55 protein-coding genes and 1 other RNA gene (1 of these 56 cut by a window edge) are annotated in these 56,834 nt (G+C 55.1%); 28 read left to right on the top strand and 28 right to left on the bottom strand.

The features are described 5' to 3' along the window. Window positions 1–76: 76 nt before the first annotated feature. Complete coding sequence (locus BH714_RS24180; protein ID WP_014169756.1) at window positions 77–244, bottom strand: hypothetical protein; 168 nt, start codon at window positions 242–244, stop codon at window positions 77–79. Window positions 245–488: 244 nt separating this feature from the next. Between BH714_RS24180 and BH714_RS05720 the strand changes: the two genes are divergently transcribed. From BH714_RS05720 to BH714_RS05705, 4 genes are read left to right on the top strand one after another with little or no spacing between them, the layout of a single operon-like run. Then, window positions 489–1,319 (top strand): ABC transporter substrate-binding protein, encoded by an 831-nt coding sequence (locus BH714_RS05720; protein WP_040017296.1) that lies wholly within the window; start codon window positions 489–491, stop codon window positions 1,317–1,319. A gap of 1 nt (window position 1,320) precedes the next feature. Then, entirely contained in the window at window positions 1,321–2,136 is an 816-nt protein-coding gene (locus tag BH714_RS05715; protein WP_014169754.1) for an amino acid ABC transporter ATP-binding protein, read from the top strand. Further along, complete coding sequence (locus tag BH714_RS05710; protein ID WP_040017295.1) at window positions 2,136–2,882, top strand: amino acid ABC transporter permease; 747 nt, start codon at window positions 2,136–2,138, stop codon at window positions 2,880–2,882. Before BH714_RS05715 ends, BH714_RS05710 begins: the two co-directional genes overlap by 1 nt. Beyond that, window positions 2,866–3,552, top strand: a complete 687-nt coding sequence (locus tag BH714_RS05705; protein ID WP_040017293.1) for an amino acid ABC transporter permease — start codon at window positions 2,866–2,868, stop codon at window positions 3,550–3,552. Before BH714_RS05710 ends, BH714_RS05705 begins: the two co-directional genes overlap by 17 nt. On the opposite strand, the gene fumD is transcribed toward BH714_RS05705, so the two are convergent. The 4 genes from fumD to BH714_RS05685 all read right to left on the bottom strand — a co-directional run bounded on the left by fumD (window position 3,533) and on the right by BH714_RS05685 (window position 6,375). Then, the gene (gene fumD, locus BH714_RS05700) at window positions 3,533–3,742 is read right to left on the bottom strand and encodes a fumarate hydratase FumD (protein WP_014831602.1); all 210 of its coding nucleotides are present in this window, start codon (window positions 3,740–3,742) and stop codon (window positions 3,533–3,535) included. The genes BH714_RS05705 and fumD overlap by 20 nt on opposite strands. A 108-nt stretch (window positions 3,743–3,850) precedes the next feature. After that, the gene (locus tag BH714_RS05695; protein WP_040017291.1) at window positions 3,851–4,663 is read right to left on the bottom strand and encodes a MetQ/NlpA family ABC transporter substrate-binding protein; all 813 of its coding nucleotides are present in this window, start codon (window positions 4,661–4,663) and stop codon (window positions 3,851–3,853) included. 28 nt (window positions 4,664–4,691) lie between these two features. After that, window positions 4,692–5,360 carry a methionine ABC transporter permease gene (locus tag BH714_RS05690; RefSeq protein WP_040017290.1) on the bottom strand — a complete coding sequence of 223 codons (669 nt, stop codon included), beginning with the start codon at window positions 5,358–5,360 and terminating at the stop codon, window positions 4,692–4,694. Then, on the bottom strand, window positions 5,353–6,375 hold the full coding sequence (locus BH714_RS05685; protein ID WP_020884357.1) for a methionine ABC transporter ATP-binding protein: 1,023 nt from the start codon (window positions 6,373–6,375) through the stop codon (window positions 5,353–5,355). The genes BH714_RS05690 and BH714_RS05685 overlap by 8 nt, the downstream gene beginning before the upstream one ends. 399 nt (window positions 6,376–6,774) lie before the next feature. Between BH714_RS05685 and BH714_RS05680 the strand changes: the two genes are divergently transcribed. The 5 genes from BH714_RS05680 (at window position 6,775) to lpp (ending at window position 11,639) form a co-directional block, all read left to right on the top strand. Beyond that, on the top strand, window positions 6,775–8,145 hold the full coding sequence (locus tag BH714_RS05680; RefSeq protein WP_014169746.1) for a pyridoxal-phosphate dependent enzyme: 1,371 nt from the start codon (window positions 6,775–6,777) through the stop codon (window positions 8,143–8,145). An 11-nt stretch (window positions 8,146–8,156) separates the two neighbouring features. Further along, window positions 8,157–9,302: a trans-sulfuration enzyme family protein gene (locus BH714_RS05675; RefSeq protein ID WP_040017288.1), complete on the top strand. Its 1,146-nt coding sequence runs from the start codon at window positions 8,157–8,159 to the stop codon at window positions 9,300–9,302. Window positions 9,303–9,375: 73 nt separating this feature from the next. Continuing rightward, a complete protein-coding gene (ynhH, locus tag BH714_RS24455) occupies window positions 9,376–9,672 on the top strand; it encodes a protein YnhH (RefSeq protein ID WP_418251696.1) in 297 nt (98 codons plus the stop codon). 7 nt (window positions 9,673–9,679) lie between these two features. After that, a complete protein-coding gene (gene pykF / locus BH714_RS05670) occupies window positions 9,680–11,092 on the top strand; it encodes a pyruvate kinase PykF (protein WP_014169744.1) in 1,413 nt (470 codons plus the stop codon). A gap of 310 nt (window positions 11,093–11,402) precedes the next feature. Continuing rightward, the gene (gene lpp, locus BH714_RS05665) at window positions 11,403–11,639 is read left to right on the top strand and encodes a murein lipoprotein Lpp (RefSeq protein WP_001082307.1); all 237 of its coding nucleotides are present in this window, start codon (window positions 11,403–11,405) and stop codon (window positions 11,637–11,639) included. Between the two features lie 60 nt (window positions 11,640–11,699). Here lpp and ldtE read toward each other — a convergent pair whose 3' ends face one another. From ldtE to BH714_RS05620, 9 genes are all read right to left on the bottom strand, one after another. Beyond that, the gene (gene ldtE, locus BH714_RS05660) at window positions 11,700–12,713 is read right to left on the bottom strand and encodes a L,D-transpeptidase LdtE (protein ID WP_020884361.1); all 1,014 of its coding nucleotides are present in this window, start codon (window positions 12,711–12,713) and stop codon (window positions 11,700–11,702) included. A gap of 97 nt (window positions 12,714–12,810) precedes the next feature. Continuing rightward, window positions 12,811–13,227 carry a cysteine desulfuration protein SufE gene (gene sufE / locus BH714_RS05655; protein ID WP_025204370.1) on the bottom strand — a complete coding sequence of 139 codons (417 nt, stop codon included), beginning with the start codon at window positions 13,225–13,227 and terminating at the stop codon, window positions 12,811–12,813. A gap of 14 nt (window positions 13,228–13,241) precedes the next feature. Then, the gene (gene sufS / locus BH714_RS05650; protein ID WP_020884363.1) at window positions 13,242–14,462 is read right to left on the bottom strand and encodes a cysteine desulfurase SufS; all 1,221 of its coding nucleotides are present in this window, start codon (window positions 14,460–14,462) and stop codon (window positions 13,242–13,244) included. Next, entirely contained in the window at window positions 14,459–15,730 is a 1,272-nt protein-coding gene (sufD, locus tag BH714_RS05645; RefSeq protein WP_040017285.1) for a Fe-S cluster assembly protein SufD, read from the bottom strand. The genes sufS and sufD overlap by 4 nt, the downstream gene beginning before the upstream one ends. Further along, window positions 15,705–16,451, bottom strand: a complete 747-nt coding sequence (gene sufC / locus BH714_RS05640; protein WP_020884365.1) for a Fe-S cluster assembly ATPase SufC — start codon at window positions 16,449–16,451, stop codon at window positions 15,705–15,707. The genes sufD and sufC overlap by 26 nt, the downstream gene beginning before the upstream one ends. Before the next feature lie 9 nt (window positions 16,452–16,460). After that, on the bottom strand, window positions 16,461–17,951 hold the full coding sequence (sufB, locus tag BH714_RS05635) for a Fe-S cluster assembly protein SufB (RefSeq protein WP_020884366.1): 1,491 nt from the start codon (window positions 17,949–17,951) through the stop codon (window positions 16,461–16,463). A gap of 8 nt (window positions 17,952–17,959) precedes the next feature. Next, window positions 17,960–18,328: a Fe-S cluster assembly scaffold SufA gene (sufA, locus tag BH714_RS05630; RefSeq protein ID WP_008500631.1), complete on the bottom strand. Its 369-nt coding sequence runs from the start codon at window positions 18,326–18,328 to the stop codon at window positions 17,960–17,962. Between the two features lie 314 nt (window positions 18,329–18,642). Beyond that, window positions 18,643–19,371: a MerR family transcriptional regulator gene (locus BH714_RS05625; protein ID WP_020884367.1), complete on the bottom strand. Its 729-nt coding sequence runs from the start codon at window positions 19,369–19,371 to the stop codon at window positions 18,643–18,645. A 188-nt stretch (window positions 19,372–19,559) separates the two neighbouring features. Continuing rightward, window positions 19,560–20,780 (bottom strand): diguanylate phosphodiesterase, encoded by a 1,221-nt coding sequence (locus BH714_RS05620; RefSeq protein WP_025204373.1) that lies wholly within the window; start codon window positions 20,778–20,780, stop codon window positions 19,560–19,562. A 341-nt stretch (window positions 20,781–21,121) separates the two neighbouring features. Here BH714_RS05620 and ycgZ point away from each other — a divergent pair, with 341 nt between their 5' ends. From ycgZ to fdhF, 4 genes are all read left to right on the top strand, one after another. Further along, the gene (gene ycgZ / locus BH714_RS05615) at window positions 21,122–21,361 is read left to right on the top strand and encodes a regulatory protein YcgZ (protein ID WP_020884368.1); all 240 of its coding nucleotides are present in this window, start codon (window positions 21,122–21,124) and stop codon (window positions 21,359–21,361) included. Between the two features lie 4 nt (window positions 21,362–21,365). Next, window positions 21,366–21,686 (top strand): hypothetical protein, encoded by a 321-nt coding sequence (locus tag BH714_RS05610; RefSeq protein ID WP_020884369.1) that lies wholly within the window; start codon window positions 21,366–21,368, stop codon window positions 21,684–21,686. Window positions 21,687–21,715: 29 nt separating this feature from the next. Next, the gene (locus BH714_RS05605; protein WP_014169732.1) at window positions 21,716–21,994 is read left to right on the top strand and encodes a biofilm development regulator YmgB/AriR family protein; all 279 of its coding nucleotides are present in this window, start codon (window positions 21,716–21,718) and stop codon (window positions 21,992–21,994) included. A gap of 192 nt (window positions 21,995–22,186) precedes the next feature. Then, the gene (gene fdhF / locus BH714_RS05600) at window positions 22,187–24,337 is read left to right on the top strand and encodes a formate dehydrogenase subunit alpha (protein ID WP_040017283.1); all 2,151 of its coding nucleotides are present in this window, start codon (window positions 22,187–22,189) and stop codon (window positions 24,335–24,337) included. Between the two features lie 37 nt (window positions 24,338–24,374). On the opposite strand, the gene fliB is transcribed toward fdhF, so the two are convergent. The 7 genes from fliB to BH714_RS05565 form a co-directional block, all read right to left on the bottom strand. Continuing rightward, a complete protein-coding gene (fliB, locus tag BH714_RS05595) occupies window positions 24,375–25,592 on the bottom strand; it encodes a flagellin lysine-N-methylase (protein WP_040017282.1) in 1,218 nt (405 codons plus the stop codon). Between the two features lie 110 nt (window positions 25,593–25,702). Further along, complete coding sequence (locus tag BH714_RS05590; RefSeq protein ID WP_040017281.1) at window positions 25,703–26,365, bottom strand: helix-turn-helix transcriptional regulator; 663 nt, start codon at window positions 26,363–26,365, stop codon at window positions 25,703–25,705. Between the two features lie 47 nt (window positions 26,366–26,412). Then, window positions 26,413–26,928, bottom strand: coding sequence for a fimbrial protein (locus tag BH714_RS05585; protein WP_014169728.1), 516 nt, complete (start codon window positions 26,926–26,928; stop codon window positions 26,413–26,415). 8 nt (window positions 26,929–26,936) lie between these two features. Continuing rightward, the gene (locus BH714_RS05580; RefSeq protein WP_020884374.1) at window positions 26,937–27,884 is read right to left on the bottom strand and encodes a fimbrial protein; all 948 of its coding nucleotides are present in this window, start codon (window positions 27,882–27,884) and stop codon (window positions 26,937–26,939) included. Between the two features lie 2 nt (window positions 27,885–27,886). Beyond that, window positions 27,887–30,412 carry a fimbria/pilus outer membrane usher protein gene (locus BH714_RS05575; RefSeq protein WP_040017280.1) on the bottom strand — a complete coding sequence of 842 codons (2,526 nt, stop codon included), beginning with the start codon at window positions 30,410–30,412 and terminating at the stop codon, window positions 27,887–27,889. Between the two features lie 44 nt (window positions 30,413–30,456). Further along, a complete protein-coding gene (locus tag BH714_RS05570; RefSeq protein ID WP_020884376.1) occupies window positions 30,457–31,134 on the bottom strand; it encodes a fimbrial biogenesis chaperone in 678 nt (225 codons plus the stop codon). Between the two features lie 54 nt (window positions 31,135–31,188). Next, window positions 31,189–31,719, bottom strand: coding sequence for a fimbrial protein (locus BH714_RS05565; protein WP_025204380.1), 531 nt, complete (start codon window positions 31,717–31,719; stop codon window positions 31,189–31,191). Window positions 31,720–32,170: 451 nt separating this feature from the next. On the opposite strand from BH714_RS05565, the gene BH714_RS05560 reads away from it, so the two are divergent. Together BH714_RS05560 and BH714_RS05555 are read left to right on the top strand one after the other, a co-directional pair. Beyond that, on the top strand, window positions 32,171–32,830 hold the full coding sequence (locus BH714_RS05560) for a winged helix-turn-helix transcriptional regulator (RefSeq protein WP_025204381.1): 660 nt from the start codon (window positions 32,171–32,173) through the stop codon (window positions 32,828–32,830). Between the two features lie 67 nt (window positions 32,831–32,897). Next, window positions 32,898–33,527, top strand: coding sequence for a winged helix-turn-helix transcriptional regulator (locus BH714_RS05555; protein WP_040017278.1), 630 nt, complete (start codon window positions 32,898–32,900; stop codon window positions 33,525–33,527). A 50-nt stretch (window positions 33,528–33,577) separates the two neighbouring features. Here BH714_RS05555 and BH714_RS05550 read toward each other — a convergent pair whose 3' ends face one another. From BH714_RS05550 to ydiJ, 3 genes are all read right to left on the bottom strand, one after another. Continuing rightward, window positions 33,578–33,772, bottom strand: a complete 195-nt coding sequence (locus tag BH714_RS05550) for a YdiH family protein (protein WP_003857766.1) — start codon at window positions 33,770–33,772, stop codon at window positions 33,578–33,580. Between the two features lie 85 nt (window positions 33,773–33,857). Continuing rightward, the gene (menI, locus tag BH714_RS05545) at window positions 33,858–34,268 is read right to left on the bottom strand and encodes a 1,4-dihydroxy-2-naphthoyl-CoA hydrolase (protein ID WP_040017277.1); all 411 of its coding nucleotides are present in this window, start codon (window positions 34,266–34,268) and stop codon (window positions 33,858–33,860) included. After that, window positions 34,265–37,321, bottom strand: a complete 3,057-nt coding sequence (gene ydiJ / locus BH714_RS05540) for a D-2-hydroxyglutarate dehydrogenase YdiJ (RefSeq protein ID WP_040017276.1) — start codon at window positions 37,319–37,321, stop codon at window positions 34,265–34,267. Before ydiJ ends, menI begins: the two co-directional genes overlap by 4 nt. A 197-nt stretch (window positions 37,322–37,518) precedes the next feature. Between ydiJ and ydiK the strand changes: the two genes are divergently transcribed. Together ydiK and rprA are read left to right on the top strand one after the other, a co-directional pair. Next, window positions 37,519–38,634 carry an AI-2E family transporter YdiK gene (gene ydiK, locus BH714_RS05535; RefSeq protein WP_020884383.1) on the top strand — a complete coding sequence of 372 codons (1,116 nt, stop codon included), beginning with the start codon at window positions 37,519–37,521 and terminating at the stop codon, window positions 38,632–38,634. Between the two features lie 208 nt (window positions 38,635–38,842). After that, window positions 38,843–38,950, top strand: an RNA gene (rprA, locus tag BH714_RS05530) — antisense sRNA RprA. A gap of 5 nt (window positions 38,951–38,955) precedes the next feature. On the opposite strand, the gene BH714_RS05525 is transcribed toward rprA, so the two are convergent. The 3 genes from BH714_RS05525 to ppsA all read right to left on the bottom strand — a co-directional run bounded on the left by BH714_RS05525 (window position 38,956) and on the right by ppsA (window position 45,345). Next, window positions 38,956–41,331 carry a glycoside hydrolase family 3 N-terminal domain-containing protein gene (locus tag BH714_RS05525; protein ID WP_040017274.1) on the bottom strand — a complete coding sequence of 792 codons (2,376 nt, stop codon included), beginning with the start codon at window positions 41,329–41,331 and terminating at the stop codon, window positions 38,956–38,958. 3 nt (window positions 41,332–41,334) lie between these two features. Then, the gene (locus BH714_RS05520; protein ID WP_020884385.1) at window positions 41,335–42,735 is read right to left on the bottom strand and encodes an MFS transporter; all 1,401 of its coding nucleotides are present in this window, start codon (window positions 42,733–42,735) and stop codon (window positions 41,335–41,337) included. Window positions 42,736–42,966: 231 nt separating this feature from the next. Next, a complete protein-coding gene (ppsA, locus tag BH714_RS05515) occupies window positions 42,967–45,345 on the bottom strand; it encodes a phosphoenolpyruvate synthase (RefSeq protein WP_020884386.1) in 2,379 nt (792 codons plus the stop codon). Between the two features lie 335 nt (window positions 45,346–45,680). On the opposite strand from ppsA, the gene ppsR reads away from it, so the two are divergent. From ppsR to BH714_RS05475, 8 genes are all read left to right on the top strand, one after another. Next, the gene (gene ppsR / locus BH714_RS05510) at window positions 45,681–46,514 is read left to right on the top strand and encodes a posphoenolpyruvate synthetase regulatory kinase/phosphorylase PpsR (RefSeq protein ID WP_020884387.1); all 834 of its coding nucleotides are present in this window, start codon (window positions 45,681–45,683) and stop codon (window positions 46,512–46,514) included. Window positions 46,515–46,666: 152 nt separating this feature from the next. After that, on the top strand, window positions 46,667–47,713 hold the full coding sequence (gene aroH / locus BH714_RS05505; protein WP_025204385.1) for a 3-deoxy-7-phosphoheptulonate synthase AroH: 1,047 nt from the start codon (window positions 46,667–46,669) through the stop codon (window positions 47,711–47,713). Window positions 47,714–47,877: 164 nt separating this feature from the next. Then, window positions 47,878–48,066: a hemin uptake protein HemP gene (gene hemP / locus BH714_RS05500; RefSeq protein WP_020884389.1), complete on the top strand. Its 189-nt coding sequence runs from the start codon at window positions 47,878–47,880 to the stop codon at window positions 48,064–48,066. 76 nt (window positions 48,067–48,142) lie between these two features. After that, window positions 48,143–50,128 (top strand): TonB-dependent hemoglobin/transferrin/lactoferrin family receptor, encoded by a 1,986-nt coding sequence (locus BH714_RS05495; RefSeq protein ID WP_040017272.1) that lies wholly within the window; start codon window positions 48,143–48,145, stop codon window positions 50,126–50,128. Window positions 50,129–50,175: 47 nt separating this feature from the next. Further along, on the top strand, window positions 50,176–51,204 hold the full coding sequence (locus BH714_RS05490) for a hemin-degrading factor (protein WP_040017271.1): 1,029 nt from the start codon (window positions 50,176–50,178) through the stop codon (window positions 51,202–51,204). Further along, on the top strand, window positions 51,201–52,022 hold the full coding sequence (locus BH714_RS05485; RefSeq protein WP_040017270.1) for a heme/hemin ABC transporter substrate-binding protein: 822 nt from the start codon (window positions 51,201–51,203) through the stop codon (window positions 52,020–52,022). Before BH714_RS05490 ends, BH714_RS05485 begins: the two co-directional genes overlap by 4 nt. Beyond that, complete coding sequence (locus tag BH714_RS05480) at window positions 52,022–53,014, top strand: FecCD family ABC transporter permease (RefSeq protein ID WP_040017268.1); 993 nt, start codon at window positions 52,022–52,024, stop codon at window positions 53,012–53,014. Before BH714_RS05485 ends, BH714_RS05480 begins: the two co-directional genes overlap by 1 nt. Beyond that, on the top strand, window positions 53,007–53,786 hold the full coding sequence (locus tag BH714_RS05475; RefSeq protein WP_040017267.1) for a heme ABC transporter ATP-binding protein: 780 nt from the start codon (window positions 53,007–53,009) through the stop codon (window positions 53,784–53,786). Before BH714_RS05480 ends, BH714_RS05475 begins: the two co-directional genes overlap by 8 nt. On the opposite strand, the gene BH714_RS05470 is transcribed toward BH714_RS05475, so the two are convergent. Further along, window positions 53,753–54,676 (bottom strand): LysR family transcriptional regulator, encoded by a 924-nt coding sequence (locus BH714_RS05470; protein ID WP_020884395.1) that lies wholly within the window; start codon window positions 54,674–54,676, stop codon window positions 53,753–53,755. The genes BH714_RS05475 and BH714_RS05470 overlap by 34 nt on opposite strands. Window positions 54,677–54,816: 140 nt before the next feature. On the opposite strand from BH714_RS05470, the gene BH714_RS05465 reads away from it, so the two are divergent. The 3 genes in view from BH714_RS05465 to BH714_RS05455 are tightly spaced (at most 9 nt apart) and all read left to right on the top strand, a layout consistent with a single transcriptional unit that may run on beyond the window. Further along, on the top strand, window positions 54,817–55,524 hold the full coding sequence (locus BH714_RS05465; RefSeq protein ID WP_040019020.1) for a CoA transferase subunit A: 708 nt from the start codon (window positions 54,817–54,819) through the stop codon (window positions 55,522–55,524). Between the two features lie 2 nt (window positions 55,525–55,526). Further along, a complete protein-coding gene (locus tag BH714_RS05460; RefSeq protein ID WP_014169704.1) occupies window positions 55,527–56,183 on the top strand; it encodes a CoA transferase subunit B in 657 nt (218 codons plus the stop codon). 9 nt (window positions 56,184–56,192) lie between these two features. Beyond that, window positions 56,193–56,834: the 5' portion of an acetyl-CoA C-acetyltransferase gene (locus BH714_RS05455; RefSeq protein WP_040017266.1), read on the top strand. It continues 540 nt past the right edge of the window; the window shows 642 of its 1,182 coding nt (coding positions 1–642); its start codon is at window positions 56,193–56,195; the stop codon falls past the right edge of the window.

Genomic DNA, 56,834 nt, shown 5'->3' with positions numbered 1-56,834 from the left:
GACATTAGCAGTTAACCGTTGTCAGAACAAAATTTCGCACAGTTCATTCCAGTACATTTCGCGCGTGCGGCGCAGTTCAGCGTGACGTTTTATCATGGAACCACTCCGGATCAATGTTGGCAACGTCCACGCCATACAGGCTGGCGACAGGCAGTACGGACTCAAGAACACGTTGCGCGCTGTTCTCCGCATTCGCTGGTCGGGTCGCAAAAAACCGCCGTAACGTGTTTATCCACTTTTTCATCGTCTTTCCCCCTTTCGCTTCACTTGCCCTAAGTTAAACACCCAACACCCGCACAGGGGAAATACCAAAATCCACTGTCGATGTGCAGGATTTGCAAATAGCCCTCCATTCTTTTACTCGCCATTAACACCTTGTTCACTAATGCTTTTTTGCTTATAGCAAAGAACGATTTCTTATTTGGCGAGAGCTTTCGCTTATGGGAGCGTAACGGGGTAAAACAAAAACAACGGGATGAACAATCACTATGGCAGCAAACACGAAAGGGTTTAAAAAAAGGACACTGGTGCTGGGCTTACTGGCGGCAGGCGGTCTGTTCTCAATGCAGGTGCAGGCCGATCAACTGGCGGATATTAAAGCCGCAGGCGTGGTCAAAGTTGCCACCTTTGATGCCAATCCGCCGTTTGGCTCCATCGATGCAAAGACCCATGAGATTATCGGCTACGACGTCGATTTCGCCAGAGCGCTTGCCAGTGCACTTGGCGTGAAGCTTGAACTGGTCGCCACCAACCCGGCTAACCGCATTCCCCTCCTGCAGTCCGGTAAGGCAGATTTGATTGTGGCAGATATCACCATTACCCCGGAACGGGCGCAGGTGGTTGATTTCTCCCTTCCCTATTTCGTGACCGGCCAACAGTTCCTGGTACCGGTAAAAGCTGCCGATACGCTTGATGCCTATAGCCGGGCGCGCATTGGCGCGGTAAAAGGCACAACGGGTGAACAGGCGCTGCACCAGCGTTTCCCGCACGCCCGCGTGCTCTCTTATGACGATATTCCGCTGGCGCTGACGGCCCTGCGCAACGGTAACGTGCAGGCTATCACTCAGGACAGTACGATTCTGGCCGGTCTGCTGGCGCAGGCGCCGGACAAGGCGAACTTCAAAATCCTGCCCGATCTGCTCAGCAAAGAAGAGATTGGCGTGGGGGTAAAAAAAGGCGAAACCGCACTGCTGAAAGCCGTCAACGACGAGCTTGTTAACCTTGAGAAGAACGGTCAGGCGGCAAAAATCTATGACGTCTGGTTCGGTCCGGATACCCCATCCCCACAGCCTCGTGCCTTTAAAATAGAAGCTCAGTAATATGCTCTCAGCGCTTTTTTCACACTCCGCGGCCGGTGCCGCGGATTTTTCACATCTGGAACACGCCAGCGTCGAGTTTCGCGATGTGCAGAAACATTACGGTAACCATCAGGTCTTAAAGGGCATTAACCTCACCATCACGCCAGGTGAAGTGGTGGCCATTCTCGGGCCTTCGGGTTCCGGTAAATCCACCCTGATCCGGCTTATCAATCAGCTTGAAACCCTGAGCGGTGGCGAGATCCTGATCGATAACAAGCCCACCGGACGGCTCTCCGGTACCGCGCTGCGTCAGTTGCGCAGCCGCGTCGGGTTTGTGTTTCAGCAGTTCAATCTTTACGCCCACCTCACCGCCAGTCAAAACATCACGCTGGCGCTGGAGCATGTTCACGGCTGGAAGGCCCAGCCAGCTCAGGCGCGGGCGCTGGCACTGCTGGAAAAAGTGGGGATGCTGGAAAAAGCACACCATTTCCCTGCCGAACTTTCCGGCGGTCAGCAACAGCGCGTGGCGATTGCCCGCGCGCTGGCCTCTTCACCGCAAATCATTCTGTTCGATGAGCCAACCTCCGCGCTTGACCCGGAGATGATTGGCGAAGTGCTGTTCGTGATGAAGGCGCTTGCGCACAGCGGGATCACCATGATTGTGGTGACGCATGAGATGCAATTTGCCCGGGAAATTGCCGACCGGATTGTGTTTATCGACGCCGGGCACGTTCTTGAAACCGCGCCACCGGAGCAATTTTTCAGGCAACCGTCGCACCCACGCGCTCAGCGATTCCTGCAAAAAGTCCTGAACCCGCTGCATCAGGAGCATCTCTAATGCCCGCACTTGACTGGCAGGGCGTGCTGACCGGACAGCCCCTGCAGTGGATCGTATCCGGATTTCTCACCACCCTGTGGGTGACGCTCGCGGGGATGCTGCTGGCAACCCTGCTCGCGCTGCTTTTTCTGCTTCTTCGCCTGACGGGTGGACGTGTCGGGAACGCGGTCGTCAGTAGCTGGGTGTCGCTGTTTCGCAATACGCCGCTGCTGGTGCAGCTGCTGTTCTGGTATTTTGCCGCCTGGAACGGGTTACCACAGGCGTTCCGGGATGCCGTGAATGCGGATCACCGCTGGTCCGTTTTGCCCGGTGACGTCTGGTGGTTTACCCCCGAGTTTTTATGCTCTGCATGGGGGTTAGGCGTATTCACCTCGGCTTTCTTGATTGAGGAAGTGGCATCGGGACTACGTTCAGTCCCTGCCGGGCAACGGGAAGCGGCGCTCGCACAAGGATTTTCCGCGTGGCGCTTGTTTCGTTACATCCTTCTGCCGCAAGGGCTGGCCAACGCCTGGCAACCCGTTGTCGGGCAGTATCTCAATCTGATGAAACTCTCATCGCTCGCCAGCGGCATTGGCTTTGCCGAACTGACCTATCAGGTGAGACAGATTGAAAGCTACAACGCCCATGCGCTGGAGGCGTTTACCGTCGGCACCGTCCTGTACCTGCTTACCGGTATGCTGATGGGGGCGGTGCTGGTGCGCCTCGGCCCAATCTCAGGGAGGGGAAACCATGCTTGCCGGACTTAATGTCATTACCGATAACCTGGATTACCTGCTCTGGGGACGTGCAGCAGTCGGTGAGCCTGGCGGGGTCTTGCTCTCGTTGCTGATGGCGCTGGGCGCGGCGGCTCTCGCCCTGCCCGGTGGAATTGCTCTCGCGTGCCTGGCCTGGCGTTTTACGGGGCTTGTGCGCAAGGCGCTCTTTGTATGGGCGGAGTTAATTCGCGGGATCCCGTTAATCTTTGTGATTTTCTGGATGTGGTATCTGCTGCCGCTCATCACCGGCGGCGATCTCCCGGGGGCGCTCACTGTCACGCTGGCCCTGGCCTGGTTTACCACGGCTTCGGTTATGCATTCAGTACTGGCCGGACTCAGCGCCTTACCGTCAGGGCAGTACGAGGCCGCCCTGTCTCAGGGTTTCAGTACCCGGCAAACGCTGTCGCGCGTGCTGCTGCCGCAGGCGCTGCGCAATATTCTGCCGTCACTGGTGGGGATTTTTATCAGCCTGCTGAAGGATACGTCGCTGGCGTTTATTGTGAATGTCCCTGAGCTCACCACGGTGGCCGGCCAGGTGAACAACCGGGTGCAAATTTACCCGGCGGCCATTTTTATCTTTACGGGTGTGGTCTATTACCTGCTCTGCTGCTCCCTTGAGCAGCTTGCGAAACGCTGGCGCTTCAACCGGCCAGCGCTTTGACCACGGTTTCCATCGCCTGGGTGGTTAACTCGCTACGTTTTACGCGCTGGTTCGCCAGCGCCGTACGCAGCACCCCCGCAATGACAATATGCTTCGGCTCCTGCCCCAAATCACGCATCTCCAGAACGACCTTCCCGACCACCCGACACATCTCCTGATACAGCGCTTCGTCTTTGGTCACATTACCCATCGTCATCACTCCATTGCCCTAAACTCTCAGCTTAAATGATTCATCGCCCGGATACAAAAAAGAAGCCCGGCGAGAGTCCCGCCGGGCTTCATTCGTAAAATCAATAAATTAGTTGTTTACCGGGATCACTGCGCCTTTGTATTTGGTGCGGATCCAGTCCTGAATCGCTTTGGAGTGCAGAACGTTCACCAGCGCGACGATATCTTTCTTCTTCTCGTCACCACGATGCACGGTAATGATGTTGGCATACGGGTTATTTTCACCACTCTCTACCGCAATCGGGTCATGTACAGGATCAAGGCCCGCATCAATCGCGTAGTTGGCGTTAATCACGACCGCGTCACCTTCGTCGTTGTTGTACATCTGTGGCAGCAGAGAGGCTTCCACGTTAGGTGTGAACTGCAGTTTTTTCGGGTTTTCCACGATATCGCTGATACGCGCGGTCACTTTGTCGATGCCCGGCTTCAGTTTGATCACCCCCTCTTTTTCGAAGATAGAGAGAATGCGGCCCTCTTCAGATACAGCATCACGCATGATGATTTTGCCGCCCTGCGGCAGATCTTTCAGGGATTTGTATTTTTTGGAGTAGATCCCGATTGGCTCGATGTGGATCGCGCCCGCGCTGACAAAATCATAATCCTTATCACCGGCGTGATCTTTCAGCACGCTGTTCAGGTAAGGAATATGCTGGAAATAGTTAGCGTCAATATCATGACCCGCCAGCGCGGTGTTGGGCAGAATGTAGTCCTGGAAAGGTTTGATCTCCAGATCGATACCCTGCTTCGCCAGGATAGGCTTCGCCTGCTCCAGAATTTCGGCGTGCGGCGTGTTGGATGCCCCCACGGTCAGGGTATCAGCCCAGGTGGCAAAGCTCAGGGCGCTCAGGGTTGCTACGGCGATCAGTGTCAGTGTTTTTTTCATGATGATGGTTCCTGTGTGTTATTAGAGATTATCGTTTATCTAACAGTGAGGTCAGGACGTCGCCGCAGAACTGGATAATGAAAACGATGATCAGAATGGTCACCGTCGCCACCAGCGTGACGTCGCCATGGTTGCGCTGGAATCCTTCCAGATATGCCAGATTTCCCAAACCGCCTGCGCCAATCACCCCCGCCATGGCGCTGTAACTCACCAGCGCAATCAGCGTTACCGTAATACCTGATACCAGTGCAGGTGATGACTCCGGCAGTAAAACCCGAAACACCAGGGTGCTCAGCCGTGCGCCCATTGAGCGCGTGGCTTCAATAACCCCCTTGTCCACTTCACGCAGGGCAATTTCGACCAGGCGTGCGTAGAACGGTGCCGCACCGACAATCAGAGCCGGCAGCGCCGCGTTGGCGCCAAGAATGGTGCCGACAAGGGTTTTCGTGAACGGGATCAACAGCACAATCAGAATGATGAACGGGATAGAACGAAACACGTTCACCACAATTGAAATCACGCTGTAGACCGTGCGGTTGTAGAACAACCCGCCGCGCGCGGTTAAAAACAGCGCCAGGCCAAGGATGATCCCAAGAACAAAGGTTGCCACGCCGGAAAGCGCAGTCATGTACAGCGTTTCCAGCGTCGCCGCCCAGAGTTGCTCCCACTTCAGATGAGGAAAAAGCGTCTCAGCCATGTTTAATTACCTCGCCTTCAATATCGCTGTGCTTCAGGTCGGCGAGGATATTGCTCAGTTGTTCATCCGATGCCACGACGTGTACCCAGAGTTGCCCAAATACGCCGTGGGCCGTTTGGGTCATTTTTCCGTGCAGAATGTTAAACGGCAGGCCGTAGCGCAGAGTCAGCTCGCCCACGATCGGCTTATGGGTGCTGTGGCCCGTAAAGGTCAACCTGATGACGCTACCTTCAAGGTCCGCTGCCAGCTCCGTATTAAACGTCTCTTCCTCGGCATACTGGCTCACCTGGCGGACGAACTGCTGAGTGATAGGCTGCTGCGGACGGGTAAAGACGCTCAGCACCTCCCCCTCTTCCACCACTTTGCCGTTCTCCATCACTGCCACGCGGTCGCAAATTTTGCGCACCACGTGCATCTCGTGCGTGATCAGCACAATGGTCAGCCTGAAGCGGCGGTTAATGTCCAGCAGCAGATCGAGGATCTGATCGGTGGTCTGGGGGTCGAGGGCTGACGTGGCTTCATCGCAAAGCAATACGTCGGGGTTATTGGCCAATGCACGCGCAATCCCCACACGCTGTTTTTGCCCGCCACTCAGCTGCGAGGGATAGGCGTTCTCGCGTCCCTTCAGCCCAACGAGATCGACCAGTTCAGCCACGCGGGCCTTAATGTTGGCTTTTGGCACACCGGCGATTTGCATTGAGAACGCGATATTCTCACTCACCGTGCGCGACCAAAGCAGATTGAAGTGCTGGAAGACCATGCTGATTTTCAGACGCGCCTGGCGCAGTGCTTCGCCCTTTGCGGCAGAAATGTCCTGTCCGTTGATGGTCACGCTGCCGCGAGTGGGTTTTTCCAGTCCATTCAGCAAACGAATAAGAGTACTTTTACCCGCGCCGCTGTAACCGATAATGCCGTATATCTGCCCCTGCTCTATCGTCAAATTGACGTTATCAACGGCAGTGAGTGCAACCTTCCCGTTGTCAAAAACCTTCGAAATATTGCTGAGTACAATCATTCTTATGTGTAATCCGTCCCGCGCATGGCGGTTTAGCAGTATGGATGTCCAAATGATAGTAAACAGGCGTTATCACCTTTTAAATGAACAAAAAGGAATTTGTTATAACTTGCAGGAATAAATAGCGGTTTTCGCGCCGGCAGGCATTTAGACCAATTTCAGAAATGATTATCTGGCATGTGCATATCAGCGGTTCATCACCTGATGAAAACGGTTAATTTTGCAGCATTTTTGACTGATATAGCCATCCTCACATCCAGAGCACTTTACGTCTTGCTATCCCTCCATCCAAAAACGGCATTTATATTCTTTTCTGTTCTAAAACGGAGTGAAGGATTCTTTAAGGGGTTAATTTCCCCGCCCTATCATCCTGTCATGACCTCCTGAAAGGAAAACACCATGACGATTTACCACTCCGTCACCGAACTGATTGGCCACACCCCGCTTATCCAGCTGCATAAGCTTGATACCGGTCTCTGCTCGTTGTTTCTGAAGCTGGAAAACCAGAACCCGGGCGGCTCGATTAAAGACCGCGTTGCACTGTCGATGATTAACGAAGCGGAGCGCAACGGTCAGCTGCAGCCAGGCGGTACCATCATTGAGGCGACGGCGGGAAATACCGGTCTTGGCCTGGCCTTGATCGCCGCGCAGAAGGGCTATTCACTGATCCTGGTGGTGCCAGACAAAATGAGCCGCGAGAAAATTTTCCACCTGCGGGCACTGGGCGCTCAGGTGGTACTGACCCGCTCCGATGTCAATAAGGGCCACCCTGCCTACTATCAGGATTACGCGCAACGTCTGGCGAATGAACTGCCGGGGGCGTATTACATCGATCAGTTTAATAACGAAGCCAACCCGCTGGCGCACCGCACTACCACCGCGCCTGAACTGTATGAACAGCTTGACGGTAAGATTGACGCCATCGTCGTCGGCGTGGGGTCTGGCGGGACGCTGGGTGGGCTACAGGCGTGGTTCGCTGAGCACTCACCGCAGACTGAATTTGTGCTGGCCGACCCGGCCGGTTCGGTCCTGGCCGATCAGGTAGAAACGGGACGCTATCAGGATGCGGGCTCGTGGCTGGTTGAGGGGATTGGTGAAGACTTTATTCCTCCGCTGGCACACATCGAAGGGGTGAATCGAGCCTGGCGCATCACCGATCGCGAGGCTTTCACCACCGCCCGCGAGCTGCTGAAAACGGAAGGCATCCTGGCAGGCTCCTCCAGCGGCACCCTGCTGGCGGCTGCGCTGAAATATTGCCAGGCACAGACCACCCCGAAACGGGTTGTGACCTTCGCCTGCGACAGTGGCAACAAATATCTCTCAAAGATGTTCAACGATGACTGGATGCGCCAGCAGGGTTTGATCTCCCGGCCGCAGGCTGGCGATCTCTCCGACTACATCGCCCTGCGCCACGATGAAGGCGCAACCGTCACCGCCGCGCCGGATGACACCCTCTCCACCGTACTGGCGCGGATGCGTTTGTATGACATCTCCCAGCTGCCGGTCCTGGAGAACGGCCAGGTCGTGGGCATCATCGACGAGTGGGATCTTCTGCGCCATATCGGTGGCGATGGCGACCGCTTCTCGCTTCCCGTGACCGCGGCAATGACCCGTCAGGTGGAGTTCCTCGATAAAAACGCCCCGGAAAGCGCCCTGAACGCCATTTTCGATCGCGGTCTGGTGGCGGTCATTAATGACAATGACCGCTTCCTGGGCCTGATTACGCGCAGCGATGTTCTTACCGCCTGGCGCAACCGTCTTCAGCAATAAAGGAATACATGATGAAAAATCTGGCAACCCTGAGCGTACACAGCGGTGAGTTTAACGATCGGCATGGCGCGGTCATGCCCCCGATTTACGCCACCTCCACGTTTGCGCAACCGTCACCCGGCGAGCACACCGGCTATGAATATTCGCGCAGCGGCAACCCGACCCGCCATGCGCTGGAAACCGCCATCGCCGAACTGGAAGGCGGGACCCGCGGCTATGCCTTCGCTTCCGGCCTCGCCGCCATCTCTACCGTGCTTGAACTGCTGGACAAAGACAGCCATATCGTCGCCATTGACGATGTCTACGGCGGGACCTGGCGCCTGATTGAAAATGTGCGCAAACGTAGCACCGGCCTGCAGGTGAGCTGGGTCAAGCCGGACGATTTGGCCGGTCTTGAAGCCGCCATCCGGCCGGATACGCGAATGGTATGGGTTGAAACGCCAACCAATCCGTTGCTTAAACTGGCGGATCTGGCGGCTATCGCCGACATCGCCCGTCGTCATCACGTCATCAGCGTGGCCGATAATACCTTCGCATCGCCCGTCATCCATCGTCCGCTGGAAACGGGTTTCGACATCGTCGTGCACTCTGCCACCAAATACCTGAATGGTCACTCGGACGTGGTCGCCGGACTGGCAGTTGTGGGGGATAACGCCGCGCTGGCGGACAAGCTTGCCTACCTGCAGAACGCGGTCGGCGGTGTACTGGATCCGTTTAGCAGTTTCCTGACGCTGCGCGGTATTCGTACGCTGTCGCTGCGGGTAGAAAAGCACAGCACCAACGCGCTGGCCATTGCGCAATGGCTGGAGCAACAGCCCCAGGTCGAAAAGGTATTTTATCCGGGGCTGGAATCACACCCGCAATATTCGCTTGCTCGCACGCAGATGGCGCTGCCGGGCGGCATGATTTCTCTGGTGGTGAAAGGCGATGCGCAACGGGCCACAGAGGTGATCCGCTCACTGAAATTATTCACCCTCGCCGAAAGCCTGGGTGGCGTGGAAAGTCTGGTCAGCCAGCCTTACAGCATGACTCACGCTTCGATTCCGCTTGAACAGCGGCTGGCCAACGGCATCGTACCGCAGCTGATTCGTCTGTCCGTGGGCATTGAAGATGCCAAAGACCTGATTGCCGACCTCAGCCAGGCGCTGAAAAACTAAGCAAAACGCGGCAGGTCACGCACCTGCCGCGATAAGATGTCATCTAACCTTAACGCCTTGATAACAATCTCATGTGGATCTGCACAGATTATTTTTGAAACGCTGTTTTCATTTTCCTTTTATCTTAAAATCAGCGTATAATGCGCGCCTAATCCCTAGTGAATGGTTTCAGCGCTTGGAATACAAAAAACAACGTACAACTACTCCTCTCCTTCGTTGGGCTGTCACTCAGGCACACTTTCTTCTGCACGCTCATTTGATGTCTCCTATCCTTAGTGCGTGTCATATACTCTTTTGCAACACAGGTTTGACTCCGCGGCGGTGCGCCCCCGGAGCGAGATTTCCATATCCTTCCCAACTTAAAGACTAAGACTGTCATGAAAAAGACGAAAATTGTTTGTACTATCGGCCCGAAAACCGAATCTGAAGAGATGCTGAGCAAAATGCTGGACGCCGGCATGAACGTTATGCGTCTGAACTTCTCCCACGGTGACTATGCTGAACACGGTCAGCGTATTCAGAACTTGCGCAACGTGATGAGCAAGACCGGTAAAAAAGCAGCCATCCTGCTGGATACCAAAGGTCCAGAAATCCGCACCATCAAACTGGAAGGCGGTAACGACGTCTCTCTGAAAGCGGGCCAGACCTTCACCTTCACCACTGACAAGACTGTTGTCGGTAACAACGAAATCGTTGCGGTCACCTATGAAGGTTTCACCAGCGACCTGTCCGTTGGCAACACCGTGCTGGTAGACGATGGCCTGATCGGCATGGAAGTGACCGCCATCGAAGGTAACAAGGTTATCTGTAAAGTGCTGAACAACGGCGACCTGGGTGAAAACAAAGGCGTTAACCTGCCAGGCGTTTCCATTGCGCTGCCAGCCCTGGCTGAAAAAGACAAACAAGACCTGATCTTCGGTTGCGAGCAAGGCGTCGACTTCGTTGCGGCATCCTTCATCCGTAAACGTTCCGACGTGGTTGAAATCCGTGAGCACCTGAAAGCGCACGGCGGCGAGAAGATCCAGATCATCTCCAAAATCGAAAACCAGGAAGGGCTGAACAACTTCGACGAAATCCTCGAAGCATCAGACGGCATCATGGTTGCACGTGGTGACCTGGGTGTTGAAATCCCGGTTGAAGAAGTTATCTTCGCGCAGAAGATGATGATCGAGAAGTGTGTTCGCGCGCGTAAAGTGGTTATCACCGCAACGCAGATGCTGGACTCCATGATCAAAAACCCACGCCCAACCCGCGCAGAAGCTGGTGACGTGGCTAACGCCATCCTCGACGGTACCGATGCAGTCATGCTGTCCGGCGAATCCGCGAAAGGTAAATACCCGCTGGAAGCCGTTGGCATCATGGCGACCATTTGCGAACGTACTGACCGCGTGATGACCAGCCGTCTGGACTTCAACAACGACAGCCGCAAACTGCGTATTACCGAAGCAGTCTGCCGCGGTGCGGTAGAAACCGCTGAGAAACTGGAAGCGCCTCTGATTGTGGTTGCCACCCAGGGCGGTAAATCTGCTCGCGCAGTCCGTAAATACTTCCCGGACGCGACGATCCTGGCGCTGACCACCAACGAAACCACTGCCCGTCAGCTGGTGCTGAGCAAAGGCGTGGTTGCGCATCTGGTGAAAGAAATCGCGTCTACCGACGATTTCTACATTCAGGGTAAAGCGCTGGCGCTGGAAAGCGGCCTGGCACAGAAAGGCGACGTTGTGGTCATGGTTTCTGGTGCGCTGGTACCAAGCGGAACCACCAACACAGCATCTGTTCACGTGCTGTAATAATTCCCGAACGAATTAATTTTCATAAAAAGCGTCCTCCGGGACGCTTTTTTTATTTCATGCATTAGCCAAAGTCATTCAAAAAGCAAATCGGGTTTCTCTATTTAATTGCGAATTATCTAAGATGAATCCGATGAAAAATGCCTTTTTTTACAGAGCTTTTTGCCAAAAAAGGGCCGATTCGATGCTTCTTTGAGCGAACGATCAAAAATAGGCGTATTCCCATCAAAAAAATATTCTCAACCTAAAAAACTTTGTGTAATACTTGTAACGCTACATGGAGATTAACTCAATCTAGAGGGTATTAATAATGAATCGTACTAAACTGGTACTGGGCGCGGTAATCCTGGGTTCTACTCTGCTGGCTGGTTGCTCCAGCAACGCTAAAATCGATCAGCTGTCTTCTGACGTTCAGACTCTGAACGCTAAAGTTGACCAGCTGAGCAACGACGTGAACGCAATGCGTTCCGACGTTCAGGCTGCTAAAGACGACGCAGCTCGCGCTAACCAGCGTCTGGACAACCAGGCTACTAAATACCGTAAGTAATAGTACCTGTTAATAAAATGGCGCACATTGTGCGCCATTTTTTTTGTCTGCGTCAAACCCCTACTGCGTCACCTTCTCACCGTCATCTTCCGCGACCGCAGCGGATGTCCGACTGTTCTGTACTGACAACACGTTCTGACGCGCTGACGCGCCGTTATCGGCCGACACGGCTACCGGGATCCCCGCGCGGCGTGACAAGGCTTTATCGATAAGCGCTTTATCACTTCCTGACTGCGAGACAAACGTCGCAAAGTCTGCGGAATGCGAAATGGGTGTCATCTGGGGGTTTTCACCCTCAACCTGCGCCAGCGGACGATGCACTTCAATATAGCGTTTACCGTCAGGCTCGACGGAGAACTTCACCGGCTCATTAATGATTTGCACCCGCGTGCCGACCCGCACCTGCTCAAACAGCGCTTTAATATCCGGCGCGTTCATGCGCATACAGCCGGAGCTGACCCGCAGGCCGACGCTGTCCGGCGCACTGGTGCCGTGGATCAGGTATTCCCCGTGCCCCACGCCTAAACGCAATGCAAAGCGTCCTAGCGGGTTATTTGGCCCGGCCGGGACCACGGGCGGCAATTTGATGCCCTGCTCCAGAGAGCGCGCTCTGATGCCCGGTGTTGGGGTCCAGGTAGGATTAGGGATCTTCTGGCTGACCCGGGTGGTGGTGACCGGCGTTTCAAGTCCCAGTTGCCCAATGCCGAGCGGGAAAACCTGAACGATGTTTTCGCCCGGCGGGAAGTAGTAAAGCCGCAGCTCCGCCAGGTTCACGACAATCCCCTCACGGGGCGTGTCGGGCAACAGCATCTGCGAAGGGATCGTGATCACTGTCCCCGGCGCAGGGTTTACCGGCGCAATAGTATTATTGGCTTCAAGGATAAGCTGCGCTGCAGTATTAAACCGGCGAGCGATGGTCTGAAGTTTATTATCCCCTTCCTGTATCGTGTAGGTTTGATTTTGCCCAATCAGACGGCTGCCTGCGGGCGGCAACGGGTAATCCATCGCGCGGGCCGAATTAAGAGCACCGAGCGAACCCAGGAGTAATAGAGTTATTAGAGACGCGCGCTTCATGCTGAGATTCCTTATTCACTGGCCGGATGCCAGAAAGCTGAAAAACCAGCGAGGCGGGAACCACCTCGCGAAACAGAATGAATGCTGTTCTGTAAGTCTAGCTAAGGATTGCAGCTTTGGCGCGGATGGCGCGAATCATCGCTTCCAGCCCCTGGGAACGGGACGGAGTGAGGTGTTGGGTCAGGGCCATTTTTTCAAACCACGGGCGGACATCAAAAGCGACAATATCCTGCGCTGACATCTGGTGATAGAGAATAAATACCACCGCAATAAGCCCTTTCACAATAGCGGCATCACTGTCGCCCTGTAATTCGATCACGCCGTCGCGCGTCTGCTCCATCACAATCCAGACCTGGCTCTGACAGCCCTGAATAATATTTTCCGGGTTGTGTGCCTCTTCGCTGAGCGGCGGTAAACGCTGGCCCAGTTCAATGATATAGAGGTACTTCTCTTCCCAGTTTGCGCAACGCCCGAAGTTACGCAGTAATTTTTCTTTATCCGGCAAATCTGCCATCTTTCGCCTCTCCGTTAGCCCAGCAACTGGTGAATGCGTTTAAGCCCCGCCACCAGCCTGTCGACCTCTTCCGTTGTGTTGTACATCACCAGCGATGCGCGGCACATCGCCGGCACCTGGTAAAACGCCATCAACGGCATAGCACAGTGGTGTCCGGTACGCACGGCCACGCCGTAATTATCGAGGAAACTGCCCACATCGTATGCATGGTGTTTACCGAGATTGAACGCAATTACCCCCTGGCGGTCCGCCGGGCCGTACAGGGTCAGCGCCGGTACGCTGGCAAGCTCCTGCAGCGCGTAGTGCATCAGCAGTTGTTCGTACTCCTGAATCGCGTCAAGGCCAACAGACGTGACATAGGCGATGGCCGCCCCCAGCCCGATAATCCCGCCGGTATTCGGCGTGCCAGCTTCAAAGCGCCACGGTGCGCGTGCGTAGGTGGTCCCCTCTGAGAGACTGACGGTCGCAATCATCGAGCCGCCCCCTTCCCACGGTGGCATCGCCTGCAGAATATCTTCTTTCACGTACAGCACGCCAATCCCGGTCGGCCCATAGAGCTTGTGCCCGGAGAAGACGTAGAAATCGCAGTCCAGCGCCTGGACGTCGACCGCGTGGTGCATGACCGCCTGCGCACCATCAATCAGCACCTTCGCGCCAGCCTGGTGGGCTTTCTCAATAATCGCTGCCACCGGGTTCTCGGTTCCCAGCACGTTAGAAACCTGGGTCACGGCCACCAGCCGCGTACGCGCATCCAGCAACGCGTCGAGTTGCTCAAGCTGCAGGGTGCCATCAACATTCAATGGGATCACCCTCAGTTGCGCACCGACACGCTCACAGAGCATCTGCCACGGCACGATATTGGCATGGTGCTCCATCTGGGTGATGATGATGTTATCCCCCGCGTGGACCTGCGCGTTGCCCCAGCTGTTGGCAACAAGGTTGATCCCCTCGGTGGTACCACGCACAAACACCAGTTCCTCTGGCGAGCGTGCATTGAGGAAAGTGGCGATTTGGGTACGCACATTTTCCATACGCTGGGTCGCCTCCGCACTCAGGGTGTGGATCCCCCGGTGCACGGCGGCATAACCGTGGCGGTAGAATTCCGCTTCCGCTTCGATCACCTGATTCGGTTTCTGCGCGCTGGCCGCACTGTCCAGATACGCCAGGGGCAGACCGTTCACTTCACGGGTCAGAACCGGAAAATCTGCCCGTACTTTCTCTACGGGAAAACTCATGCTTCGCCTCCAGGCAGACGCTGCCCGATACGGGCCAGCACCTGCTGTTTTAACAGGCCATCGTGCAGCGCTTCCGTCAGTTCAGCGGCAAACGCATAGATAATCATTTGCTGCGCCGCCTGCTGGTCGATACCGCGGGAGCGTAAATAGAACATCTGTTCGTCATCAATTCGCCCGACCGTCGCGCCATGGCTGCACTTCACGTCATCAGCATAGATTTCAAGCTGTGGTTTGGTGTCCACTTCCGCCAGGCGTCCCAACAGCAGGTTGTTGTTGGTCATCTGCCCGTCGGTTTTAATCGCGTGCTGCGCCACGTTAATCAGGCCGTTAAACACCGCCCGCCCTTTGTCGCTGACAATGGTTTTGTGCAGCTGGCGACTGTTACAGTAACCTTTGTTGTGCTCAAGCCAGGTGCGTGTATCGCACACTTGCGTTTTAACCGGCATCGCCAGGCTGTTGATGCGAAGCGTTGTATTCTCGCCGTTAAGCTGCGTGCTGGTGTTGTGGCGCAGTACTGCGCCGCCCAGCAAAAAGCTGTGGCTGTATGCCGCGGCATCTTGTCCAAGCAGCATGTCGTTATGCGCAAAGTGGTGGCTTTGCGGGTTTTCAAACGCCAGTTTGATATGGTGAAGTTGGGCATTGGCGGCAACATGCATTGTCAAACGCGCCCCGGTAAAGTGCCGGGCCTCGTTGAGGCTGACGTAATGCTCAATCACCGTGGCCTCCGCCCCTTCCGCCAGCTCAAGGTGGTGGCGATAGTGAGCAGTGTTGATCTCGTCGCCGTCTGCTCCCTGAGTGATGTGCATCAGCAGCAGTGGTTTTACCGGACGCTGGTTACGCTTAACGCGAATATGCGTCACGCTCCGCGCCAGGCTCTCGGTGAGATGCAGGAAGACCTCGGGCTGTACCGGGGTGCTCAGGCTCTGACGGTCATCGTTAATGGCAATCTCAAACCCGCTGTCCTGGGTGCTGTCACTCAGCTCAGGGCGGAACTGACCATCGACGAAGACCAGACGCACGGCATCCACGGTCAATGCCAGGGCATCGCGCTGCGCCGGGCTGATGTCTGCCAGGCGGGTGACAAACTCGCCGTTCAGCAGGCCATCAAGCGGCGTGTATTTCCAGTTCTCCTGCTTGCGTGACGGCAAACCGAGACGCAGCATCTGCTGCAGGTGCTGTTGCGCCTGTTCCGAGCGCGTATTGCCCTGCGCTTCAAACAGACGGTGCCACTGCTGGAGCGCATTACTGCTGTTCGGTAAGCCAGCCATAACCCTGCTCCTCCAGTTGTTTAACCAGCGTGAAATCACCGGATTTCACAATACGCCCCTGGTAAAGCACATGGACGTAATCCGGCTTGATGTAATCCAGAATACGCTGGTAGTGAGTGACGATGATGAACGCGCGTTTGCCGTCGCGCAGGGAGTTCACCCCGTCGGCGACAATCTTCAGGGCATCGATATCCAGACCGGAGTCGGTTTCATCCAGAATGCACAGTTCAGGCTCAAGGACCGCCATCTGCAGAATGTCGTTACGCTTTTTCTCACCGCCTGAAAAACCGACGTTGACCGAGCGGGTCAGCAGGTCTTCCGGCATTTTCAGTAGCTTAATCTTCTCTTCCATCAGGTCCTGAAAATCAAAGCGGTCCAGCGCTTCCAGTCCGCGATATTTACGTACCGCGTTCAGCGCCGTTTGCAGAAAGAACTGGTTACTCACCCCCGGGATCTCCACCGGGTACTGGAAGGCCATAAAGATACCTTCACCGGCCCGCTCTTCCACCGACATCTCCAGCAAATCTTTGCCGTTAAACTCGACCGACCCGTGGGTCACTTCGTAATCTTCGCGTCCTGCCAGCGTCGCGGAGAGCGTACTTTTCCCGGAGCCATTGGGCCCCATAATGGCGTGGACTTCACCCGGTTTGACGTCAAAATTGAGACCACGCAGGATCTCTTTGTCTTCCACGCTAACCTGTAAATCTTTAATACTTAACATGTGCTTTCCTTAACCGACGCTGTGTTCAAGACTAATAGCGAGGAGTTTCTGAGCTTCAACGGCAAATTCCAGCGGCAGTTCAGAGAACACATCCTTACAGAAGCCGTTCACAATCATTGAGATGGCATCTTCCTCACTGATCCCGCGCTGCAGGCAGTAGAAGAGCTGATCTTCCCCAATACGTGACGTCGTCGCCTCGTGCTCAAGCTGGGCGGTATTGTTACGGCATTCAACGTACGGGAAGGTGTGTGCCCCGCAGTCTGCGCCAATTAACATTGAGTCACACTGGGTAAAGTTTCGGGCATTGGTGGCCGTCGGCATGATTTTGACCAGCCCACGATAGCTGTTCTGACTGTGCCCGGCGGAGATGCCTTTGGAAATAATGGTCGACCGGGTGTTTTTACCGATGTGGATCATCTTGGTACCCGTATCTGCCTGCTGATGGCCGCTGGTCAGCGCCACGGAGTAGAACTCACCGATCGAGTTATCCCCACGCAGAATACAGCTCGGGTATTTCCAGGTGATCGCAGAGCCGGTTTCCGACTGGGTCCAGGACATTTTGCTGTTTTCGCCTTCGCACAGCGCACGCTTGGTCACGAAGTTCAGAATACCGCCGGTGTTGCCATCGCCCGGGAACCAGTTCTGCACCGTGGAGTATTTTACCTCGGCATCTTTATGGATGATGACTTCAACCACCGCGGCGTGAAGCTGGTAGCTGTCACGGACCGGTGCAGAGCACCCTTCAATGTAACTGACGTAGCTGCCTTCATCGGCCACCAGAATGGTGCGTTCGAACTGACCGGTTTTTTCCGCGTTGATGCGGAAATAGGTCGACAACTCCATCGGGCAGCGAACGCCTTTTGGCACGTAGATAAAGGTGCCATCAGACGCTACCGCCGCGTTAAGCGCGGCAAAAAAGTTATCGTTACTCGGCACCACGGTGCCGATGTACTTTTTCACCAGCTCAGGGTGCTCGTGAATCGCTTCGCCGAAGGAGCAGAAAATAATCCCCTGTTCTGCCAGTTTTTCACGGTAGGTTGTCGCCACTGAGACGGAGTCAAAAATGGCGTCCACCGCCACCTCTTTCCCTTCGCGAACGGGCACACCCAGCTGGTTAAATGCCTCTTCCACTTCTTTGCTCAGGAAGCTGTTGTCCGCACCGGTTTGCTGCACCGCGCCAGGCTGTGAGGCGCAGGTATCGTCGCAACTCCCGCAGGATGGCGCAGAGTAGTAGCTGTAATCCTGATAGTTCAGCTTGTCATAATGCGCTTTCAGCCAGTGAGGTTCTTCCATTTCCAGCCACGCCCGGAAGGCGCTCAGACGAAACTCCAGCATCCACTCAGGTTCATTACGCTTGGCCGAGATCGCCCGGACGACATCTTCATTGATGCCTTTCGCCAGTTCATCGGTCTGCAGCTGGGTAAAGAACCCCTCTTTATAATTGAGGTGGCCGCCACTCCAGGTGTTAACATCACTCGTTGCTTCAGTATTACGAGACATAGTACCGCCTATACCCCAAAGCTTTCGCCGCACCCACATTCGTTCTGGGCTTTCGGGTTATGAAATTTGAATAACTGGTTTAAACCTTCACGTACGTAGTCCACTTCCGTGCCGTCAATAAACGGCATGGCCTGCAGGGCGACATACAATTTTGCGCCGTCAGTTTCGAATACCAGATCATCCTTCTCGGGTTCTGTGACGGTATCGAGCACGTAACCGAATCCTGCGCAGCCGGTCTGTTTCACCCCCAGGCGCACGCCGAGGATCTCTGGCTTTTTCGCCACCAGTTCGTGAATATGTGCCGCCGCCGCTGGCGTGAGCGTTAAGCCACGCCAGGCGAAGTCGGCAGGATTGAAGGTTTCTGAATGCAGTTCCATAGGTCCACCTCATCTAATAAGCCCCAGGGCATAACACCATGTTAGTGATAACGATTATCACTTCAACCCTCTGTCAGCAGGGGCATTGGGCTAAATCGCCCTTTTTGCATACTTTTATTAAGCATAGACCCTGTCAGCGGATGCGGGCGGGATGGATTTAATTGTTCAATACTTTGAAAAATAATGGGTTATCGAATCAGAAAAGCGGAGTAAAGGGGAAAAGTAAAATATGCATCGGAAATACCTATTTTTAAGATAGATTTTATCCAGGGGAACGACGAGCAAAAAAAAAAGGCCTTCAAGGCCTGCGGAAATTAATGATGAAAGGAGACAACAAAACCCTGTTCACGCCAGTGGTCAAGCAGTTCCTGCTGACGCGGCGTCGGCGCTTTACCGGTCCAGACGAAAATTCTTTGCCCAGGAAAAAGCTCCGGACGAGGGGAATCAATCGGGTCGGCCAGCACGTCAATATGCCACCCCTTCTGTGCCAGACGCGCAGCCTCAAGCCACAGGTGTGTCCGGTCATCGCACTCCCAGCCTATAAGCAGAGCATCTTTACCGGCTTTCTTACGTGACTCCGCCAGGCTCGCGACAGCAAACTCTATCAGCACACCGTCAAGCAGGCTCGCCATATGACGCACCGTATTTTGATCCTGATTCATTCGCTGACGAACGGGAGAAATAATATTATCGATAAGCGCATCCATCGCGTGATCGCGGCGGAACTCGCCTATTTTGGCGCGCAGCTTTGCCGGGCTGGCATAACGCAAAACCGTCATCATCTCTTCCTGGATTGATGCCCAGTTACCCTGAGTCATCACTTCTTTGTTTTCCAGCAAGCCTTTGACTTTGCCGACCGAAACGCCGCTTTTCATCAGGCGTTTGATCTCTTCAATACGCAGGATATCTTCATCGTCAAACTGACGATGGCCCCCTTCGCTTCGCTGCGGCTTCAACAATCCATAACGGCGCTGCCAGGCACGCAGCGTAACGGGGTTGATACCGCATCGTTCGGCCACTTCGCCGATACTGTAATAGGCCATTAACTCCCTCACGCTTAGAACTTCCATACCCAACCAGACCAACCTTATCAGATTGTACAAACCATTTGTATAACTAAGGCCTCTTTTTGAGCGGGTGAAGGGTATACAAGTTCCTTCACCCGTTAATGTATTGTTGTACAAATTTTGCCGCGCGTACAGTCAAGCTTGCAGGTTTATGTACAGCTTTCTCAAAATTCAAACTTCTTCTCTGGCCACGCGATCGCCGGAATTCCCCCGTGACGCGGGCTGGCAAACAGGTGCCCCTGGAACTGGGAAATGCCTGCAGACTCCAGCCACATCCACTCTTCAGGCTTCTCAACGCCGACGGCACAGAACTGGATCTCCAGCGAGGAACAGCAGGTGATAATCGCCTGAATGATGGCCTGCCGCGGGCCGCTTTTGTGCACATTCGCGACCAGATCGCGGTTAATCTTAATTCTGTCAGGCTGGAATTGCGCCAGTAACTGCAGACCGGCAAAACCGGCACCAAAGTGATCGATGGTTACGCTGATACCGGCACTTTTTAGCTGCCTGACCGAATGGGTAAACTCTTCAAAACGGGAAATCGCTTCGCTCTCGGTGAATTCCACCACAATCTGCTCCGGCACAAAGCCATTCGCGTCAATGGCCGTCAGCAGGAAATCCACGGCGCCAGGCACGTTGACCAGCGTCATGGGCAGCAGGTTAATGGATAATGTCTGATCCTGTAATCCCAGAGCGCTCGCCATGGAGAGCGCAACCTGCTTGCTTTTCAAATCAGAGGCGTACACCTCTTCACGAGGAATTTGGGCAAAATAGGCCCCAGGCGATTCACCGGTGGGCGTGCGGATCAAGGCCTCCCAGGAGACGACCTGCTGCATAAACGGATCCACGATAGGCTGGAACGCAAAGCTGCAATCCGCGCCTTTAGCCACCACCTCCGGTTGCGCCGATAAAGGCGTCTCTTCCGGGATAAAATCCCAGGCATCTGCAGGCGGCAGTTCAAAATAGTTGGCTTTCTCCGTGGCCTCCACGAAGGTGCGGAAAAACTGCAGGGCGCGATCGCTATATGTCAGCTGATACCTACTGGTGCCTTTGTCGAGAACCTGCTGAAGCACCTCTTCCCTGTCGAACTGACGCAAGTCAAAAAGCTCCATGCCAACCTTGCCGAAGCGTCGGGAGGGGCCGTGATCGCGCATCAGCTCCACCACGTTATGGTGGCGCGTGTCCTGGCAAATCTGCTCGTAAATGGATGAAACGTTTTCCGCTGGGCCTTCGAGCAACTGAAAAAAATGCGTGCCGTTAAACAGCAAGATCCCCGTGACATTGGATTGCCGGTTTTTACTATTTGCAGCAGCTACCATGTTTTCCAGCGCTTTCACTGGAACGTCCTCGCAGATATGACTGCGGTATATGATGGTTGTAAGCATGCTTATCCTGAAGGGGGTTAGGGGTTGGCCACAAAAACACGTCGGTAAACATCTGTTATAGCATATTAATTACGTGACAAATAATTTACATCTCAACCATTTACGGCACCTAACGCATCCGTTTCCTGCGTTGTACAACTTATCCATCACCGTGCGTATTGTACAATATATTCTGTAACGGAAATGCTTCATTTTTATGACTCAACAGACTGATAAACATAGAATTTATAAAATATATCACAATTATTTTAAAAAATTGTACATTTTCTATGTACAGATTTGGAAATTGTGTATACCTTAAATGTAACGTTAGTGATTACATTTTTTTACAGGAGCGAAACATGCAGCAGAAGGATTATGTCGCAGATTCAGCAGCAGCGATCGCGCACTACTTCGAGAAGGCCGCGCTTCCTACCCAACAGGAGACGCTCGGTCAGGTCGTGGTTGAGATTCTTAGCGACGGGCGAAATCTGAATCGCAAATCGCTCTGTACCAAACTCTTAAGCCGCCTCGAAAAGGCCGATGGGCCTGAAGAGGAACAGCATTACCACATGCTGCTTGGTCTGCTTTTCGAACGGTAATGTTATGAACAGCAGTGATGCAGACCGACTGATTGACCAGCTTATCGGTGAAGCCGTTCTTTCTCTTTTGAAAGAGCGAGGCCCCGTCACAACCGAAGCTCTGGTTCAGCGTCTGCGGGATATGAAAGCGCATGAAAAGGATCCCCAGCGGCGGGAGACACTTGCGATGGTGATTGCCGATATCGGTTCAAACAACATCGCCCTGAAACGTCGCAGAACCGCGCAAGGACGAACGGATAGAGAGGGATCTCTCAACGTTAAAAGAGACAATGTAGTGCCGTTATTTGGAAATGGAAAACCGTCCGATCCCAGAAAAATACATTGACTGCAATTTTACAGCTACGGTGAGAACAAATGAGACAAAATATTCAGCTTCAACCCGAATACCATTCCGCTTTTTTAGAAAGCGCGCTGTCGGAATATTTCCGTCACGCAGGCGATCGTTTTGCTGAAGAGTCCGCTGTTTTTTCTACTGCAGTACGCTGTGTTCTGGCTTCTGAAGGACACCTGTCCAACAAAGCGATCATTTTGTGGCTGATCCAGACGCTGGAATCCACAAACGACGTTGTGCAGGCAGATGTCATTCGTAAGACCCTGGAAATCGTTGTGGGTCACACCATGGACGATCTCTAAAAACCCTCCCCTCTGTGAAGGCTAACGTGTCATCGTCAAAACTGACGATCGGGCTGACGATGACACGTTCCCTCCTCGTATAACACCCTGTAAAACCTACAAAGTAAATATGGCATGGTTCCTGCTTACTCCCGTTTACGGGACTGGGCTACCCAGTCAACTTTGCTTCATTTCTTAACAGGTCTGTTATTGATGAAAAAAATCGCCAGCGTCTGCCCCTACTGTGGTGCAGGCTGCAAATTAAACCTTGTCGTCGAAAATAACCGTATCCTCCGTGCCGAAGCGGCCGAAGGCGTAACAAACCAGGGCACCCTGTGCCTGAAAGGCTTTTATGGCTGGGACTTCCTGAACGATACGCGTCTGCTTACCCCCCGTCTGACTCAGCCCATGATCCGCTACCACAAGGGAGAGGCTTTTACCCCCGTCACCTGGGAAGAGGCGATCCGCTATACCGCCCATAAACTCAGGAGCATAAAAGAGCAGTATGGCCCGCGGTCCATCATGACCACCGGTTCCTCCCGGGGAACAGGGAATGAAACGAACTATGTGATGCAAAAATTTGCCCGTGCGGTACTGAATACCAACAACGTGGACTGCTGCGCGCGCGTCTGTCACGGCCCTTCTGTTGCCGGGTTACAGGAAACCCTCGGCAACGGTGCAATGAGCAATTCCATTAACGATATTGAAAACTCAAAATGCCTGCTGGTGTTTGGCTATAACTGCGCCGATTCACACCCCATCGTCGCCCGTCGGGTCTTAAAAGCCCGCGAAAATGGCGCGAAAATCATCGTCTGCGATCCCCGTCGCATTGAAACCGCACGCATTGCCGACCAGCACCTGCAGCTGAAAAACGGCAGTAACATGGCGCTGGTCAATGCGTTTGGCTATGTCCTTCTGGAAGAGGAGCTGTACGACAAAAACTACGTCGCGCGCTTTACCGAAGGGCTTGACGCTTATCGGGAAACGGTTAAAGACTACGCGCCCGAAAACGTCGAACATCTCACCGGCATTCCAGCCCGGGATGTGCGTCAGGCGATGCGGACGTTCGCGGCTGCGCCTTCCGCCACCGTCATGTGGGGCATGGGCGTAACGCAGTTTGGTCAGGCTGTAGACGTGGTCAAAGGTCTCTCCAGCCTGGCGCTGCTGACCGGAAATCTTGGTCGACCTGCCGTCGGCGTTGGGCCAGTACGTGGTCAAAACAACGTTCAGGGCGCGTGTGATATGGGCGTTCTGCCCAATATGTTCCCGGGGTATCAGGACGTTACGGACCCGGCGGTCCGGCAGAAATTCGCCACTGCCTGGGGAATCGATGTCGGGATTATGGACAAAGAGGTTGGAACGCGTATCACCGAAGTCCCTCACCTTGCGCTGGAAGGTAAGGTAAAAGCCTATTACATCATGGGCGAGGATCCGCTGCAGACTGAAGCCGATCTGGGGCTGGTGCGCCGCGGTTTTGAAGCACTCGATTTTGTGGTGGTTCAGGACATCTTTATGACGAAAACGGCGGAAGTGGCGGATGTTCTGTTACCTGCCACATCGTGGGGAGAACACGGGGGCGTCTTTACCTGTGCCGACCGCGGTTTCCAGCGTTTCGGTAAAGCCATTGAGGCCAGCGGCAACGTGAAACGTGACTGGGAGATCATCAGCCTGCTTGCTACCGAAATGGGCTATCCGATGCATTACGCATCCAACCAGCAGATCTGGGACGAGATGCGCGAGCTCTGTCCGCTGTTCTATGGCGTGACATATGAAAAAATGGGTGAAATGGGCCATGTGCAATGGCCGTGTCCAACGCTCGATCACCCGGGGACGCCGTATCTCTATAAAGATAACCAGTTCGATACGCCGAGCGGCAAAGGCCAGCTTTTTGCGTCTGCCTGGCGCGCGCCTGCCGAGATCCCGGACGAAACGTATCCGCTGGTGCTCTGCACCGTGCGCGAGGTCGGCCACTACTCCTGCCGTTCAATGACCGGCAATTGCGCCGCGCTGCAAAGCCTTGCCGACGAGCCAGGCCGTGTACAAATGAACCCCCTTGATGCGGACAACCTGGGCATTAAAGACGGACAGCTGGTGTGGGTGCATTCCCGTCGGGGCAAAGTCATTACCCGTGCCAGCATCAGCGAGCGCATCAACGCCGGTGCGGTTTATATGACCTACCAGTGGTGGATTGGCGCCTGTAACGAACTGACGCAGGATAACCTTGACCCGGTCTCCAAAACCCCAGAAACCAAGTATTGTGCGGTTAAGCTTGAGGCAATTGAAGATCAACGCTGGGCGGAAGACTTTGCGGCGTCGTCTTATCAGACCATGAAGACGCGGTTAATCACGGCGGTGAACGTCTGAGGAAAAAGAGGCTCGCCACGGCGAGCCTCTTTATACGTTAGCCAATGAGCAGCAGGCACGAGAGGTCGTCCCCACCGTTAATCTTATCGATAGCAAAATCCATACGGGCATCAATGGTCTGATTGTGCAGGGTCTTTTCTGAGAAGCTGGCGATAGTTTTCATGACCATCTGCTGGTCCAGTTGTTCATCCATTGATTTGACGCTCAGGAAAATTTTCAGGTAGAAAAAGTCCAGAACGATGCGATAAAACTGACGCATAATGGTGGCGGTATTCTTACCCGGGAAATAGCCGCTGTAGAGTTTGTACAACAGATAGTTGCGTAAAACGTACGGCTCTGACAGACAGGATTCCTGGCAAAGTTTCCCCCACTGCTGGTTAATCGCGTCGAATTTCTGCGCCAGACTGGCGGGATCGCTGTCATGGCTGAAATTCAAAAAGTCAGCAATTTGCCGATGCCCTTCGTTGATATACCCATCCCGTGCAGAATCTCGCGCCACGTTCGTGCCGAGGATCGACAACGCCAGATATTTCATCGCATTTGATCGCCCGACATTGCTTTCAGAGAGCAGCGATTTACCGCTCTGCAACGCTTCCAGCAAGGCTTCGTAAAAGCGTTCAACCTGCTCATACTGATTGTGCAAATCGAAGTTCACATGCTGTAAGGTCAGGATCAACTGAGCCAGCGCCATCAAATTTTCTTCAACATTCCTCGCTGGCGACTGGATTATTTTCCACGCAAGGAGATGAATGACCTGGCTGCTTTGAGGCATAGACTGACGCTGACCAATCAGATTGGTTTTATAAACGGCCAACAGTTCATCCTGCTCCTGCAATAACATCGCGTCGGGGTCGAAGAGAACCCGCCTGACCACTTCCGGACATGAAAGGGTCATGCTGTGGCGAGTTTCATCCAGATAGCGGGTTGAGCTTCGGGGATAAGTACTGCAGGTGTGCGATAAGGCACTTTCACCTAAATCACGGTGTACCATACAGAGCTTATTTTCATCGATAAACGGACACTCCCCTTTTTCATCCAGTTTAATACGGGAATAGTTTACTTTGCCTTTACGCTGCAGAATCAGATTGTCTTTGGCTATTGCAGCGATACCAGGATGCGTTGATGAAAGATATTTTTGATGTGTTTTTTTATCAATGGAAATTGTCCAGCCGCGGCAGCAGGAAATTAAACATTCCGGCCCCACACACTTGAACCTGGTCACAAAAATCGGTTTCAGGGTTTTATGAATTTGCATCGCTAATTAATCGTTATATAAAACGTAAAAATAACATGCTGCAGATGCAACTCTAAAGTTTCATAACCGAACACTTGTTTCCGTTATTCCTGTCATCAATAAAAGTGTCTTTACGCCTCCAGACAGGGGCGGTCCTGTAAACCCTGTCTCACAGAATCACGAAAAATATTGGGGGTGCCGTTTTTCTTCACCATCCTGTTGAGCAGCGCGATAAGCTCATAATCACTTCGCAGGTTAAATTTTTGCATGATCATGTACTTGTGCGCAAAAACGGTCTTATAGCCGATCTGTAACGCGTCTGCCGTCTGCATAACGGATAAGCCTTTATACAGGTTCATGACGATGCGTATTTGCTGCGGTGATAATATCTTATGCTCGCAATCGAAACAGGACGTTTTCTGCAGCACATGCCCCTTCAACTGCGTTTTACGCCACGCGCACCCTACCGTCTCGCCAATCATGTCAAGAGAGGCCCTGCGGGAGATGAAAATAATATCCTGATAACAGGATTGCGACGCCGTAGACCGTTGCTCATCGTCAACCCAGCCGATCACAATGCCTTTTTGCCGTGACTGTAATTCCGGAAAACAGGTCAGGGTTTCTCCCTGGCATAAAGAGAGGACAATAATATCCGCCGTGCTGACGTTATGCGGCGTCATTTCATAATCAAAGTGAATACAGTCATTAAAATTACGCCAAAAGAAATCCATAAAAAAATACTGCAGACCAGACTGAAATAACGAATCCGTCTCGCTAATTAAAATATTCAACATAGACCACACCGACGGGAAGCAAAAATGCGCGTGAAATCCCGCGCGACTTAATTGTATTGCAGCGTAATGACCACCACTGCGCTGAGGGTGCCGGGCGTCGCCCTGCCTCCGGTGGATATAACCGCAGCCTGCATGGCCATCTTCGCCGTCCGGTCTGAGGCAACATATTCCGTCATGCTGGAGCCGTTCCCTTTCAGTATGCCACTTCCGGCCTCGCGCATTGCTATCGCCACGTGGGTGGCCGTACCGCGGTTAATGTAATAGTCGGCGCCGGCAACAGGGTCGGGTGTACCCGTAAAGGTAGCGGTGACGCTACGCGTCCCCACCGGACATTGGGTAAATAACAGATCAAACGTAACCGGGTCTGAGGATGATCCTGGCGTCACCATATTACTCGCCTGGATATTGCCCAGATTAATATCGAGATTCGTATTGCCGTTATTAAACAGGCAGGGTGAGGCCACGATATTTCCGGTGACCCCGATATTTACGCTGTCTGCACATAGCGCTTTGCCGCACAGTAAACCCGACACAAGCAACGCCGCGGGAATTATTTTCATCATCTCACCGGTTATTGATAGGTTATCGTAAGCGTGGCTGACGCATTTGCCGAGCCTGATTCCACGGTGGTTAACGTCTGGTAATAGCGCGCGGTTAACGGGAGCGTCTCCTGTCCTCCCGCAGACTGTTTTAATAACAGGCGACCGTTCATTACCAAAGGAGAACCGTTATAAAGTAGCTGAACCCCTACCCCTTTTGCCGTACCGGCATTCCCCTGACCGGTTAATGCCATGACGCTGGTATTGGCGCTGTCCGGATTTTGCATACCGCTGAGTGACACACTGATATTGGTGCCGGCACTGCAGGTTAACCCCAGATTTTGCGTATTTTGGGCGCCGGATGGCGTGGTTCCAATAACGGAGCCAAACGATGAGGCCGGAATATCGCCTATCGGGAACGTCAACTGCGCCGTCGTTATCGTGCATGCCAGCGCATTAATTGTGCCGTCAGTTAACTGGACCGTCAGACCGTCACGATAAACACCGTCACTTCCCTGAAGCGCCACGGTTCCGATAACGCCCGGCGTTAAAGCGCCCGACGTTACCGGGCCGGTCACCACCAGCTCAACTTTTCCACCAAACCAATCCACATACGACGTCACCGCGTTATACGAAAACGTGTAAGCCGGGTTTTCAAAATAATTCCCCGAGGAAAAGCGAATACCAATACCGCTGACATTGGTGGCATAAACATGGTTACCGTAGCTGCTCAGGTTCCCATTGTTATATCGCATACTGAATCCCAGCATCAGCGGGTTAGAACATCCCGTTAAATAGGTTCCCGTTGATGAAGCAGCGCGAGAAAAAATAATGGTGCCCACGGGGGCATCACGCTGCACGTTAATCGTGCCCACAGATATCGTCGATATTTGCGGCGTGATGGTTGTACAGGTGCCGGCACGGGCGCTATTCCACCCGCTCAGTAAACAGAGCAGGATCAGAGATAAAGCAAATTTCATTTTTAACCTTCCTGGCGGCAAAGCGCGTTAACGTCGGTTATTCCGCCGTAGGTGGGTTGTGCAGGCAGGCTAAACTGCGCGCGGCACTGCTGACCGGGTTGATTTCCCCAGGTTGCCACGATTTCTCCCTGTCCGGGCAGTCCCGTTAAATAGACCTGACCACGGTCGCCCACAATAAAGCTGCTGTTGCTGTCGCCTTTGAGCGTGACGACCGCACCAAACGGAACGGCATATTGCCCGTCGGACAGGGTCATTAGCACCCGGCGCCCGATTTTAGACACATAATCGGCTTCCACTATCGCCCCGCGAGTCGGTGTTACGGTGCGCGTATTAATCTCAAGTTCCACGTCATCCGGCATAGTTTCCGGCTCAAGAGTGATGTCGTTTTTTCGGTATACCGACAGATTGTTAACCACCGTATACCCGCGGTAATCCGTACGAACCCCGGGTTGATTGCGAATATCGACACCGTGTGCACCCGGCGCTTTCACCAGGATATTGGTTTCACCGAGCGGCTGCGAAAGCGTGATGCCGTCACGGTGAGCAATGACGCCCCCCTGCAACCCGTAATTCAGGCGCTCGCTGTGTTTGTCGTAGCTGTAGCCCGCGACAATTTCGCCATAGGTGCCTTTATAGTCGCCGTTCAGGTTGCCGGTATTTCCCGTGCCCTGTGTGCCATAACCTTGCTGCACGTTCCAGTTCAGGGCACTGTTTTCCAGAGACACGCCGTTCAGCCCGACCACGTGCGTCGTGCCGTTGTGCTTACTGGCGTTCATGCCATAGTTAGCCCAGGTACGCGGCAAGAATTTGTCCAACGGTACGCTGACGTTAAAGGCCAGCAACCGATCGTGGTCCGCGTTTTGCGCGCTCCCGCGTCCATTCTTGCTGTAGGTCCAGGTCAAACCGTAACTGACGTTGTTCCAGTCATTGTTGTAGCCCACGCTCCAGGAGGCCATCGCCTGACCAGAATTCCAGTAATCTTCGCGTGCGGCGCTGAGCGTCAGTGAACCCAGCGCGCCGCCCAGCGCCTGGCTCATGGTTAGTTCAGCACGGTTACGCCGCCGATCCTGCAGGGCGCTGCTGTCGCCGTAGGAATCCAGCACGTCCTGCATCCCGTAATAGCCACGGGTTGAATATCGGTATCCCGCAATTGAAAAGTTTGTCCCGGTCTTCGCCATATTTTTGCTGTAACGCGCGCGCAAGGACTGACCGGATGTTTTGTCGGTGTTATTCGGCGTTGACCAGGCCTGGGTCACGTCGGCAGAGATCGCGCCGATATCCCCCATATTTTTACCGACGCCAAACGCCACTGAACGGTATTTATCAGACCCCTGCATCCCGCCGTAAACGGTGATGCCGTGCTGAATCCCATAAATACCGGTGATTTGACCAAAGGACGTTTTCTCCACGCGGCTGTTGTAGGCGCGATACTGCCCGGCCGTCACCGCATACTTCAGTCGTCCTTCCCGCTGCAGGACCGGCAGCGAGGCATAAGGCAGCGTGAAATGCTGCTCACTCCCGTCAGCCTCTTTAATGGTCACATCCAGATCGCCTGCGCCGCCGGTGGGATACATGTCCGAGATTTCAAACGCGCCTGGCGCCACGTAGCTCTGATAAATTTGATAACCATTCTGGCGGACCACCACCTGCGCATTGGTTCGCGCGATGCCGCGGACCACGGGCGCATAACCTTTAAGAGAGTCCGGCAGCATGTCATCATCCGAGGCCAGCTGACCGCCGCGAAATGGCATACTGTCGAAAACATCCGCCGGTGCGGTACTGTCCCCAATAATCAGCTGTGCTTTCAGCGGAATGACGGCGCGCTGCGCATAGGTATATACGTTGTCCCACCGATCCTCACCGGTGGAATCCCGAGACCAGGTGGTGTAATTACGTAAGCGCCACGGCCCGATATTGACCCCGGGGCGCAGGTTGGCGTACTGGCTATCATTCTGGCTGCCGCGAGTGTTCTTCGCCCACGCGTTTGCGCCGCTCAGACTGTAATTAAGCATGGCGGCATTAATCCCCTCATCCCACATCTCTGGCGGAACCGCGTCCCTGGCTGGCAGGTCGATGGCGGCCTGAGGAATGCTGATCACCAGCCGCTGTGCGCCAAACTGAAAATCGCTACTGGCCTGCGGGATCGCCTGAAGGTTTGCGCATTCACCGTTGTTCGCCGCCAGCTGCGGGAAAAGCGTGGTTCTTACGCCCCACTGTTTTAACTGGTCAAGACTCAGGCACGGCCGGAGGACGTCATTGCCCTTTTCGTCTTTTACTGCAGTAAAGGTGATATCGCGGGTCGCCATTAGTTGGTCATCAAGAACAATATCGACGTGATAGGTGCCGGGTGCCTGCGATCCGGATTCAAATGCCGATAAATCCGTTCTCCCTCTTCCTGGATTATCAAGTTCAACCAGTTCGGCATTAAATGTCTCACCGGCAAAAAGCGCCTGCGATGAACCTGCAAGTATTAATCCGATCACTGTCGCCAGGGGTGCAGGTCGAGCCCGAAAATAGTGTATTGCCATCGCTTTTAACTCATTTATGACAGGCAATGCCCGCGTTTCACCGGTTATAAGGTTGCCTGATGCGCCCCCCCAGGGCTGCCGAAGTCATTAATCACTTTAAACGTCAGTACACTGCCGCTGGCCCCTTGCGGTAACGTGAAACGGACTGAGCCACCGGGTAAGACATACGACACGTCATCGATTTTTTTACCTCCAAGGGTGATTTCATTAAAATTGATGACATACGCGGTCGGGTTATTAACCTGAAGTTCATTCCCGGTTCTGCGCCAGCGTAATTGACTGGCCTGTTCGTCAGGCGTGGACGCGTGCAGCTCAGCGGGCCGATAAATCAGTTTGATGCGCGTTTTAACCGCAATTTGTAATGCGTTCATCTGCGTTGAGGCAGACGGAATCGCTTTAATATTCAGCCAGAATAAACTTTCCCGATCCTGAGGCAGTGCCCCCGTCATCACGATGCGCTCAACGTTTTTTTGCCCGCCATCCAGACGATACAAAGGCGGCGTAATAATAAAAGGCACCTTGCCTGACGCCCCTTCCTGCACGTCGATCCATGACTGAATTAAATACGGCGTACCATCAGGGTTATTCACACTGAGTGACGTTTCCTTTTTAGCGCCATCAAAAATAATGCGCGTACCACCAATAATGACGCCGGCATGAGCCGTTGACAGCATCAGAGATAACAACGCTGTTGCCAGTAAAGGGGTTCTGAAAAAATACATTCTGTTCCTCATTAAATTGGGGGCCGGGGCGGCCCCGACGTTCAGGCAAAAGAGCTAGTTATAAACCACCGAGAAGTTGGCGACAGAATTCGCCGGGCCCGCCGTGACGCTGGCCGTGGTCGAAATATACTGGGCATAGAAATTGAGCGTATTGTCTGCAGAGCTGCTGAGCATGTAGGTGTAACCATTGCTGCCATGCAGAGGCAGGTCGGCTTTATCCGCGGTCATCAGGTTGATCGCCACGCCCGTTGCGGCACCCGCCACGGAGGTGTCAATGGCCAGAAGATTGCTATTAGACGCATCCGGAGTACCGTCAAAGCGCACTTTGGCATTCGTGACCGAGACCGGACAGTTTTTCAAAATAATATCGAATTTCGTTGCCGCGGTTCTCGCCCCCGTCGCGGTAAACTCTGTTTTATAATAATCCCCAAGTACAACCACCTGGTTCAGCGATGCCACATCAACATCACAGGCAGAATCCAGAATATTTCCGTTAAAATTAACGGTACCTGCAGCGGCAAACGCATTGGCCATTGTCAGTACGGAACCTGCTGCGATCGTTGCCAGAAGAAGTGTTTTTTTCATCATGCTATATCCTGTATCACTTTATTTATTATTAACATTCAGACAAAAAGACGCGTCGGTTTTTTCACCCACTTAATGTTTTGTCTTTTACAGACAGCAGCAAAAAAAATGAAATAATTTTATTTCATTAAACGTCTGAAGACGCATATGACTTGCTGTCGATGAAATAAAATTTATACAACTCCGTTGACGTCGACAATCATTTTCGGAGTCTTTCCGTAGACCCGTAATTAACAAAAATAAAACATTGTAAATAAGGAATGCCTTATGCATATAACGGGCAGTCTATTAATAGACCGGAGTGTTAAGATCATTAAATTCAAAATGTTAGTCAGGATAATATTGAAAGTCTACTTTTAGACCTGTGCTGCATATTCCCGTAGTCGCTGTTTTTTAAGATAATTCTCTACGCCGGTCACCCATGATCGCAATGAAAGCAGTGGAGCACCTTATGAACACGCGAATGACAGCGGTCCTCACCGATGTAAAATCTACCGTACTGGATTTAAAGCCGTATGCCCATATTGATAAGTTAATCAGTACTGTGCTGCCTTTTACGGAAAGGCATATTCTCGCGAAAGGCGAAATTATTCAGTATCACAATAATGATGTTCGCCTCTGTTTTTTGCTGTTACACGGCAGCGTTGCGCTGCATCGTCGTGGCGATGGTATTGTTTTAAACTCAGAGTCCTCACCTTTTATTCTGGGTGTCAGCAGCCAGTTCTCCTCTGAACATCTGTACGTCAGAGCGCTTGAAACCTCAGAAATAGCGCATGTCTCTCTGGATAATTTTAATAAGATCGTGGCGGAAAAAAACTTATGGGAACATTTTTCAAAGCTACTCATCTATACCGCCTCCCGGGTATACGAGCACTGCGCGCAAATATCGCAGATGTCAGCCTATGACATTATCCGGTTTCAGCTGGTCGAACTGATGCAGGAGCCAGATGCCGTACGGAAAAACATCACGGCGGCAGCGTATATCAAGAGTCGAACCTACCTTTCACGCAGTGGGATTATGCGTATTCTCGCGGAACTGCGTACCGGAAAGTACATCACGATGGAGCGTGGCGTGCTGCTGGAAATCCGTCATTTACCACGTAAATACTGATTAGCCTCGTGTTTACGATAAGGAGTAACGCTATAATCAGGGGGGTTATCGCTACGGGTTATAGGTTATGTCCTCTACTGAAAAAACGCATCGTGGTTCTCCTTACGCGCGAGAACTGATTTCATTCCTGCAACCCTACTGTACCACGCGCAATGTCGCTCCCGGCGAACAGCTGGATCTCCAGGTTAATGGCCAGAGCGTGTGCTATTTGATCTTCGAAGGCACCGTTGCTATCTACCGCAGAAGCGACAACATGATGCTCACCACCGCACGTAGCCCGGCGCTTTTTGGCCTCGCCAATCTGACAGACATCTACTTCAATGATTATCTGAAAACCGTGACCCCCTGCCTGACGGGTATGCTTACCACCGCTCAGGTGGAAGCCGTTATCAAAGAGAATGGGTTATGGGGGTTGCTGTCTAAGCACCTGATGTTTGTTTATAACCGGCTATACAATAATGTGATGCCTCAGGGCGCGCCCACGGCCTATGAGATGATTCGCCAGCAATTGATAAAGCTGATGGATGAAGATGAGAGTTATCGCAACGCCATCACCGCAGAGCGGTATATTCGCGAAAAAACCCAGCTGTCGCGCAGCGGGGTGATGCGTATTCTGGCGGATTTGAAAACAGGCGGGTTCATTGAGATAGAAGAAGGCAGGCTCGTTAAAATCAATAAACTGCCTGCCCGGTACTGAACGTCAGATACAAAAAAGACCGCTGACGCGGCCTTTTTTTACTGTCACGATCAATGGACGTGAACGCCCAACCGCCAGGCAAAGTAGATCTCTTCTTTAAGCTCATTTGAAGAGAGCGCCAGCAAATCTGTGAACTCCAGTTCAAGCTGTTTCAGCTTTTTCAGGTACTGCGCCGGAGACAGGTTGCTTTTATCACGACGTAAATATTCAATTGCCAGCTGTGTTGGGGTTATTTCAGTATCCATGATGTCCTCGCTTATGTACAAAACCTGACCAGTATATCACAAGAGGCTGGCTAGTTTTTGACCAAAGGCAAAACATCTGAAAACTTTACACGACCGCCGTCGTCAATCTCGACGAACAGCAGAGCCGATCCTGCTCGTCAAGAATGTCAATCTGCCACACCTGATGGCGGCTACCGGCATGTAGCGCCCGACAAACGCCGCGCACCCGTCCACTTCGCACCGAGCGAATATGGTTCGCGTTCACCTCCAGCCCGACGACCTTTTGCTCCCCTTCGGTGCAAAGATAGCCCGCCACGGACCCCAGGGTTTCGGCCAACACGACGGATGCGCCGCCGTGCAATAAACCAAACGGCTGATGCGTGCGATGATCGACAGGCATCGTGGCCTCCAGTTCATCCTCGCCAATATGCGTGAACTGAATGTCCAGCAGCCCTACCATATTCCCCTCGCCCATGGCATTCAGCGCCTGCAGCGTCACGGCTCGTTTCCAGATCATCCAATTATCTCCAGTAAAGCCTGTAATGGGTGACGCACTCCGTTCCCTTCAACCCGTTTCACCTGGCTTCGGCAGGAGTAGCCCGTGGCCAGACAACGGTTCCTCGGCAAACGCTGCATCGCCTGATGCCACGACAACTCATAGATACCGAGCGAGTTCTCGTGGTTTTTCACTTCGTGCCCGTAGGTACCTGCCATGCCGCAGCAGCCCACGTTGACGCTCTCAAGCTTCGCCCCGAAGCGGGCAAAGATAGAAGCCCACTGCGCCGGGGCGCCCGGCAGTGCCGTCACTTCCGTGCAGTGGCCGAACAGATACCACGATTCACCGCTCACATCCTTCACGGTCGCCTGTTGCAGCGCCGCCGGCAGCCACTCGTGCACCAGCATGACGTGGAAATCACCGCGTTGCTCCCCCAGCGTCTGTTTATACTCATCGCGGTAGCAGAGCACCAGCGCCGGATCGACACCGACCATCGGCATCCCTAGCTGCGCCACCCGGTTGAGGAAGTCAGCGGTTTTCCGCGCCGTTTTCGCAAAACGGGTAAGGAAACCTTTAATGTGCTGCGCTTTGCCGTTTGGTGAGAACGGCAGTACCACCGGCTGATAGCCCAGTTTTTCTACCAGACGGATAAAATCGGCTACCACCTGGGCATCGTAGTAGCTGGTAAACGGATCCTGCACCACCAGCACCACCTTGGCTTTCTGCTCAGGGGTCAGCGCCTCAAGCTGCTCCAGCGTCATGTTCGCCGAGCGGTGCCCCACGAGCTGACGCTGTAGCGAAGGGACTGACAGCAGCGGCAGGTCCACCATCCCGATATGTTTTTCGGAAAGCTTTCGCACCAGCGGCTGATTGATGAAGAAGTTAAAGGTCTTCGGCGCACGCGCCATCAGCGGGGCATAGCTCTCCACCGTCGCCACCAGATGGTCACGCATTGGACGCAGATAGCGGGTATGGTAAAGCTGCAGGAAGCGTGAGCGAAACTCCGGCACATCAATCTTGATCGGACACTGGGTTGAGCAGGCTTTACAGGCCAGGCAGCCGGACATGGCCTCCTTCACCTCGTGGGAGAAATCATACTCGCCTTTGTTCGCATGCCAGCTGTTGCGGGTACGTTCAATCAGCGAGCGCAGACTGGCGCGTTTTTCCGGTAATTCCTGTTCCAGCTTCAGCGGATCAACCCCGCGGTCGGCCAGCAGACGCAGCCATTCGCGGACCAGCGTTGCGCGGCCTTTGGGCGAGTGAATGCGGTTACTGGTAATTTTCATCGACGGGCACATTGGGCTTTTCACGTCGAAGTTGAAACACAGACCGTTACCGTTACACTCCATTGCACCACGCCAGGAGGCGCGCACCGCAATCGGGATTTGTCTGTCATAGGTGCCGCGCTTGACGGCATCCACCTGCAGCATTGGGGCATCGACGCCCTCTGGCGGGCAAATTTTACCCGGGTTGAGACGGTTATCCGGATCGAATGCCGCTTTGACCTTACGCAGCTCAGCGTAGAGCGCTTCACCGAAGAACGCCGGGCTGTACTCCGCGCGGAACCCTTTCCCGTGTTCTCCCCAGAGCAGACCGCCATATTTCGCGGTCAACGCCACCACATCGTCGGAGATCTGTTTCATCAGGATCTCCTGCTGCGGATCGCACATGTCCAGCGCCGGACGCACGTGCAGCACCCCGGCATCCACGTGGCCGAACATGCCGTAGCTCAGACCGTGGCTGTCCAGCAGGGCGCGGAACTCAACGATGTAATCCGCCAGATGCTCAGGCGGGACGCAGGTGTCTTCAGCAAAGGGAATCGGTTTGGCCGCCCCCTTCGCGTTGCCCAGCAGCCCCACTGCTTTTTTACGCATCGCGTAAATACGCTCAATGCCGGAGAGTTCGCTGCAAAGCTGCCAGCCAATCACCCCACCTTCACCTGCTGCAATCAGTTCGTCCAGCCGCTGACAGAGCGTGGTGACCTGGCTTTCAATCAGCGCTTCGTCATCGCCGGCAAATTCAACGATGTTGAGACCCAACATCTCTTTATCAGGTACATCGGTGATAAGCTCACTCACCGAGTGCCAGACGATGTCTTCCCGAGCCAGATTAAGCACTTTAGAGTCGACGGTTTCCACCGACAGCGCCCGCGCGTCAACCATAAAGGGTGCATTTCGCAGGGCAGAATCGAAGGAGTTGTATTTGACGTTCACCAGCCGACGCACTTTCGGCAGCGGCGTAATGTCCAGCCGCGCCTCGGTAATAAATGCCAGCGTCCCTTCGGAGCCGGTCAGCACGCGGGTTAAATCAAACTGCGTCAGGTCATCGTTAAAGACATGACGCAGATCGTAGCCGGTTAAGAAGCGGTTCAGTTTAGGGAATTTGTCGAGGATCAGCTGGCGGTTATCGCGACAGCGCTCAAGCACGGTGCGGTAAATCCGCCCGTTGGCCGTGTTGTCTTTACCCAGCGTTTCCGCCAGTTCGACCGGCATCGGCTGGGTATCCAGGATATCGCCGCCCAGCAGCACCGCGCGCACGCCAAGAACGTGATCGGAGGTTTTACCGTAGACCAGCGACCCCTGCCCGGAGGCATCGGTGTTAATCATCCCACCGATTGTCGCACGGTTGCTGGTAGAGAGCTCGGGGGCAAAGAAGTAACCATAAGGCTTGAGGTACTGGTTAAGCTGATCTTTGATGACGCCCGCTTCGACACGCACCCATCCTTCTTCGGGATTGATCTCAATGATGCGGTTCATATAGCGCGACATATCAATGATGATGCCCTGGTTCAGCGCCTGACCATTGGTGCCGGTGCCGCCGCCGCGTGGCGTGAACACCAACGAGGTAAATCGCTCCTGCGTTGCGAGCCGCGCAATAAGCGCCACATCGGCCGTTGAACGGGGAAACACGACTGCATCGGGAAGAAGCTGGTAGATACTGTTGTCGGTCGCCATTGTCAGCCTGTCGGCATAATGTGTGGCGGTATCACCTGTAAAACCCTGTTGCTCCAGTGCCTGCAAAAAATTAAGCACCAGCTGAACGACGCCAGGTGCCTGAGAAATCTGTGGGATCATTACTGTCGACCCTAATTAGAGGTGTGAAATCGTTTGCGTGTATCGTAAAAGTTTTATCACATTTTTTTCTTATACGCTCTGCAGAATTACAGGCAGAATTCGCCTGTCAAAAATCGCTGAAATCATTAATGATTAGAGAATCGCGGTTTTCCGTTCCCGCCAGCCACGCTGGTGTTCAATTAAGGAAAGTTTCATTTATGGTCAATCTTCGCCAGCCCAGGGATGTTGCGCAAATTTTGCTGTCGGTGCTGTTCCTGGCCCTCATGATTATTGCGTGTTTGTGGATCGTTCAACCCTTCATTCTCGGCTTCGCCTGGGCTGCAACCGTTGTGGTTGCCACCTGGCCTTTACTGTTACGGTTGCAGAAACTGCTCTTCGGACGTCGTGGGCTGGCGGTCCTGGTGATGACGTTGCTGTTGTTCCTGCTGTTCATTATTCCCGTTGCGCTGCTGGTCAACAGCCTTGTCGACTCCAGCGGCCCGGTGATTCGCGCCGTGACCAGTGGCGATCTGACGCCGCCGGATCTCGCCTGGCTTAACAGCATTCCGGTTGTTGGCGCAAAACTTTACAGCGGCTGGCATGGCCTGCTGGAGATGGGTGGCAGCGCCCTGATGGCGAAAGTGCGCCCGTATATTGGCACCACCACCACCTGGTTTGTGGGTCAGGCGGCGCACATTGGCCGCTTTATGATGCACTGTACGCTGATGCTGGTCTTTAGTGCCCTGCTGTACTGGCGCGGTGAGCAGGTGGCTTTGGGCGTTCGTCATTTTGCCACTCGCCTGGCGGGCAAACGGGGTGATGCCGCGGTTCTGCTGGCGGCGCAGGCCGTGCGCGCGGTTGCGCTTGGCGTCGTGGTAACGGCGCTGGTTCAGGCGGTGCTGGGCGGTATTGGTCTTGCGATTTCTGGCGTGCCGTACGCCACCGTCTTCACCGTGGTCATGCTGATGACCTGCCTTGCGCAACTGGGTCCGTTGCTGGTGCTGGTACCCAGCATTATCTGGCTGTACTGGACCGGCGATACCACGTGGGGCACCGTTCTGCTGGTCTGGAGCTGCGTGGTCGGCACCATGGATAACGTTATTCGTCCCATCCTTATTCGCATGGGCGCAGACCTGCCGCTGATCCTTATTCTCTCAGGCGTAATTGGTGGATTGATTGCCTTTGGGATGATTGGTCTGTTTATTGGTCCGGTGCTTCTGGCCGTGACCTGGCGTCTGTTCTCCGCCTGGGTGCACGAAATCCCGCCTCCGGGAACGGACCCGGACGTGATTTTGAGCGAACTGGAAGAGCTGGAAGATAAGAACAAGCAGTAATGGACAGGCCGGGTAACGCAGTCGCGTACCCGGCCTACATATTCTCCTTTAATACTTAAACGTTGCTAAAGTATTTATTCGTTGCGCACTGGTCAGACCCGCTATTACGGCTCTAAGTCCCCTATTAACCTCAAGAAATCTTTACGTCTCTTTAACTATTGAGACGAATCTGATCGACGCTAAAAGCTGACATGCCTACTATTAGGACACGGTTATAAATCAACACCTTGATTTATAAGCATGGAAATCCCCTGAGTGAAACAACGAATTGCTGTGTGTAGTCTTTGCCCATCTCCCACGATGGGCTTTTTTTTATCCTGATTACGCGCGGCTGACGTCACAGGTGCTAAGCATCCGCCATTCCGTTGACAATACACGGGTTTCTCCAGTCACATTGACCGTCACCACCTCGCGAATATCCGCCGACGATGCACCAATCTGCAGCTCAAATTCACCCGGCTCAACGATCCGTTTGCCGTCACGACGGGTAAAGTTGAACATCTCTACGGGCAACGTAAAGGTGAGCGTGGCGGTTTCACCCGGTGAGAGCGTGACGCGCTGGAACGCCTTCAACTCCTGCAATGGCCGCACTTGCGTGGCGACGTTATCCCGGACATAGACCTGTACCACCTCGCTGCCGCTGCGCTCACCGGTATTAGTGATATCCAGGCTTACGACCACCTCGCCGTCGATCGGAACGCGGGGTTCAGCCACGCGCGCCGTTCCCCAGCTAAACTGCGTCCAGCCGAGACCGAAGCCAAAGGGATAGCGGGAGCCAAAATGGAAAGCAAACGGTGTGCCGCCACTTTTGAGCTTGTGGTTGTAGTAATAGGGCATTGCTCCCGCGCTTTTCGGCACGCTGACCACCAGACGCCCCTGCGGTTCAGCGCGGCCCGTTAATACATCCGCAATCGCCCAGCCGCCCTCCTGCCCTGGTGCCCAGGCCATCATCAGCGCGGCGACGTTATCTTCCAGCCCCTGAAGGTTGTAAGGCCTCCCGCCGGTCATGACCACGATAACCGGCTTGCCGGTGGCCACCAGCGCAGCCAGCAATTGTTGCTGTACGCCCGGCAGATCCAGAGAGTCGGTATCAGAGCCCTCACCGACGGTTCCGCTCTGGAACAGCCCGGCGAGATCGCCAACGCAGGCCACCACCACGTCACTCTCCTGTGCGGCTTTCACGGCTTCAGGGATCAGGTCGGTACGCTGCGAAACCGGAGATTGCTGCATGGGTTTACCGCCGCTGTCACCCGGAAACACCGGCGCACCCGCCATCCGTTTTTCGATAATGTGACAGCCTTTGGCATAACGTACCCGCGAGGCCCCCAGATACTGCTCGAGCGCCGCGCGCGGTGTCGTGACCTGCGAGGTCTCTTCCACCATGTCGCTAATAATTAGGTGCACCGGAAAACTGTAACCGCTGAGGAGCGCCAGCGGATCGTCTGCCGTTGGCCCGACGACCGCCACGCGAGGGTTGCCGCCGAGGGGCAAAATGCCGTTATTCTCAAGCAGCGTCAGCGAACGGGTCGCCACTTCCCTTGCAACCTGACGCGTTGCCTCATTTTGCAAATCGATGCCCTGTTCATCGGCATACGGTTTTTCAAACAAGCCAAGACGGAATTTTTCGGTCAGGACGCGTGCCACTATTTCATCGACTTTCGCCATGGAAATCAGTCCGCGCTCAACGGCTTGTGCCAGATGACGCGCGCAGTCATCTTTTGGTAGTTCGACATCCAGCCCGGCATTGAAGGCCAGCGCTGCAGATTCGGCGGCATCGTGCGAGATGCCATGATGCTGGTGCAGCAGGCTCACGCCGCCGTAGTCCGCAACGATGATCCCATCGAACCCCCACTGTTCACGCAGCACGGTTGTCATCAGGAAGTGGTCGCTGTGTCCGGGCTGGTTATCGATATCGTGATAGGCAGGCATCACCGAACCGGCATTGGCCAGCTTCACCGCCATCTCAAACGGCAGCAGGAAGATGTCGTTCAGTTCGCTAAAGCCAAGATGCACCGGCGCGTGGTTGCGTGCCCCTTCGCTGAAGGAGTGGCCCACATAATGTTTGAGCGTTGCCAGAAGATCGCGCTTATCGCCCTGCAAACCCTTCACGTATGCCGTGGCCATCACCCCCACCAGCCACGGGTCTTCTCCGAAGGTCTCTTCGGTGCGTCCCCAGCGAACGTCGCGAGAGACATCCAGCACCGGGGCCAGCCCCTGCTGGCAGCCAACGGAACGTGCTTCTTTGCCAATCTGTTCTGCCGCACGCTGCACCAGCTGCGGATCCCAGGTCGAACCGTAGTTCAGCGACGACGGGAACAGCGTGGCATCTTTGCACAACAGCCCCACCAGGCACTCTTCATGGAACAGCGCCGGAATTCCGAGGCGCGTCTCTTCCATCATCATGCGCTGCAGGCGGTTAGCGGCACGCACGCCTGTTTTCGCATCAACAATATGGGTGCCCAGTGGACGCGTGATCTGTCCCACCCCCAGTTTCAGCCGTTCGCTAAGCGCAGCCTGTTCGCTCACGCCCGCGAATTCATCGCTCAGATCGCTGCGTTCGCGGTGGTTACCGTTTTCATCGAGGATCAACCAGTAGGCATGCATCTGGGCGAACTTCTCTTCCGGGGTCATGCGTGCCAGTAGGTCGGCGACGCGTTCATGCACGGGACGTCCCGCGTCCTTATAAATCGCAGTCATGTGTTACTCCTGTATTGCGGAATGGGTGGCCGGGGTGAGTTGTCCTGTCTCGTCTCGCACCTCGCGTTTGCTGGCCAGCTCGCGGGCGATGGAATTGACGAGCTTGCTGTTGAGTTTGTAAATGGTCAGCAGCGCGACCATACAGAGGAACAGCACGCAGGGGATGAGGGTGAAGAGCGCATTAATGGTAGAGAGCACGTGCGGTGCCTGGGTTGCCTGACCGGGCGCATAATCCACCATCCCGAGAACCCAACCGACCACCGCCCCGCCCAGCGCCAGACCAAATTTGATGGCAAACAGCGCGGTAGAAAAGACCAGACCATCCAGACGACGGCCGCTGCGATGCTCCTCATAATCGACCACATCAGAGAACATGGTCCACTGCAGCGGCGTGGTCAGGTTCTGAATAAAGCTAAAGATAATGTTGAGGCCAAAAATCAGCCAGATCTGCGAAGGCGGCAGGAAGAAAATCAGCGCGCCGAAAATCACGAAGGAAATAATGGTCCACTGATAGGCGCGGACGCGGTCAAATTTCCCCAACAGACGTTCAGATAATAATGCCCCCGTTAAGGACGCCACCATCCCGGAAACAATAAAGGCAAATACCAACTCCGGGCGCAGAAGCACATATTTCACGTAATACATGGTGGCAGAACCACGCGTCACCACTGCGGTTAATAGCAAAATATTAAACAAGAAAACAATTCGCCACTGGCTATTTCCGGCCAGCAGTTTTAAATCACCGATCATCGAACCCGAGGTGTCATTACGCGGGGAATAACGCTCGCGGGTCATCAGGAAACAGCAGAAGAAGAGAATAATACCCAGCAGGCCCATCATGCTCATGGCATAGAAATAGCCTTTCTGAACGTTGCCCTGGCCTAACAGCGAGACCAGCGGTAAGGCGATCACCGTCACAATCAACCCGCCGATGAACGACAGGCCGAAGCGCCAGGACTGCAGCGAGTGACGCTCACGCGGATCCAGCGTCAGCGCCCCGGGCATAGCGCAATACGGGACGTTAATCGCGGAATAAATAAGGCTTAAGATGGCGTAAGTAACGCAGGCATAGACGATTTTCGCCGTCGGCCCGACGTCCGGTACATAGAAGGTGATAAGGCAGCTTACGCCAAATGGGATGGCAAACCACAATAGCCAGGGACGAAAGCGACCGTGCCGCGTCTGGGTGCGGTCGACCAGCGCGCCGATGCAAGGGTCGACAAAAGCATCCACCACGCGCACCACTAAAAACATGGTACCCATGATGGCCGCAGGCAAACCGAAAACATCCGTATAGAAATAGGCGAGAAATAAGGTTGCCGTTTGCCAGACCAGCGCACTGGCCATATCACCTAAGCCATAACCTATTTTATCTTTGGTACGCAATACAGAGGAGATTGTCATTGTTATTTGCCTTTTTATCAGGTTAAAACGTATTTCAACCAGTTGCGCATCAGCGAGGGAAATGCGCGGTAAGGCTCAAGTATTAGCAACGCTTTGCGCGCTAACAATTGTCTAAATTAACAGACAAATTATGATATTTGGTTTTTTACTTTATTTGTGATGGGGCGCAAATAAGGCATGAAATAAAAAAGGCGAGGAATATATCCTCGCCTTTTTCTGGTGCTGATGGCGTTACTTGTTGAGTTCGGCCAGGCTCAGCCAGGTTTGCACCACGGTGTCCGGGTTCAGGGACAGGCTGTCAATCCCCTCTTCCATCAGCCATGCGGCAAAGTCTTCATGGTCAGACGGACCCTGACCGCAAATCCCGACATATTTACCCTGTTTCTTCGCGGCGCGGATGGACATCGACAGCAGCGCTTTCACCGCCTCGTTACGCTCATCAAACAGTTCAGAGACCACGCCGGAGTCACGGTCAAGTCCGAGCGTCAGCTGCGTCATGTCGTTCGAGCCGATAGAGAAGCCGTCGAAGTACTCCAGGAACTGCTCAGCCAGCAGGGCGTTGGACGGAATTTCACACATCATGATAATCTTCAGCCCGTTTTCGCCGCGCTTCAGACCCTGACGTGCCAGCTCCTCCACCACCGCTTTCGCCTGATCCACGGTACGCACGAACGGGATCATGATCTCAACGTTGGTCAGTCCCATGTCGTTGCGCACGCGCTTCACGGCGTCACATTCCAGCGCGAAGCAGGCACGGAAGCTGTCGGAAACATAACGTCCGGCGCCACGGAAGCCGAGCATTGGGTTCTCTTCTTCTGGCTCGTAACGCTCACCCCCCACCAGATTCGCGTATTCGTTTGACTTAAAGTCGGACAGACGGACGATCACGCGCTTCGGATAAAACGCCGCGCCCAGCGTGGCGATCCCCTCGGTCAGACGACCGACGTAGAACTCTTTTGGCGAGTCGTAACCTTTCATCATCTCGCGGATTTCGTTCTGCAGCTTCGCGTCCTGGTCGTCAAATTCCAGCAGCGCGCGCGGGTGAACGCCAATCATACGGTTGATGATAAATTCCAGACGCGCCAGGCCAACGCCTTCGTTCGGCAGGCAGGCAAAGTCAAACGCACGATCCGGGTTACCAACGTTCATCATGATCTTCAGCGGCAGATCCGGCATGGTATCGACGCTTGAACTCTTCACGCTGAAGTCGAGAATATCGGCATACACGTAACCGGTATCGCCTTCCGCACAGGAGACGGTCACTTTCTGATCGTCCTTCATGCGTTCGGTCGCATCACCGCAACCGACAACGGCAGGGATCCCCAGCTCACGGGCGATGATTGCCGCGTGGCAGGTACGGCCACCGCGATTGGTGACGATGGCCGCCGCTTTCTTCATGATCGGTTCCCAGTCCGGGTCGGTCATGTCGGTCACCAGCACATCGCCTGGCTGAATGCGGTTCATCTCGCTGATGTCATGGATCACTTTGACAGGACCGGCACCGATGCGATGACCAATCGCGCGGCCTTCCGCCACGATTTTGCCCTGTGCGTGCAGGGTATAACGCTCCATCACCTGACCGCGGGAGCGGACAGTTTCCGGACGCGCCTGCACGATAAACAGCTTGCCGGTGTTGCCATCTTTGGCCCATTCGATATCCATCGGACGGCCATAGTGTTTTTCGATCTGTACCGCCTGTTTCGCCAGCTCCTGCACTTCTGCATCGGTCAGGGAGAAACGGTCACGCATTTCCTGCGGTACGTCTTCAATCTTAACCTGCTTACCATGCTCCTGCGTCGGCGCATAGATCATGCGGATTTTTTTCGAGCCCATCGTGCGGCGAACGACCGCCGGACGGTTTGCGGCCAGCGTCGGCTTATGAACGTAGAATTCGTCAGGGTTCACCGCACCCTGTACTACCATCTCACCCAGACCCCACGCCGAGGTGATGAACACCACCTGGTCGAAGCCGGATTCGGTGTCGATGGAGAACATCACGCCGGAAGAGCCCACGTCGGAGCGCACCATGCGCTGTACGCCAGCAGAAAGCGCCACGCCGCGATGGTCATAGCCCTGGTGCACGCGGTAAGAGATGGCGCGGTCATTGAACAGGGACGCGAAGACGTGCTTCACCGCCACCAGCACGGCGTCATAACCCTGAACGTTAAGGAAGGTTTCCTGCTGTCCGGCGAATGACGCATCGGGCATATCTTCCGCGGTGGCAGAAGAACGCACGGCAAACGACGCCTGGGCATCATCCGCTGATAGCTGGTTGTAGGCTTCGTGAATGGCTTTTTCCAGTTCCGGCTGGAAAGGTGTGTCGATAATCCACTGGCGGATTTGGGCACCGGCTTTCGCAAGCTCGGTCACATCATCAATATCCGTTTTATCCAGCAGGTCATAAATGCGCTGGTTTACACCGCTCTGGTCTAAAAACAGGTTAAAGGCATCGGCGGTTGTGGCAAACCCGTTCGGTACGGAGACACCCATACCCGACAGATTTGTAATCATTTCACCCAGGGAGGCATTTTTGCCCCCAACTCTGTCTACATCATTCATGCCGAGTTGGTTATACCAAAGCACCAGCGGTGACGAGCCATTGTTGGACATCGAAACAATCCTTTTGTGATATTTGATCGGAGTAAGAAACACCTGACTACGTATTTATACTGGCATAATTATTTCCGCTAAAAAAACGGTGAATCGTGTAAGCAATTTAAATTTTCAACTTTTCGGATACTTTCCCACCATCCGCTAACCCGATGATTCCTATATATTCAGCCAAAAACCCTAAAAATAAAGTCGCTAATTGAAAAATGAAATCCACTTTTCAGGAAAATCAAAAACACTGTTTCATTTATAATTAGGATAAGTTCTTTGCTGTGTAATTTACTTTTTTAATTTATGCTTTCAGACAATTACGTACGATGTTCAGGGTGGGTAAAATGGATAATGCTGTCGATCGCCACGTTTTTTATATTTCTGATGGTACGGCGATTACCGCCGAAGTGCTGGGACATGCGGTGATGTCGCAGTTCCCCGTTTCGATTAACAGCATCACGCTGCCGTTTGTGGAAAATGAGAGCCGTGCAAAGGCGGTGAAGGACCAGATTGACGCCATCTTCCAGCAGACGGGGGTCCGCCCGCTGGTCTTCTACTCCATCGTGATCCCTGAAATTCGCGCGATTATTTTGCAAAGTGAAGGGTTCTGTCAGGATATCGTCCAGGCGCTGGTGGCCCCGCTGCAGAGCGAATTGAAACTCGACCCGACGCCTATCGCCCACCGAACGCACGGGCTGAACCCCGGCAACCTCACCAAATACGATGCGCGTATCGCCGCCATTGATTACACCCTGGCGCACGACGACGGTATTTCGCTGCGTAACCTCGACCAGGCGCAGGTGATACTGCTGGGCGTCTCGCGTTGCGGGAAAACCCCGACCAGCCTTTACCTGGCGATGCAGTTCGGTATCCGCGCCGCCAACTACCCCTTTATTGCTGATGACATGGACAATCTGGTGCTGCCAGCCGCCCTTAAGCCGCTCCAGCACAAGCTGTTTGGCCTGACCATCAACCCGGAACGGCTGGCGGCAATACGTGAAGAACGCCGTGAGAACAGCCGCTACGCCTCAATGCGCCAGTGTCGAATGGAGGTTTCCGAGGTGGAAGCGCTGTACCGCAAAAACCAGATCCCGTGGCTAAACAGCACTAACTATTCGGTAGAAGAGATCGCCACCAAAATCCTCGATATCATGGGACTCAACCGCCGCATGTACTAACATGCTAGTACAATAACTCAGAATCGGGTATCATCACCACATCCTCGGCGCGCAGACGCGCCGAACTTGAATTCAGCAGGGATTGGTTTAAGGTGATGCCCATCACTTCCCGGTAGTCTGCCGATGAAGCAAAAATTTTTCTGAGACATTTCATGAATAAAACCGATGAACTCCGCACTGCGCGCATTGACAGCCTGGTCACACCGGCTGAACTGGCACAGCGGCATCCTGTTTCCGCGGGTGTAGCGGAACATGTCACGGCATCCCGCCGTCGCATTGAAAAAATCCTTAATGGCGAAGACAAACGTCTTCTGGTGGTGATTGGCCCTTGCTCCATCCACGATCTGGATGCCGCAATGGATTACGCAAAACGGCTACAGGGACTGCGGGACAAGTACCAGCATCGCCTTGAAATTGTCATGCGCACCTACTTTGAAAAACCGCGCACCGTCGTGGGCTGGAAAGGACTGATTTCCGACCCGGATCTGAACGGCAGCTACCGTGTTAATTATGGCATTGAGCTGGCGCGTAAACTGCTTTTGCAGGTCAATGAGCTGGGCGTACCGACGGCCACCGAGTTTCTCGATATGGTGACCGGACAGTTTATCGCCGATCTCATCAGCTGGGGCGCTATCGGTGCGCGTACCACGGAAAGCCAGATCCACCGTGAGATGGCCTCTGCCCTCTCCTGCCCGGTTGGTTTTAAAAATGGTACCGATGGCAACACGCGAATTGCCGTTGACGCGATCCGTGCATCGCGTGCCAGCCATATGTTCCTGTCGCCGGATAAGCGCGGTCAGATGACCATTTATCAGACCAGTGGCAACCCATACGGGCATATCATCATGCGTGGCGGGAAAAAGCCTAATTACCACGCGCAAGATATTGCTGCGGCGTGCGAAACGCTGGCCGAGTTCGACCTGCCGGAACACCTGGTGGTGGATTTCAGCCACGGCAATTGCCAGAAACAGCATCGCCGCCAGCTGGACGTGTGTGATGAGATCTGCCAGCAGATCGTCAGCGGTTCAACCGCCATCGCGGGCATTATGGCCGAAAGTTTTATTCGGGAAGGCACGCAAAAAATCGTAGCCGGACAGCCAATGGTTTACGGCCAGTCGATCACCGACCCGTGCCTGAGCTGGGAAGACAGCGAACTGCTGCTGGAGAAACTGGCGGCAGCGGTCGATTCACGTTTTTAGTCCTCACCTTACCCTCTCCTGCGGGAGAGGGTCTACGTTCGCGCACGGCCACATCCGCTTCTGTTTTGATCCCATCACAGTTTTTTCACAAAAACGCTTGCCGTGAATTTTCACTTTGTTGATAATGATTATCATTGTTACATTGATTGTTATTTATAAACATTATGTCACGTACGGATAACAACGCGGCAACGCCCGAAAACACACACACAGCACCTGCCCCAGCGCGCACCGATCGTCGGATCGACAGTAAAAGCCTGCTGGGGGACGAGGGACGCGTGATCATCGAGCATGACGGCCAGCTTTATCTGTTGCGCCAGACCCATGCCGGGAAGCTGATCCTCACCAAATAAATACCACAATACCTTCGCCAGCCACCCAGGTGATCCCCAGGCAGCCAGCGCTTTCGATTCTTTATGGAGAGTTGCTATGCCACACCTGCATTCCGCATTTTTGCGCCCGTCCTGTCTTGCACTATCCATTGTCAGCGCCCTGCCGGGCGTCGCGTTTGCGGCCACAGATGACATGACCGTTATCGCCACCGGCAACGCACGCAGCGCCTTCGAAGCCCCGATGATGGTCAGCGTGATTGACACCGCGGCCCCGGAAAACCAGACCGCCAGCTCCGCCGCCGACCTGCTGCGCTACGTCCCAGGCCTGATGCTTGACGGCACCGGGCGCACCAACGGTCAGGACGTCAACCTGCGCGGTTACGACCGTCGCGGCGTACTGGTGCTGGTGGATGGCGTGCGCCAGGGGACCGACACTGGCCACCTGAACAGCACGTTCCTCGACCCGGCTCTGATTAAACGTATCGAAGTGGTTCGCGGCCCGTCAGCCTTACTGTACGGCAGCGGCGCGCTGGGGGGCGTGATCGCGTATGAAACCGCCGATGCAAATGACCTGCTGGAACCGGGAAAAAACAGCGGCTACCGCGTGTTTGGTACGGGCGCGACGGGCGATCACAGTCTGGGCATGGGGGCCAGCGCTTACGGGCGTACCGAAACCCTGGACGGACTGGTTGCCTGGTCGAGCCGCGATCGCGGCGATCTGCGCCAGAGCGACGGTGGAACAGCACCGAATGACGAATCCATCAACAACATGCTGGCAAAAGGCCGCTGGGCCATCGACCCGGCCCAGACCCTGAGCGGATCCCTGCGCTATTACAATAACGCGGCGCAGGAGCCCAAAAACCCGCAAACCCCTGCCGCGGACGCCAGCAGCAATCCCATGACCGATCGCTCCACCATTCAGCGAGACGCTCAGCTGGGCTATCACCTGGCTCCCCAGGGCAACGACTGGCTGAATGCCGATGCGAAACTCTACTGGTCTGAAGCGCGCATTAACGCCCAGAACATTGACGGCACCGGCGAGTTTCGCAAGCAGACCACCAAAGGTGGCAAAGTGGAAAACCGCACCCGTCTGTTCAGCGACACGTTTGCCTCACATCTTCTGACCTATGGCGGCGAATACTACCGTCAGGAGCAACATCCGGGGGGCACCACCACCGGCTTCCCGGAGGCTAAAATCGATTTCAGCTCCGGCTGGCTGCAGGACGAGATCACCCTGCGCGACCTGCCGGTCACGCTTCTCGGCGGTACCCGTTACGATAATTACCGCGGGAGCAGCGAAGGATACGACGATGTGAACGCGGACAGATGGTCCTCCCGTGCCGGACTGACCGTCAGCCCGACCGACTGGCTGATGCTGTTCGGCTCTTACGCACAGGCCTTCCGTGCGCCGACCATGGGTGAAATGTATAACGACGCCAAACACTTCTCCATCGGCCGCTTTTACACTAACTACTGGGTACCGAACCCGAACCTGCGTCCGGAAACCAATGAAACGCAGGAGTTTGGCTTCGGACTGCGCTTTGACGACGTCATGCTTGCTAACGATGCGCTGGAGTTCAAGGCCAGCTACTTCGACACCAAAGCCAAAGACTACATCTCCACCAGCGTCGATTTTGCGGCTGCGACCACCATGTCCATGAACGTTCCCCACGCCAAAATCTGGGGCTGGGACGTGATGGCGAAATACACGGCCGACCTGTTCAACCTCGACGTCGCCTATAACCGCACCCGGGGAAAAGATACCGATACGGGCGAGTATATCTCCAGCATCAACCCGGATACCGTCACCAGCAAGCTGGATATCCCGGTGGCGCAAAGCGGTTTCTCCGTCGGCTGGATCGGCACCTTCGTCGATCGCTCAACCCATATCAGCAGTAGCTACAGCGAACAGCCGGGCTATGCGGTTAACGATTTCTACGTAAGTTATAAAGGCCAGGAGCAGCTCAAAGGGGTAACCACGACGCTGGTGCTGGGTAACGCGTTCGACAAGGCGTACTGGTCTCCTCAGGGCATTCCTCAGGACGGACGCAACGGTAAGATTTTTGTGAGTTACCAGTGGTAATCCCCATGCCCCGGCCTGCCGGGGCCCTTATTCGAAAGGAAGAGACAATGAATCACTACACACGCTGGCTTGCGCTGAAAGAAGAAAATCCGGGTCAATACGCACGTGACATCGCAGGCTTAATGAACATCAGCGAAGCAGAGCTGACCTTCGCCCGCGTGGGCCACGACGCCTGGCGCCTGCACGGCGACATCCGCGAAATCATCGGCGCGCTGGAAGCCGTGGGCGAGACCAAATGCATCTGTCGTAACGACTATGCAGTTCACGAGCAGGTGGGCGCGTTTACGCATCAACACCTTGGCGGCCACGCCGGGCTGGTACTGAATCCGCGGGCGCTGGATCTGCGCCTGTTTCTCAACCAGTGGGCGAGCGCGTTCCACATCAGTGAAACCACCGCCCGCGGTGAGCGTCAGAGCATTCAGTTCTTCGACCTTCAGGGCGATGCCCTGCTGAAAGTTTACACGACCGATAACACCGATATTTCTGCCTGGGGCGACCTGCTTACGCGCTTTATCTTTGCCGATAATCCGCCACTGGCGCTGAAGCATGCCGATGTCCCTGCCCACAACGAAAAGGCTGATGCCGCCCTCGTTGATCAGGAGTGGCGCGCCATGACCGACGTGCATCAGTTCTTCGGCCTGCTGAAGCGCCACAATCTGAGCCGCCAGCAGGCGTTTCGTCTGGTGGGCGACGATCTGGCCTGCAGGGTAGACAACACTGCTCTGGCACAGCTGCTGGAAACGGTCCGCCTGGAGGGGAATGAAATGATGATCTTCGTCGGCAACCGCGGCTGCGTGCAGATCTTTACCGGCGTGGTGGAAAACGTCGTCCTGATGAAAGGCTGGCTCAACATCTTCAACCCAACCTTTACCCTGCATCTGCAGGATACGTCCATCGCCGAAACATGGGTGACGCGTAAACCCACCGCTGACGGGCACGTCACCAGCCTGGAGCTCTTTGCCGCCGACGGGACGCAAATCGCTCAGCTGTACGGTCAACGCAGCGAAGGTGAACCAGAGCAGCGTCAGTGGCGCAGCCAGGTCGACGCCCTGACCCGAAAAGGGCTGGCCGCATGAAAAAATGGCTCTCCCTGCTCTGCGCCCTGCCGCTGGTGACGTTCGCGGCCACACCGCAGAAAATTGTCGCCCTGGGGGGTGACGTGACTGAGATTGTTTATGCCCTTGGCGCGGGATCGTCACTGGTTGCCCGCGACAGCACCAGCCAGTGGCCGCAGGCGGCGAACGCCCTGCCCGACGTCGGCTATTTGCGCCAGCTTAACGCGGAGGGGATTTTATCCATGCGCCCGACGCTGGTGCTGGCCAGTGCCCAGGCGCAGCCCTCGCTGGCGTTAAAACAGGTCGAGCAAAGTCACGTCAGGGTCGTCACCGTTCCCGACAGTCATGACCTGAGCGTGATTGACGAAAAGGTGCGAGTCATTGCCGAAGCGACGCATCGCGAAGCACAGGGTGACGCATTGCGCGCCAGGCTGCGCCAGGCGCTGGCAGCCCTGCCCACCTCGCCACTCGACAAACGGGTACTGTTTATCCTCAACCACGGCGGGATGACCGCGATGGCTGCCGGACAACAGACCGCCGCGGATGCAGCCATTCGCGCAGCGGGTTTGCAAAACGCGATGCAGGGCTTTACCCGTTATCAGCCGCTGTCCCAGGAAGGCGTGATTGCCAGCCAGCCTGACCTTGTCGTGATTTCACAGGATGGCGTAAAGGCATTGGGTGGCGAAGCGAATGTGTGGACACTTCCCGGCCTGGCGCAAACGCCGGCGGGACGGAACAGGCAGGTGCTGGCCATCGACGATATGGCGCTGCTGGGCTTTAGCGTGCGCACGCCGCAGGCCATACAGCAATTGCGCACCCGGGCGGAGCAACTGCCCTGATGTCCCGACGGATCGCGTTGTCGCTGTGGATGCTGGCCGCCATCCTGACGATCATGACGCTGGCGGCCTCCGGGGCTGGCGCACTGCATCTGCCGGTCAGTCTGCTGTGGCGCGGCAGTGATGAAACCCTGCGTCAGATCTGGCTGACCATTCGTCTCCCCCGGGTTCTGCTGGCGCTGGTCACCGGCGGCTCGCTGGCGCTGGCAGGCTGCGTAATGCAGGGGCTTTTTCGTAATCCGCTGGCGGATCCGGGGCTGCTTGGGATCAGCAGCGGCGCGGCGCTGGCCGTGGCGCTGTGGGTGGTCATTCCCCTCTCGCTCCCCGCGCTGATGATGCTTTACGCTCCCATGATCGCGGCATTTGGGGGTGCGCTGGCGGCCACTTTCGTCATTTTCGTCCTAAGCCAGCAGCGTAACAGCACACTTTCACGGCTGTTACTGGTGGGCATTGCCCTCAATGCCCTGTGCGGTGCGGCAGTCGGCGTACTGTCATGGCTCAGCAATGATGCCCAGCTTCGCCAGCTCTCCCTCTGGGGCATGGGCAGCCTGGGTCAGGCGCAGTGGTCTACGCTGCTGGCCGTCACCTCGCTGATGGTGCCAGGCGTTCTGATGATCTGGCATCTTGCCTGCGCGCTCAATTTACTGCAGCTGGGTGAAGAAGAAGCGCACTACCTTGGCGTGGCGGTAGTGAAGGTACAGCGGATCCTGTTGCTGTGCAGCGCCTTACTGGTTGCCGCCGCGGTTGCCGTCAGCGGGGTGATTGGTTTTGTCGGTCTGGTGGTGCCGCACCTGATACGGATGTGGCTGGGCGCCGATCACCGAGCCGTGATCCCCGGCTCCGTACTGGCCGGGGCGTCGCTGCTGCTGGTTGCCGATACGGTGGCGCGCACGCTGGTCGCACCGGCTGAAATGCCGGTCGGTTTACTGACCAGTCTCTTCGGCGCGCCGTGGTTCCTGTGGCTCATTTTTCGTCGTGGAGGCGCACATGGCTGAACGCTACCGCGCGGAACGTCTTGTTTATCAGGTCGGGCAACGGACGCTTATCAACGACGTGTCGCTGGCGTTATCTCCGGGGGAAATGGTGGCGTTGATCGGGCCTAACGGTGCCGGAAAATCGACGTTACTGCGCCTGCTCACAGGCTATCTCACGCCTTCTGGCGGGCAATGCAGCCTGGCGGGTACGCCGCTTGAGGCGTGGCGCCCGCAAAAGCTTTCACGCCGCCGGGCAGTGATGCGCCAGAATACGCAGCTCGGATTCGACTGGCCGGTCGACGCGGTGGTGGGTATGGGCCGCGCGCCCTGGACGCGCTACCCGGAAGCCCCGGTTGTCGAAGCCGTAATGGCGATAACGGGCTGCCTGCCCCTCGCAGACCGACGCTTTTCGGCCCTCTCCGGTGGCGAGCAACAACGGATCCAGCTCGCCCGCGCCCTGGCGCAGCTCTGGCATGACGGCGGTCCGCGCGGCTGGCTGTTTCTCGATGAACCCACTTCCGCGCTGGATCTTTACCACCAGCAGCATCTGCTGCGGTTGTTGAAATCCCTGACCCGTCAGGGCGATTTTCACGTGTGCGTGGTGCTGCACGACCTCAATCTGGCAGCGCTGTGGGCGGACCGGATCCTGCTGCTGCATAACGGCACGCTGGTTTCTCAGGGCACGCCGGAAACGGTTTTACAGGCCGACGCGCTGGCCCGGTGGTATGGCGCGCAGGTATACGTTGGCCCACATCCGGTTCACGCCTCACCGCAGGTGTTTCTCGCGCCCTGACCGGGCTGATAAAAATCTTTCAGCGTCTCGAGCAGGGCATGCGCCGCTTTTGAAAGCTGCGTGTGCCCGGGGTGGATCACGCCGATGCATTTTTCAATCGGCGGGTTATCGAGTGGAATACAGACCGCGCCTAACGAGGTCATCTGCGCCTCACACAGTGCCGGGACCGCACTGCCGCCCAGACCGCTGGCGACCATTCTGCCCACCGTCACCAGCTGATGGCTCTCCAGCGCCACATCCAGTTTACGACCGCTGCGGGCCAGCTCCTCTTCCATCATCAGACGAACGGCCGAAGGGCGCTGCAGGGTAATGAAATCCAGCGTCAGTAGCGCCTCCCATGACAGGCGTTTTTTGGCTGCCAGAGCGGATGATTTCGGCACAATGGCGACAAATCGATCGAGACCCAGCGGCGTAAAAAGCAGGTTATGGGTCGGCGCCGGTTCAAACGCGATCCCCATCTCAACCCGCCCTTCCCGCACCATTTCAATTACCTGCTCGTTGATAACATCGTGCACGGTGACGTTGATCCCGGCGTGGCGATCGCGAAACGCCTTGAGCACCTCCGGCAGGACATTCGCCGCAAATGACGGCATCGCCGCGACTGAGATTTTGCCGCGCTGCAGCGTAAAGCACTGATGCATGGCCTCTTCGGCGTTATCCCAGTCCGCCAGCAGCTGCCGCGCCATCGGTAAAAAGGTCTCCCCTTCCTGCGTCAGCGCCACCTTGCGGGTGCTGCGCTGCAACAGCGGTCCCCCCAGCGCCTCCTCCAGGCCCTTGATCGTCAGGCTAAGCGCCGGCTGGGAAAGATTCAGCCGTTCACTGGCATGCGCGAAATTCAGAGTGTGAGCTACCGCTAAAAACGCGCGTAACTGTTTGACACTCATTCTCATTTTTCACCTTGTTAACTAATTGAAAAAATTTAGTTAACAAGAAATTAATAAAAAAACCAAATGAGTGGGTCACAAATTCAAAATTAACAAATGAGTCGCCGCCCCTAATGATACCGGCACGGATAACGGGAGGGATGATTATGGCGGGACTGGATAAGCGCGTCGGCAGCTATGCGCAGGCGCTGGACGGGCTGATGGACGGAATGACATTGCTGGCAGGCGGCTTCGGCCTGTGCGGCATTCCTGAGAACCTGATTGCCGAAGTCAGACGCCGTCAGGTGCAGGGGCTGACGGTGGTTTCAAACAACTGCGGCGTCGATGGTTTTGGTCTCGGGATACTCCTTGAGACGCGCCAGGTACGAAAAGTGGTGGCGTCGTACGTGGGCGAAAACGCGCTGTTCGAACAACAGGTGTTGAGCGGCGAGCTGGAAGTGGAACTCACCCCACAGGGAACCCTGGCAGAAAAGGTTCGCGCTGGCGGAGCGGGTATTCCGGCGTTTTACACGGCCACCGGCTATGGCACCCCCGTAGCTGCTGGCAAGGAAGTTCGCCAGTTTGCCGGCAAGCATTATGTTCTCGAAGAGGCCATCACCGGCGATTTTGCGCTGATCAAGGGCTGGAAAGCGGACTGGTACGGCAACGTTATCTATCGCCATACCGCGCAAAACTTTAACCCGCTGATGGCCACCGCGGGCCGGATAACGGTGGTGGAAGTGGAAGAGATCGTCGCCCCGGGCGAACTGCCCCCGTCGGCCATTCATACCCCGGGGATCTACGTCGACAGGCTGATTGTCGGCCAGTTCGAGAAACGCATTGAACAGCGCACGCTGCGCGCAGAGGGAGTCTGAAGATGTTAACCCGTGAACAGATGGCCATGCGCGTCGCCCGAGAACTGCGCGACGGTTACTACGTCAACCTGGGGATAGGGATCCCGACCCTTGTGGCGAACTATATTCCGGCGGGAATGGACGTAATGCTCCAGTCTGAAAACGGCCTGCTGGGGATGGGAGCCTTTCCGGATGAGCAGAGCCTTGACGCCGACATGATCAACGCCGGTAAGCAGACCGTCACCGCGAGGATCGGTGCCGCCATCTTCGACTCGGCTCAGTCGTTCGCCATGATCCGGGGTGGCCATGTTGACCTGACCGTACTCGGGGCGTTCGAAGTGGATGTCGAAGGCAACATCGCCTCGTGGATGATCCCGGGCAAGATGGTGAAAGGGATGGGAGGCGCGATGGATCTGGTCGCCGGGGCGCAGAACATCATTGTGGTGATGACCCATGCCGCAAAAAACGGAGAGTCAAAACTGCTGCCGCGCTGCACGCTGCCGTTGACCGGCGCTGGCTGTATCCGTCGGGTGTTAACCGACCTTGCGTTGCTGGAGATTGAAGACGGCGCGTTCATTCTGCGGGAATACGCCCCCGGCGTCAGTATTGACGACATCGTCAGTAAAACAGCCGGGAAAATCATCGTGGCGGACGACGTGCGCGAGATGCGCTTCAACTGAGGAGTGAACATGAATGAGGTCATGATTGTCGGGGCCACGCGAACCCCTGTAGGCAGTTTTCGCGGATCGCTCTCCTCCCTTTCCGCGGTTGAACTGGGTGCCGTAGCGGTTCGTCGCCTGCTTGAGAACAGCCAGCTGTGCGCAGATCAGGTAGACGAACTGATTTTCGGTCAGGTGCTGACGGCAGGGTGCGGACAAAACCCCGCCCGTCAGACCGCTCTCACGGCCGGATTGCCCGTCAGTACCCCCGCGACAACCGCCAATCTGGTGTGCGGTGCTGGTTTAAAAGCGGTGCAGCTCGCCGCGCAGGCTATCCGCTGCGGCGATGCCGACGTGGTTATCGCTGGCGGCCAGGAGAGCATGAGCAATGCCCCTTACCTGCTGGACGGTGCGCGGTCAGGGTTGCGTTTTGGTCATACAGGGTTGCAGGACAGCATGATAACGGACGGCCTGTGGGACGCATTTAACGATTATCACATGGGCATCACCGCGGAAAACGTTGCCCGCCAGTATGGTATCTCCCGCGAGCAGCAGGACGCTTTTGCCGCCCGGTCGCAGCAAAAAGCGGCGTCGGCCATTGCGCGCGGTCTGTTTGACGCGGAGATGGCTCCGGTCACGGTGAGCGAGGGTAAAAAGCCGCCGCGCCTGGTC

Origin of the sequence: Enterobacter ludwigii, assembly GCF_001750725.1 — a bacterium.
Taxonomy (GTDB): domain Bacteria; phylum Pseudomonadota; class Gammaproteobacteria; order Enterobacterales; family Enterobacteriaceae; genus Enterobacter; species Enterobacter ludwigii.
The sequence above is the reverse complement of the archived record's forward strand: the minus strand, read 5'-3'. Positions and strand labels throughout refer to the sequence as shown.

Bases quoted from the DNA above. Each gene is read 5' to 3' on its own strand.
- BH714_RS24180 (WP_014169756.1), bottom strand. From the start codon at position 244: ATGAAAAAGTGGATAAACACGTTACGGCGGTTTTTTGCGACCCGACCA.
- BH714_RS05720 (WP_040017296.1), top strand. From the start codon at position 489: ATGGCAGCAAACACGAAAGGGTTTAAAAAAAGGACACTGGTGCTGGGC.
- BH714_RS05715 (WP_014169754.1), top strand. From the start codon at position 1,321: ATGCTCTCAGCGCTTTTTTCACACTCCGCGGCCGGTGCCGCGGATTTT.
- BH714_RS05710 (WP_040017295.1), top strand. From the start codon at position 2,136: ATGCCCGCACTTGACTGGCAGGGCGTGCTGACCGGACAGCCCCTGCAG.
- BH714_RS05705 (WP_040017293.1), top strand. From the start codon at position 2,866: ATGCTTGCCGGACTTAATGTCATTACCGATAACCTGGATTACCTGCTC.
- fumD (WP_014831602.1), bottom strand. From the start codon at position 3,742: ATGGGTAATGTGACCAAAGACGAAGCGCTGTATCAGGAGATGTGTCGG.
- BH714_RS05695 (WP_040017291.1), bottom strand. From the start codon at position 4,663: ATGAAAAAAACACTGACACTGATCGCCGTAGCAACCCTGAGCGCCCTG.
- BH714_RS05690 (WP_040017290.1), bottom strand. From the start codon at position 5,360: ATGGCTGAGACGCTTTTTCCTCATCTGAAGTGGGAGCAACTCTGGGCG.
- BH714_RS05685 (WP_020884357.1), bottom strand. From the start codon at position 6,375: ATGATTGTACTCAGCAATATTTCGAAGGTTTTTGACAACGGGAAGGTT.
- BH714_RS05680 (WP_014169746.1), top strand. From the start codon at position 6,775: ATGACGATTTACCACTCCGTCACCGAACTGATTGGCCACACCCCGCTT.
- BH714_RS05675 (WP_040017288.1), top strand. From the start codon at position 8,157: ATGAAAAATCTGGCAACCCTGAGCGTACACAGCGGTGAGTTTAACGAT.
- pykF (WP_014169744.1), top strand. From the start codon at position 9,680: ATGAAAAAGACGAAAATTGTTTGTACTATCGGCCCGAAAACCGAATCT.
- lpp (WP_001082307.1), top strand. From the start codon at position 11,403: ATGAATCGTACTAAACTGGTACTGGGCGCGGTAATCCTGGGTTCTACT.
- ldtE (WP_020884361.1), bottom strand. From the start codon at position 12,713: ATGAAGCGCGCGTCTCTAATAACTCTATTACTCCTGGGTTCGCTCGGT.
- sufE (WP_025204370.1), bottom strand. From the start codon at position 13,227: ATGGCAGATTTGCCGGATAAAGAAAAATTACTGCGTAACTTCGGGCGT.
- sufS (WP_020884363.1), bottom strand. From the start codon at position 14,462: ATGAGTTTTCCCGTAGAGAAAGTACGGGCAGATTTTCCGGTTCTGACC.
- sufD (WP_040017285.1), bottom strand. From the start codon at position 15,730: ATGGCTGGCTTACCGAACAGCAGTAATGCGCTCCAGCAGTGGCACCGT.
- sufC (WP_020884365.1), bottom strand. From the start codon at position 16,451: ATGTTAAGTATTAAAGATTTACAGGTTAGCGTGGAAGACAAAGAGATC.
- sufB (WP_020884366.1), bottom strand. From the start codon at position 17,951: ATGTCTCGTAATACTGAAGCAACGAGTGATGTTAACACCTGGAGTGGC.
- sufA (WP_008500631.1), bottom strand. From the start codon at position 18,328: ATGGAACTGCATTCAGAAACCTTCAATCCTGCCGACTTCGCCTGGCGT.
- BH714_RS05625 (WP_020884367.1), bottom strand. From the start codon at position 19,371: ATGGCCTATTACAGTATCGGCGAAGTGGCCGAACGATGCGGTATCAAC.
- BH714_RS05620 (WP_025204373.1), bottom strand. From the start codon at position 20,780: ATGCTTACAACCATCATATACCGCAGTCATATCTGCGAGGACGTTCCA.
- ycgZ (WP_020884368.1), top strand. From the start codon at position 21,122: ATGCAGCAGAAGGATTATGTCGCAGATTCAGCAGCAGCGATCGCGCAC.
- BH714_RS05610 (WP_020884369.1), top strand. From the start codon at position 21,366: ATGAACAGCAGTGATGCAGACCGACTGATTGACCAGCTTATCGGTGAA.
- BH714_RS05605 (WP_014169732.1), top strand. From the start codon at position 21,716: ATGAGACAAAATATTCAGCTTCAACCCGAATACCATTCCGCTTTTTTA.
- fdhF (WP_040017283.1), top strand. From the start codon at position 22,187: ATGAAAAAAATCGCCAGCGTCTGCCCCTACTGTGGTGCAGGCTGCAAA.
- fliB (WP_040017282.1), bottom strand. From the start codon at position 25,592: ATGCAAATTCATAAAACCCTGAAACCGATTTTTGTGACCAGGTTCAAG.
- BH714_RS05590 (WP_040017281.1), bottom strand. From the start codon at position 26,365: ATGTTGAATATTTTAATTAGCGAGACGGATTCGTTATTTCAGTCTGGT.
- BH714_RS05585 (WP_014169728.1), bottom strand. From the start codon at position 26,928: ATGATGAAAATAATTCCCGCGGCGTTGCTTGTGTCGGGTTTACTGTGC.
- BH714_RS05580 (WP_020884374.1), bottom strand. From the start codon at position 27,884: ATGAAATTTGCTTTATCTCTGATCCTGCTCTGTTTACTGAGCGGGTGG.
- BH714_RS05575 (WP_040017280.1), bottom strand. From the start codon at position 30,412: ATGGCAATACACTATTTTCGGGCTCGACCTGCACCCCTGGCGACAGTG.
- BH714_RS05570 (WP_020884376.1), bottom strand. From the start codon at position 31,134: ATGTATTTTTTCAGAACCCCTTTACTGGCAACAGCGTTGTTATCTCTG.
- BH714_RS05565 (WP_025204380.1), bottom strand. From the start codon at position 31,719: ATGAAAAAAACACTTCTTCTGGCAACGATCGCAGCAGGTTCCGTACTG.
- BH714_RS05560 (WP_025204381.1), top strand. From the start codon at position 32,171: ATGAACACGCGAATGACAGCGGTCCTCACCGATGTAAAATCTACCGTA.
- BH714_RS05555 (WP_040017278.1), top strand. From the start codon at position 32,898: ATGTCCTCTACTGAAAAAACGCATCGTGGTTCTCCTTACGCGCGAGAA.
- BH714_RS05550 (WP_003857766.1), bottom strand. From the start codon at position 33,772: ATGGATACTGAAATAACCCCAACACAGCTGGCAATTGAATATTTACGT.
- menI (WP_040017277.1), bottom strand. From the start codon at position 34,268: ATGATCTGGAAACGAGCCGTGACGCTGCAGGCGCTGAATGCCATGGGC.
- ydiJ (WP_040017276.1), bottom strand. From the start codon at position 37,321: ATGATCCCACAGATTTCTCAGGCACCTGGCGTCGTTCAGCTGGTGCTT.
- ydiK (WP_020884383.1), top strand. From the start codon at position 37,519: ATGGTCAATCTTCGCCAGCCCAGGGATGTTGCGCAAATTTTGCTGTCG.
- BH714_RS05525 (WP_040017274.1), bottom strand. From the start codon at position 41,331: ATGACTGCGATTTATAAGGACGCGGGACGTCCCGTGCATGAACGCGTC.
- BH714_RS05520 (WP_020884385.1), bottom strand. From the start codon at position 42,735: ATGACAATCTCCTCTGTATTGCGTACCAAAGATAAAATAGGTTATGGC.
- ppsA (WP_020884386.1), bottom strand. From the start codon at position 45,345: ATGTCCAACAATGGCTCGTCACCGCTGGTGCTTTGGTATAACCAACTC.
- ppsR (WP_020884387.1), top strand. From the start codon at position 45,681: ATGGATAATGCTGTCGATCGCCACGTTTTTTATATTTCTGATGGTACG.
- aroH (WP_025204385.1), top strand. From the start codon at position 46,667: ATGAATAAAACCGATGAACTCCGCACTGCGCGCATTGACAGCCTGGTC.
- hemP (WP_020884389.1), top strand. From the start codon at position 47,878: ATGTCACGTACGGATAACAACGCGGCAACGCCCGAAAACACACACACA.
- BH714_RS05495 (WP_040017272.1), top strand. From the start codon at position 48,143: ATGCCACACCTGCATTCCGCATTTTTGCGCCCGTCCTGTCTTGCACTA.
- BH714_RS05490 (WP_040017271.1), top strand. From the start codon at position 50,176: ATGAATCACTACACACGCTGGCTTGCGCTGAAAGAAGAAAATCCGGGT.
- BH714_RS05485 (WP_040017270.1), top strand. From the start codon at position 51,201: ATGAAAAAATGGCTCTCCCTGCTCTGCGCCCTGCCGCTGGTGACGTTC.
- BH714_RS05480 (WP_040017268.1), top strand. From the start codon at position 52,022: ATGTCCCGACGGATCGCGTTGTCGCTGTGGATGCTGGCCGCCATCCTG.
- BH714_RS05475 (WP_040017267.1), top strand. From the start codon at position 53,007: ATGGCTGAACGCTACCGCGCGGAACGTCTTGTTTATCAGGTCGGGCAA.
- BH714_RS05470 (WP_020884395.1), bottom strand. From the start codon at position 54,676: ATGAGAATGAGTGTCAAACAGTTACGCGCGTTTTTAGCGGTAGCTCAC.
- BH714_RS05465 (WP_040019020.1), top strand. From the start codon at position 54,817: ATGGCGGGACTGGATAAGCGCGTCGGCAGCTATGCGCAGGCGCTGGAC.
- BH714_RS05460 (WP_014169704.1), top strand. From the start codon at position 55,527: ATGTTAACCCGTGAACAGATGGCCATGCGCGTCGCCCGAGAACTGCGC.